General features: G+C 70.0%; 41 protein-coding genes and 3 pseudogenes (1 of these 44 only partly in view). 10 read left to right on the forward strand and 34 right to left on the reverse strand.

All coding sequences use genetic code 11. The features are described 5' to 3' along the window. Both RUTHE_RS09290 and truA read right to left on the reverse strand, forming a co-directional pair. Positions 1-2, reverse strand: partial view of an autotransporter assembly complex protein TamA gene (locus RUTHE_RS09290; protein ID WP_021098131.1) — a 2-nt sliver only. It extends 1,813 nt beyond the left edge of the window; only 2 of the gene's 1,815 nt are visible here; the start codon is cut by the window's left edge — 2 of its three bases fall inside, at positions 1-2; the stop codon falls past the left edge of the window. Between the two features lie 106 nt (positions 3-108). After that, positions 109-882, reverse strand: coding sequence for a tRNA pseudouridine(38-40) synthase TruA (gene truA, locus RUTHE_RS09295; protein ID WP_040645549.1), 774 nt, complete (start codon positions 880-882; stop codon positions 109-111). A gap of 83 nt (positions 883-965) precedes the next feature. Between truA and RUTHE_RS09300 the strand changes: the two genes are divergently transcribed. Further along, positions 966-1,673: a CDP-alcohol phosphatidyltransferase family protein gene (locus tag RUTHE_RS09300; protein ID WP_021098133.1), complete on the forward strand. Its 708-nt coding sequence runs from the start codon at positions 966-968 to the stop codon at positions 1,671-1,673. 12 nt (positions 1,674-1,685) lie between these two features. Here RUTHE_RS09300 and RUTHE_RS09305 read toward each other — a convergent pair whose 3' ends face one another. The 3 genes from RUTHE_RS09305 to epmA form a co-directional block, all read right to left on the reverse strand. Next, complete coding sequence (locus tag RUTHE_RS09305) at positions 1,686-2,522, reverse strand: DMT family transporter (protein WP_021098134.1); 837 nt, start codon at positions 2,520-2,522, stop codon at positions 1,686-1,688. Then, positions 2,519-5,506, reverse strand: coding sequence for an isoleucine--tRNA ligase (gene ileS, locus RUTHE_RS09310; RefSeq protein ID WP_021098135.1), 2,988 nt, complete (start codon positions 5,504-5,506; stop codon positions 2,519-2,521). The genes RUTHE_RS09305 and ileS overlap by 4 nt, the downstream gene beginning before the upstream one ends. A gap of 290 nt (positions 5,507-5,796) precedes the next feature. Beyond that, positions 5,797-6,843, reverse strand: a complete 1,047-nt coding sequence (gene epmA, locus RUTHE_RS09315; protein WP_021098136.1) for an EF-P lysine aminoacylase EpmA — start codon at positions 6,841-6,843, stop codon at positions 5,797-5,799. A 243-nt stretch (positions 6,844-7,086) separates the two neighbouring features. Here epmA and efp point away from each other — a divergent pair, with 243 nt between their 5' ends. From efp to RUTHE_RS15475, 3 genes and pseudogenes are all read left to right on the forward strand, one after another. Then, a complete protein-coding gene (gene efp, locus RUTHE_RS09320; RefSeq protein ID WP_021098137.1) occupies positions 7,087-7,656 on the forward strand; it encodes an elongation factor P in 570 nt (189 codons plus the stop codon). Between the two features lie 48 nt (positions 7,657-7,704). Further along, a pseudogene (locus tag RUTHE_RS18625) lies at positions 7,705-8,031 on the forward strand (glycosyltransferase); the annotation flags it as partial. A 370-nt stretch (positions 8,032-8,401) separates the two neighbouring features. Then, the gene (locus tag RUTHE_RS15475) at positions 8,402-8,605 is read left to right on the forward strand and encodes a hypothetical protein (protein WP_144079643.1); all 204 of its coding nucleotides are present in this window, start codon (positions 8,402-8,404) and stop codon (positions 8,603-8,605) included. A gap of 35 nt (positions 8,606-8,640) precedes the next feature. On the opposite strand, the gene RUTHE_RS09330 is transcribed toward RUTHE_RS15475, so the two are convergent. Genes RUTHE_RS09330 through mnmC2 form a run of 3 tightly spaced genes read right to left on the reverse strand, consistent with a single transcriptional unit; the run spans position 8,641 to position 11,113 of the window. Next, a complete protein-coding gene (locus RUTHE_RS09330; RefSeq protein WP_021098139.1) occupies positions 8,641-9,549 on the reverse strand; it encodes a 2-hydroxyacid dehydrogenase in 909 nt (302 codons plus the stop codon). Beyond that, positions 9,546-10,433: a DMT family transporter gene (locus tag RUTHE_RS09335; protein ID WP_021098140.1), complete on the reverse strand. Its 888-nt coding sequence runs from the start codon at positions 10,431-10,433 to the stop codon at positions 9,546-9,548. The genes RUTHE_RS09330 and RUTHE_RS09335 overlap by 4 nt, the downstream gene beginning before the upstream one ends. Next, a complete protein-coding gene (mnmC2, locus tag RUTHE_RS09340; protein ID WP_021098141.1) occupies positions 10,430-11,113 on the reverse strand; it encodes a tRNA (5-methylaminomethyl-2-thiouridine)(34)-methyltransferase MnmC2 in 684 nt (227 codons plus the stop codon). Before mnmC2 ends, RUTHE_RS09335 begins: the two co-directional genes overlap by 4 nt. A 51-nt stretch (positions 11,114-11,164) precedes the next feature. Here mnmC2 and RUTHE_RS09345 point away from each other — a divergent pair, with 51 nt between their 5' ends. After that, positions 11,165-12,175, forward strand: a complete 1,011-nt coding sequence (locus RUTHE_RS09345) for an NAD(P)/FAD-dependent oxidoreductase (protein WP_021098142.1) — start codon at positions 11,165-11,167, stop codon at positions 12,173-12,175. 18 nt (positions 12,176-12,193) lie between these two features. Here the strand turns inward: RUTHE_RS09345 and lpdA are convergent, their stop codons facing one another. The 8 genes from lpdA to sucC all read right to left on the reverse strand — a co-directional run bounded on the left by lpdA (position 12,194) and on the right by sucC (position 21,525). Then, the gene (gene lpdA, locus RUTHE_RS09350; protein WP_021098143.1) at positions 12,194-13,582 is read right to left on the reverse strand and encodes a dihydrolipoyl dehydrogenase; all 1,389 of its coding nucleotides are present in this window, start codon (positions 13,580-13,582) and stop codon (positions 12,194-12,196) included. An 11-nt stretch (positions 13,583-13,593) separates the two neighbouring features. Continuing rightward, positions 13,594-13,989 carry an MAPEG family protein gene (locus RUTHE_RS09355; protein WP_021098144.1) on the reverse strand — a complete coding sequence of 132 codons (396 nt, stop codon included), beginning with the start codon at positions 13,987-13,989 and terminating at the stop codon, positions 13,594-13,596. A 12-nt stretch (positions 13,990-14,001) separates the two neighbouring features. Beyond that, positions 14,002-14,271, reverse strand: a complete 270-nt coding sequence (locus tag RUTHE_RS09360) for a hypothetical protein (RefSeq protein WP_021098145.1) — start codon at positions 14,269-14,271, stop codon at positions 14,002-14,004. 223 nt (positions 14,272-14,494) lie between these two features. Next, positions 14,495-15,751 (reverse strand): 2-oxoglutarate dehydrogenase complex dihydrolipoyllysine-residue succinyltransferase, encoded by a 1,257-nt coding sequence (odhB, locus tag RUTHE_RS09365; protein WP_021098146.1) that lies wholly within the window; start codon positions 15,749-15,751, stop codon positions 14,495-14,497. A 3-nt stretch (positions 15,752-15,754) separates the two neighbouring features. Next, entirely contained in the window at positions 15,755-18,694 is a 2,940-nt protein-coding gene (locus RUTHE_RS09370; RefSeq protein WP_021098147.1) for a 2-oxoglutarate dehydrogenase E1 component, read from the reverse strand. Between the two features lie 138 nt (positions 18,695-18,832). After that, positions 18,833-19,720, reverse strand: a complete 888-nt coding sequence (sucD, locus tag RUTHE_RS09375; RefSeq protein ID WP_021098148.1) for a succinate--CoA ligase subunit alpha — start codon at positions 19,718-19,720, stop codon at positions 18,833-18,835. Positions 19,721-19,841: 121 nt separating this feature from the next. After that, positions 19,842-20,240 carry a hypothetical protein gene (locus tag RUTHE_RS09380; RefSeq protein WP_021098149.1) on the reverse strand — a complete coding sequence of 133 codons (399 nt, stop codon included), beginning with the start codon at positions 20,238-20,240 and terminating at the stop codon, positions 19,842-19,844. A 91-nt stretch (positions 20,241-20,331) separates the two neighbouring features. Beyond that, complete coding sequence (sucC, locus tag RUTHE_RS09385) at positions 20,332-21,525, reverse strand: ADP-forming succinate--CoA ligase subunit beta (protein ID WP_021098150.1); 1,194 nt, start codon at positions 21,523-21,525, stop codon at positions 20,332-20,334. Positions 21,526-21,839: 314 nt separating this feature from the next. Between sucC and RUTHE_RS09390 the strand changes: the two genes are divergently transcribed. Continuing rightward, positions 21,840-22,622 carry a glycosyltransferase family 2 protein gene (locus RUTHE_RS09390; RefSeq protein WP_021098151.1) on the forward strand — a complete coding sequence of 261 codons (783 nt, stop codon included), beginning with the start codon at positions 21,840-21,842 and terminating at the stop codon, positions 22,620-22,622. Continuing rightward, positions 22,580-22,882 (forward strand): hypothetical protein, encoded by a 303-nt coding sequence (locus RUTHE_RS09395; RefSeq protein WP_021098152.1) that lies wholly within the window; start codon positions 22,580-22,582, stop codon positions 22,880-22,882. The genes RUTHE_RS09390 and RUTHE_RS09395 overlap by 43 nt, the downstream gene beginning before the upstream one ends. A gap of 86 nt (positions 22,883-22,968) precedes the next feature. Here the strand turns inward: RUTHE_RS09395 and mdh are convergent, their stop codons facing one another. After that, the gene (gene mdh / locus RUTHE_RS09400) at positions 22,969-23,934 is read right to left on the reverse strand and encodes a malate dehydrogenase (protein ID WP_021098153.1); all 966 of its coding nucleotides are present in this window, start codon (positions 23,932-23,934) and stop codon (positions 22,969-22,971) included. Between the two features lie 295 nt (positions 23,935-24,229). Between mdh and RUTHE_RS09405 the strand changes: the two genes are divergently transcribed. Further along, positions 24,230-24,793: an NnrU family protein gene (locus RUTHE_RS09405; RefSeq protein ID WP_021098154.1), complete on the forward strand. Its 564-nt coding sequence runs from the start codon at positions 24,230-24,232 to the stop codon at positions 24,791-24,793. Beyond that, entirely contained in the window at positions 24,793-24,996 is a 204-nt protein-coding gene (locus RUTHE_RS09410) for a DUF1737 domain-containing protein (protein WP_021098155.1), read from the forward strand. The genes RUTHE_RS09405 and RUTHE_RS09410 overlap by 1 nt, the downstream gene beginning before the upstream one ends. A 16-nt stretch (positions 24,997-25,012) precedes the next feature. Here RUTHE_RS09410 and RUTHE_RS09415 read toward each other — a convergent pair. From RUTHE_RS09415 to trpS, 16 genes and pseudogenes are all read right to left on the reverse strand, one after another. Next, positions 25,013-26,529, reverse strand: a pseudogene (locus tag RUTHE_RS09415) (ATP-dependent DNA helicase). A gap of 87 nt (positions 26,530-26,616) precedes the next feature. Then, positions 26,617-26,862, reverse strand: a complete 246-nt coding sequence (locus RUTHE_RS09420; protein WP_021098157.1) for a hypothetical protein — start codon at positions 26,860-26,862, stop codon at positions 26,617-26,619. Between the two features lie 147 nt (positions 26,863-27,009). Next, a complete protein-coding gene (locus RUTHE_RS09425; protein ID WP_425413940.1) occupies positions 27,010-27,768 on the reverse strand; it encodes a TIGR02186 family protein in 759 nt (252 codons plus the stop codon). Further along, positions 27,768-28,671: pseudogene (locus tag RUTHE_RS09430) on the reverse strand (sulfite exporter TauE/SafE family protein). The gene RUTHE_RS09425 and the pseudogene RUTHE_RS09430 overlap by 1 nt, the downstream one beginning before the upstream one ends. A 196-nt stretch (positions 28,672-28,867) precedes the next feature. Then, a complete protein-coding gene (locus tag RUTHE_RS09435; protein WP_021098160.1) occupies positions 28,868-29,674 on the reverse strand; it encodes a purine-nucleoside phosphorylase in 807 nt (268 codons plus the stop codon). Positions 29,675-29,676: 2 nt separating this feature from the next. Further along, positions 29,677-30,648, reverse strand: a complete 972-nt coding sequence (locus tag RUTHE_RS09440) for an ABC transporter permease (RefSeq protein ID WP_021098161.1) — start codon at positions 30,646-30,648, stop codon at positions 29,677-29,679. A gap of 4 nt (positions 30,649-30,652) precedes the next feature. Next, positions 30,653-31,825 carry an ABC transporter permease gene (locus RUTHE_RS09445; RefSeq protein ID WP_021098162.1) on the reverse strand — a complete coding sequence of 391 codons (1,173 nt, stop codon included), beginning with the start codon at positions 31,823-31,825 and terminating at the stop codon, positions 30,653-30,655. A gap of 1 nt (position 31,826) precedes the next feature. Next, entirely contained in the window at positions 31,827-33,371 is a 1,545-nt protein-coding gene (locus tag RUTHE_RS09450) for an ABC transporter ATP-binding protein (RefSeq protein WP_021098163.1), read from the reverse strand. Positions 33,372-33,444: 73 nt separating this feature from the next. Beyond that, complete coding sequence (locus RUTHE_RS09455) at positions 33,445-34,443, reverse strand: BMP family lipoprotein (RefSeq protein WP_021098164.1); 999 nt, start codon at positions 34,441-34,443, stop codon at positions 33,445-33,447. A gap of 130 nt (positions 34,444-34,573) precedes the next feature. Then, on the reverse strand, positions 34,574-34,987 hold the full coding sequence (locus tag RUTHE_RS09460) for a GNAT family N-acetyltransferase (RefSeq protein WP_021098165.1): 414 nt from the start codon (positions 34,985-34,987) through the stop codon (positions 34,574-34,576). Continuing rightward, entirely contained in the window at positions 34,984-35,631 is a 648-nt protein-coding gene (gene tsaB, locus RUTHE_RS09465; RefSeq protein WP_021098166.1) for a tRNA (adenosine(37)-N6)-threonylcarbamoyltransferase complex dimerization subunit type 1 TsaB, read from the reverse strand. The genes RUTHE_RS09460 and tsaB overlap by 4 nt, the downstream gene beginning before the upstream one ends. Before the next feature lie 31 nt (positions 35,632-35,662). Further along, positions 35,663-36,220 (reverse strand): NifU family protein, encoded by a 558-nt coding sequence (locus RUTHE_RS09470; protein WP_021098167.1) that lies wholly within the window; start codon positions 36,218-36,220, stop codon positions 35,663-35,665. A gap of 75 nt (positions 36,221-36,295) precedes the next feature. Further along, on the reverse strand, positions 36,296-37,744 hold the full coding sequence (locus RUTHE_RS15480) for a S1 family peptidase (RefSeq protein WP_158453426.1): 1,449 nt from the start codon (positions 37,742-37,744) through the stop codon (positions 36,296-36,298). A 99-nt stretch (positions 37,745-37,843) separates the two neighbouring features. Continuing rightward, positions 37,844-38,023: a hypothetical protein gene (locus RUTHE_RS09480; RefSeq protein ID WP_040645551.1), complete on the reverse strand. Its 180-nt coding sequence runs from the start codon at positions 38,021-38,023 to the stop codon at positions 37,844-37,846. Positions 38,024-38,526: 503 nt separating this feature from the next. Beyond that, complete coding sequence (locus RUTHE_RS09490; RefSeq protein WP_021098169.1) at positions 38,527-38,982, reverse strand: universal stress protein; 456 nt, start codon at positions 38,980-38,982, stop codon at positions 38,527-38,529. Positions 38,983-39,096: 114 nt separating this feature from the next. Then, positions 39,097-40,119, reverse strand: coding sequence for a tryptophan--tRNA ligase (gene trpS / locus RUTHE_RS09495; RefSeq protein ID WP_021098170.1), 1,023 nt, complete (start codon positions 40,117-40,119; stop codon positions 39,097-39,099). Between the two features lie 95 nt (positions 40,120-40,214). On the opposite strand from trpS, the gene RUTHE_RS09500 reads away from it, so the two are divergent. Beyond that, positions 40,215-40,922, forward strand: coding sequence for a rhomboid family intramembrane serine protease (locus tag RUTHE_RS09500; protein ID WP_021098171.1), 708 nt, complete (start codon positions 40,215-40,217; stop codon positions 40,920-40,922). A 7-nt stretch (positions 40,923-40,929) separates the two neighbouring features. Here RUTHE_RS09500 and murJ read toward each other — a convergent pair whose 3' ends face one another. Continuing rightward, positions 40,930-42,492: a murein biosynthesis integral membrane protein MurJ gene (murJ, locus tag RUTHE_RS09505; RefSeq protein WP_021098172.1), complete on the reverse strand. Its 1,563-nt coding sequence runs from the start codon at positions 42,490-42,492 to the stop codon at positions 40,930-40,932. Positions 42,493-42,570: the final 78 nt, after the last annotated feature.

The raw sequence follows: 42,570 nt of genomic DNA on the forward strand, positions 1-42,570 counted from the left end.
ATCGGTCCTCCCGGATGGGGGCGTGGAGGACAGGTTAGGCCGAGGGGCAAGGCGAAGGGAAGCCTCTCGCACCCCGTGTCCCCGTATGGGGGAGTTCTTGCCCAACCCTCAGGGAGGGGTGAAGGGATCGGGGTCGTAGCGCACATGGGTGAGCCAGAGCCCCTGCGGCGGCGCGACGGGACCGCAGGCCGCGCGGTCGCGCGCGGCGAGGGCCTCGGCCATGCGCTCGGGCTTCCAGGCCCCGGCCCCCACCCGTTCGAGACTGCCCACCATCGAGCGGACCTGATTGTGCAGGAAGCTGCGGGCCCGTGCCCGGATGCGGATCTCCTGCCCTTCGGGCCCGTCGATCGGCTGCACCTCGAGGGCATCGAGCGTGCGCAGCGGGCTGGCCGCCTGACACATGGCAGACCGGAAGGTGGTGAAATCGTGCCGCCCGACAAGATGGCGCGCGCCTTCGGCCATCGCCTGCGCATCGAGCCGATGCCGCACGAGCCAGGCATGCCCCGCCCCGAAGGTCAGCGGCGCGCGGCGCGTCACGATGCGGTAGAGATAGCCTCGCTCGATTGCCGAAAAGCGGGCATGCCAGTCCGGGGGCACGACCGCGCAGGCCGTGACGGCGACCGGCGCGGGGCGCAGATGCGCGTTGATTGCTTCCATCAGCCGGAACGGGTCCCAGTCGCGGGCCATGTCGGCATGGGCAACCTGGCCGAGCGCATGGACCCCCGCATCCGTGCGTCCTGCCGCCGCGACACCATGAGGGCCGGGATCGAGCCGTGCCAGAGCGGCCTCGAAGGCGCCCTGCACGCTGGGCAACCCCGCCTGCCGCTGCCAGCCGGCGAAGGGAGCGCCGAAATATTCGATGCGGAAGGCATAACGCGGCATGGGGGGGGGGTTACCCGGCCGGACCGGGACGGACAAGGGCACTCCGGCTTGCCCCCGGCGCCCTGATGCGGCATCACGGGCGCATGACGCCCGCCACCCTCAAGGCTCTTGCCGTCCATTTCCTGACTGCCTCGGGTGCCGTCTGGGCGATGCTCGCCATGCTCGAGGCCGTCCAACGCGACTGGAACATGATGTTCCTGTGGCTTGTCGTGGCCCTGGTGGCCGACGGGATCGACGGCCCTCTCGCCCGGCGTTACGACGTCAAGCATACCATGCCGGTCTTCGACGGGGTCCTGATGGACCTCGTGGTGGATTATCTCACCTATGTGTTCGTGCCGGCCTATGCCCTGTTCAATTCCGGTCTTCTGCCGGGCTGGACCGGCTTCTTTGCCATCATCGTCATCACCTTTGCCTCGGCGCTCTATTTCGCCGACACGCGGATGAAGACGCGCGACTGGTCCTTTTCCGGCTTTCCCTCCTGCTGGAACATGGTGGCGCTGGTGCTGTTCGCCTGGTTCGAGCCGGGCACGAATTTCTGGCCGATCCTGGGCCTTGTCACCGGTCTGGCGGTCCTGATGTTCCTGCCGGTGAAGTTCGTGCATCCCGTGCGCACCGCCCGCTGGCGGGCGGTGACGCTGCCGGTCGCGCTGCTGTGGGTCCTGTTCGCAGGATGGGCGGCCTGGATGGATTTCCGCATCGGCCCGATTGCCCATGCCGGGCTCGGGCTGACCTCGCTCTATCTGCTGTGCGCGGGGGCCGCCCAGCAGCTGATCTACGGGCGGGAGGGCTGAACCCGCCGCCGGCTAGAGCCGCGTCAGCATCACCCCTGCAACGATCAGTCCCGCCGCCGCCCATTTCGGCCCGTCCATCCGTTCGCCGAACAGCAACCAGCCGATCAGCACGGCGAAGAGGATCGAGGTCTCGCGCAGGGCCGCGACCACGGCGATGGGGGCCAGCGTCATCGCCCAGATCGACACGCCATAGGCGCCATAGGAGGCCGCGGCGCCCATCGCGCCCAGAACCCAGTCCCGCGCACGGCGCGGCAGCGGCGCCGTGCCCTTCCACAGCAGGACGGTCGCCGCATAGAGCGCACCCCCGCCGACAAAGATCCAGCCGACATAGCCCACCGCCTCGCCCGAGGCGCGCGCCCCGAGGCCGTCGATCAGCGTATAGCAGGCGGTCGCCAGGGCCGAGAGCAGCGCAAAGGGCAGCAGGCGCCGATCCTCCTTCGAGGTGAAGACGCCGCGCGCCATCAGCAGGATCCCCGTGCCCAGAAGGCCAATCCCCGCATATTCATGCGCCGCCACCGCATCGGGGAGGGCGAAGGCCCCCACCAGCGCCACCAGCATCGGCGCCGCCCCCCGCGCAAGCGGATAGACCCGCGACAGGTCGCCCCGCTCATAGGCAAAGGTCAGGAAGGACTTGTAGGCCAGATGCGTGCAGCTTGCCGCGACGATCCAGGGCCAGGCCGCCGGCGCGACCGCCGGACGCGACAGCACCACCCCGATGCCGATGGCGACCTCGGCCAGGCTGACGACCAGCATCGCCCCGATCTTCGAGGCTCCCACCTTGACGACCGCGTTCCAGGCCGCATGCAGGAAGGCCGCGCCCAGGACCAGGGCGAAGAGACCGGGGGTCATTGTTCGCCATCGGGCTCCGTCAGAGCGGCCTCGCAGCGGGCGCAGACGCCGGGATGGGCATGGGTGCCGACATCGGGCAGGATCTTCCAGCAGCGCTGGCATTTGTCGCCCTCGGCGAGGGCGAAGACCACGGCGACGCCGGGAACATCCGGCAGGCGGAAGGCCCCTTCGGGTGCGGGATCGGCCGTCACCGTGATGGCCGAGGTGATGCACAGATCGGCAAAGTCGGCCCCCTCGAGCAGCGGCAGAAGATCATCCGGGACATGCACCACGGGCGCCGCCTCGAGCGAGGCGCCGATGACCTTGGCCGTGCGCTGTGGCTCGAGCGCACCGGTCACCACGCGCCGGGCCGCGCGGATCCTCTCCCAGCGCGCGGCCAGGGCATCGTCCCGCCAGGCCGCAGGCGTCGGGGGAAAATCGAGCAGATGGATCGAGCCCTCTGCGCCCTCGGGACTCTTGCCGTGCCGTTCGAGCCAGGCTTCCTCCATCGTGAAGGGCAGGATCGGGGCCAGCCAGGCGGTCAGGCGTTCGAAGATCCGGGCCAGGACCCAGCGCGTAGCCCTCCGGCGCGGCGTGTCGCCGTCGCAGTAGAGCGCATCCTTGCGCACATCCAGATAGAAGGCGGACAGATCCGAGGTGGCGAACTCGAACACCGCGCGGAACACGCCCTGGAAGTCGTAGGCCTCATAGTCCCGGCGCAGATCGGCATCGATCTCGGCCAGCCGGTGGAGCACCCAGCGTTCCAGCTCGGGCAGGGTGGCGGGCTCTTCGGCTTCGCCGTCCCCGAGGCTGCCGAGGATGAAGCGCAGCGTGTTGCGCAGGCGGCGATAGCTGTCGGCCGTGCCCTTCAGGATTTCCGGGCCGATGCGCAGATCCGCGGTATAGTCGGACTGGGCGACCCAGAGCCGCAGGATGTCGGCACCGTAATCCTTCGTCACCTGGCCCGGCGCGACCGTGTTGCCGAGCGACTTGGACATCTTCATGCCCCGCTCGTCGAGCGTGAAGCCATGCGTCAGCACCCCCCGATAGGGGGCGCGGCCGATGGTGCCGCAGGCCTGGAGCAGCGAGGAATGGAACCAGCCGCGATGCTGGTCGGTCCCCTCCAGATAGAGATCGGCGATGCCGTCGGGCGTGCCGTCCGGGCGATCGCGCAGCACGAAGGCATGGGTCGAGCCCGAATCGAACCACACGTCGAGGATGTCGAAGACCTGATCCCATTCGTCCGGGTTCACGAGGCCTTCGAGGAAGCGGGCCTTGACGCGGGCCTTCTCGGCCTCCTGTTCGGGCGTGCCCTCGCGCGTCAGCACGGGCAGGGGGACATTGGGATACCAGGCATCGGCGCCTTCCCGTTCGAAGATCTCGACGATGCGGGCATTGACGCGCGGATCGCGCAGCAGGAAGTCCGGGCTGTCGGGCCGCGCGCCCCGGCGCACGAACAGCGTCAGCGGCACGCCCCAGGCGCGCTGGCGGCTCAGCACCCAGTCGGGCCGCATCTCCATCATCGCGCGCAGGCGGTTGCGCCCCGAAGGCGGGATCCACTGCACCAGTTCGTCGATGGAGCGCAGCGCGCGTTCGCGAATCGTTGCGCCATGCTGGCAGAGCCCGTCGTCCAGGGGCTTGTCGATGGCGACGAACCATTGCGGTGTGTTGCGGTAGATCAGCGGCGCCTTGGAACGCCAGCTGTGCGGATAGGAATGCCGCAGCCGGCCCTTGGCGAAGAGCGCCCCGGCGGCGTGCAGCGCCTTGATGACGCTGACATTCGCCGGTCCCTCCTGACCTTCGGGGGTGATGATGGCCTGCCCGCCGAAGAGCGGCAGGTCAAGGCGGTAGCGGCCATCCTCCAGCACGTTGTGCGTCATCGGCAGGCCATGGCGCAGACCGAGCTGATAGTCCTCGTCGCCGTGGCTGGGTGCGGTGTGGACAAAGCCGGTGCCGGCATCGGCGGTGACATGCTCGCCCGGCAGCATGGGAACATCGAAATCCCATTCGCCATGGGACCCCGGCAGTCCCCGGAAGGGATGGGCCAGCGCCAGGGCGGCCAGTTCCTCCGCCGGGACCTCGCGCAGCAGACGCCGACGGGAGACATGGGCGGCGTTGCAGCTGTCCTCAGCGCGGTCCAGGGCGAGGAGGATGCGCTCTCCGGGACGGGCGGCGGCGCCCTCGGCCGCGGCCTCGACCTCGAAGAGGCCGTAGGCGAGGGCCGGGTTGAAGGCCACCGCCCGGTTGGAGGGGATCGTCCAGGGTGTCGTGGTCCAGATCACGACGGCCGCCCCGGCCAGATCCGCCGCGCCGCCGGCCGCAACCGCAAAGCGCACCCAGATCTGGTGGCTCGTCACCTCGTGATATTCGACCTCCGCCTCGGCCAGGGCGGTCTTCTCCACCGGGCTCCAGAGGACGGGCTTGGACCCCTGATAGAGCGAGCCGTTCATGAGGAATTTCAGGAATTCCCCGGCGATCACGGCCTCGGCATGGAAGTCCATGGTGAGATAGGGGGCATCCCAGGCGCCGGTGATCCCGAGACGGCGGAACTCCTCGCGCTGGACGGACACCCAGTGTTCCGCGAAGCGGCGGCATTCGCGGCGGAAATCCACGACCGGCACGGCATCCTTGTCGAGCCCCCGGGCGCGATACTGTTCCTCGATCTTCCATTCGATGGGCAGGCCGTGGCAGTCCCAGCCGGGGACATAGCGGCTGTCATGGCCCATCATCTGGCGCGAGCGGACCACCATGTCCTTGAGGATCTTGTTGAGCCCGTGCCCGATATGGAGATGCCCGTTGGCATAGGGCGGCCCGTCATGGAGCACGAAGGGCGTCCGCCCCGAGGCCGAAGCGCGCAGGCGCGCATAGACGCCCAGGGCGTCCCAGCGGGCAAGCCATTGCGGCTCGCGCCCGGGGAGGTTCGCGCGCATCGGGAACTCCGTCCGGGGCAGGTTCAGGCTGTCCTTGTAGTCGGGCAGGGGGGGCTGAACGGTATCGGGGGCCATGACGGGCATCTCCTGCGGTTCTGCCCCCTCTAGGGCAGCTGCGCGGCGGATTCCAGCGGGCCGGTCAGAATTGCAGGCGAAGGACATGGGGTCTCCCTGGCGAATCACTTGCCGATCAGGATGCCGGACAGGGGTTGACGAATCCTTGCGGCACCGAACGGTCGGGCCCCGATTCGCGCAACACCCCCTGTGGGGCCGCCCCGCCGTCCGGCCCGCTTCGGTCGAACGGGGCGGAGGCGCTGCGGCTCCGGCCGGTCTGGCGGCCCCTGCCCGACCCTCTCCCCGGCCTCTCAGGGGACGGGGGCCCAGATCACCTCGTCGATGCGGGGCGCGCCGGTGGCCAGCATCAGAACCCGGTCGAAGCCCAGCGCACAGCCCGCAGCCGGCGGCATGAGCGGCAGCGCCGCGAGGAAATCCTCGTCGAGAGGCAATCTCTCGCCGTAGCGGCGTTCCTTCTCGTCCATCTCGGCGGTGAAGCGGGCGCGCTGTTCCTGCGCATCGGTCAGTTCGCCGAAGCCGTTGGCGAGCTCCACCCCGCAGGCATAGAGCTCGAAGCGTTCGGCGCAGCGCGGATCGTCCGGCGTGCGGCGGGCCAGGGCGGCCTCGGCGGCCGGATAGCGGTCGAGGATCGTCGGCCGTCCCAGGCCCAGATGCGGCTCGACCCGCTCGGTAAGGATCTTCGACAGGATGTCCGACCAGCCGTCGTCGGGGGCAAGCCGCAGCCCCGTTCCTTCGGCCTGGGCCCGAAGCGCGGCGGCGTCCGGCGTGCCGTCGGGGGCGAGGGTGGAAAGCAGGTCGATGCCGGCATGGCGCGCAAAGGCCTCGGCCACCGTCAGCACCTCCGGTTCGGCGAAGGGGTCGCATGTCCGGTCGCGATAGCGCAGGATGCGGCTTCCGGCGGCCTCGGCCGCAAGGCGCAGGATGGCCATGCAGTCTTCCCACAGCGCGGTGTAGGGTTCGCGGGCACGATACCATTCGAACATCGCGAATTCGGGGTGGTGAAGCGGCCCGCGCTCGCGGTTGCGCCAGACATGCCCCAGGGCATAGAGGCGCGTCTCTCCCGCGGCGAGCAGCTTCTTGAGCGCGAATTCGGGGCTGGTGTGCAGATGCAGCGTCCGGCGCGTCCCGTCCGGGCCCGTGGCGACCGTCGCAAAGGCATGCAGATGCGCCTCGTTGCCGGGGCTGATGGCCAGGGCGGAGGGATCGGCCTCGAGGAAACCCTGCGCATCGAAATGGGCGCGCAGGCTGCGCATGAGCCGGGCCCGGGCATGCAGGAGGGGGCGGCGCCCCTCGTGCCGGGCGGGGCTCCACCAGGGGGAGGACTGGGAATCGGTCATGCGCGGCGCTCTAGCGGCAGAGGCCGGCACAGGGAAGGCCGTCCCGCGGTGTCGCCGGGCCCGGCCGGGGCGCAGCCCCCCCCGCCCGTCCCCCCGCCCGTCCCCCCGATCGCACGGCGCGGTCTGGCATTGCGTCCCGCGATGCGCTAGGGGCGGCCTGATGGTCCCCGGTGCGCGGCTGGACGGCCGGCTTTCCGGCCCGGCGGCGGGGGACGCGCACCAATCGCCGAAGGACGTCACGCCATGGTCAAGGTCATCGCCTCCTCGCTCCGCAAGGGCAATGTCGTCGAGATGGACGGCAAGCTCTATGTCGTCCTGCGGGCCGAGAACTTCCATCCCGGCAAGGGTACGCCCACCACCAGCGTGGACATGCGCCGCATCTCGGACGGGGTGAAGGTGACGGAACGCTGGCGCACCACCGAGCAGGTGGAACGCGCCAATGTGGACGAACGCGAATATGATTTCCTCTATGAGGATGGCGAGGGTTTCCACTTCATGGAGCCCGAGACCTTCGAGCAGATCGTCGTTCCCCATGACGTGGTGGGCGAGGGCAAGGCCTTCCTGACCGAAGGGGTGCGCTGCTTCGTCAAGACCTTCGAGGGCAATGCGATCGCCATCGAACTGCCGCAGAAGGTTGTCGTGGAGATTGCCGAGACCGAACCGGTGGTGAAGGGGCAGACCGCTTCCTCCTCCTACAAGCCGGCGGTCGCGACCAACGGGGTGCGGGTGATGGTGCCGCCGCATATCGGCCCGGGCGCCCGCATCGTCATCAATACCGAGGATCTATCCTACGTCGAACGGGCCAAGGACTGAGCGGCCGTCCGGCCGCCAGCCCGCATGGCGCCGTCCGTCCTCATCCTGATGGGCACACGCAACGGCGCGGCCCATCTGCCTGCCCAGCTCGCCTCCTTCGAGGCGCAGGACGGGGTGGACTGGATGCTTTGGGCCTCGGACGATGGCTCGCAGGATGCGACGCCGGCGATCCTCGAGGCCTTCCGCATCCGCCATCCCGGCCGGGTGCGCCTGATCGAGGGGCCGCAGATGGGCAGCGCGGCAAATTATCTGACCCTTCTCGCCCGGGGCGACCTGCCTGACATCCCTGTCGCCCTGGCCGATCAGGACGATGTCTGGCTGCCACATCGTCTGGCGCGGGGATTGTCGCATCTGACGGACGGGACGGCCACGGTCGTGGCCGGAACGACGATCCGGGTGGATGCCCAGCTCCGCCCGCTCGACCCCTCGCCCCTGCCCCCGCGCAGACCCTGCTTTGCCAATGCCCTGGTGCAGAATGTCCTGGCCGGCAACACGATGCTGCTCGATCCCCGTGCGGTGGTGCTGATCCGGCGCTCGGCGCAGGCGGCGCTGACCCATGGCGTGCGCCACCATGACTGGTGGATCTATCTCGTCGCCGCAGGCGCCGGGGCCCGCATTGTGATCGACCCGGTGCCGGGCGTCCTCTACCGTCAGCATGATGCCAATCACATGGGGGGCGCATCGGGGCCTGGGCGCCTTTTGCAGACGGGTTGGGAATGTCCGGCGCGGCGATTGGCGCAACTGGGTGACACGCAACCTGGCCGGTCTCGATGCCGTGCGCGGGCTTCTGACACCAGAGGCGCAGGCCCTGCGCGACGATTTCGCACGCCTCCGGGCGCTGCCCTCGGGCCTGGCACGCCTGCAGGCCCTGCGGCGGGCGGGGATCCGGCGCCAGACCCCTGCGCAGGATGCGGCGCTGCAACTGATGGCGCTGCTCGGCTGGCTCTAGGACGGCTGCGGAGACCGGCGGCCGAAGCCGGACCGTCAGACTGCGCCGGGCATCGGCCGGCCGGCGAAGAACGCCGCGAGATTGTCGAGCACCATGCGCGCCATCGCCGCGCGCGTCTCTTCCGTCGCCGAGGCGCTGTGGGGGGTCAGAACGACATTGGGCAGCGCGGTCAGACGCGGATCGGGGTCCGGCTCGGAGGCGAAGACATCGAGACCCGCCGCCCCGAGCCGCCCTTGCGACAGGGCTGCGATCAGCGCCTTTTCGTCCACGACGCTGCCGCGTGCGACATTGACGAGGACGCCTTCGGGGCCCAGCGCGTCGAGCACGGCGGCCGAGACGAGGCCGCGCGTCGCCTCGCCCCCCGGCACGGCTACCACCAGGATGTCGCTCTGCCGTGCCAGATCCAGAAGATCCGGCACGAAGGTCCAGGGCAGATCGCGCGGATGACGGGCGTGATAGAGGATCCGCAGGCCGAAGGGCAGGGCCCGCGCCGCCACCGCCTGTCCGATGCCGCCGATGCCGAGCAGCCCCAGCCGCCGCCCGGCCAGGCTGCGCCCCAGCGGCCAGTGCCCTTCGCGCGACCAGGCGCCCGAGCGGACAAAGGCATGCTGGGCCGGCAGGCCCCGCCAGGCGGCCAGCAGCAGCATCATCGCGTGATCCGCGACCTCGCCGGCCAGGGCGGGGCCGACATTGGCCAGCGCCACCCCGCGCGCCTCCAGCGCCGCGCGGTCGATCCCCTCCATCCCTGCCGAGGCCGATGCGACAAGGCGCAAGCCGGGCAGCGCGGCCGCCTCTGCCGCCGAAAGTCCGCGCCGGCCGTCGGTGACGACAGCCCGGATGGCGGGCGAGGGCGCATCATGGACGGCATAGGTCGCCTCCATTTCGCGCTGCTGCGGTTCGGGTAACCGGACCAGGGACAGGATGGCGGGGCGATCATCGGTCATGAGACGGTCTCCCGTGTTGCGGCCAGGCGGGCGCGGCGTTCGCGCCAGAGGGTGAACAGCCCCGCCCCCACCACGACGGCCGCGCCGATGGCGACATGGAGCTCGACCGTCTCGTCGAAGAGCAGGACGCCGAGCGCCGAGGCGAAGACGAGCTGAAGGAAGGCAAAGGGCTGGAGAACCGAGGCCTCGGCCAGCTCATAAGCCTTGATGAGCAGCCAGTGCGCCGCGGCGGCCGTGACGCAGAGCAGCCCCATCACGGCCCAGTCCGTGCCTTCCATCGGCGTCCAGGTCCACAGCCCGGCCGGCGTCATGGCCAGGGCACCGACGATCCCGGTCCAGAAGAAGCTCGTGGCCGCGGGGTCGTGGCGCGCAGCCAGCCGTGTCAGCAGCCCGTAGAGCGCCCACATCGCCGCCGACAGCAGCGGCACGGCCGCGCGCGGGTCGATCACCCCGTCCGAAGGGGCCAGGATCACCAGCACGCCCGCAAATCCGATCCCGATGGCTGTCCAGCGCCGCCAGCCCACCCGCTCGCCCAGGATCGGCCCGGACAGGGCGGCGACCAGCAGCGGACTGACAGCAAAGACGGCATGGCTTTCGGCCAGACCAAGAAGGGTGAAGGCCCAGACCATGACACAGATCTCCCCCGCAAGGAGCAGGCCCCGCAGGATCTGGAGAAGGGGGCTGGCCGAACGCACGGCCCGCAGGCTGCCGGTGCGGGCGCGCGTCCACAGGATGACGACGGCCGCAAGGAACCAGAAGCGGATCATCACCACCATGAAGACGCCGTAGCGTTCGGCGAGGTGCCGCGACAGGCCGTCCTGGGCGGCGAAGACCGCACAGGTCAGGATCATCAGCAGGATGCCGGCACGGGGGTTGCGGCTCATCGGGGGGGCTCCGCAGGCTTGTATGCGACCGTCATGTGCCGCTTGCGCCCGAAGCCGGGGCGTCGTTCCACGACGAGGCCCGCCGCCTCCAGGGCCCGTCGCACGGCCCCCGCGGCGGTATAGGTGGCCAGCGTGCCGCCGGGCACGAGGCGCGCGGCCACGGCGGCCAGCAGGGCGGGCTCCCACATCTCCGGATTGCGGGCGGGGGCAAAGCCGTCAAGGAAGACGGCATCGGCCCGGCCCGGCCAGGCGGGCAGAGTCTGGCGCGCATCGCCCTCCACCACTGTGAGGACCAGACCGCCGAGATCCTGCGGACCGGGGCCGCGGGCCAGCGCCGCGGCCAGCAGGGCTGCGTCCTGCGCCAGTTCGGGAAAGGCCGAGAGCGCCCGGGCCCGATCGGCGGGCCCCATCGGGAAGGCCTCGAAGCTGGTGTAATGGATGGGGCCGGGCAGGCCCGATTCCCGCATCGCGCGCAGCGTGGCCAGACAGTTCAGTCCCGTGCCGAAGCCCAGTTCGAGGATGGTGAAACCGGGCCGCAGCCGCCCCGGGAGGCCGTTGCCGGCCAGGAACACATGGGCCGTCTCGGCCAGACCCCCCTCGAGCGAGAAATAGGGATCACCGAAGGCACGCGACACGGGCGTGTCCCCCTGCCAGTCCAGCTCGGCGCTCTGGCCCGTCATGATGCCCCGTGCGATGGGAAGCCGGCGCACTCTTGGGGGGCGGGAGCGGGAATGGCAAGGGCAGAGGTAACGATTCTGGGTGCCGGGGTGACGGGTCTGGCCTGTGCCTGGGCCTGCGCGGAACGCGGTGCGCGGGTGCGCGTGATCGATCCCGGGGGGATCGGTGCAGGGGCCTCGGGGGGCGTGGTGGGGTCGCTTTCCCCTCATGCGCCGGAGCGCTGGGATGCCTTGAAGGCCATCCAGTTCGCGGCGCTGCGGAACGCCCCGACCTTCTGGGCCGGGGTGGCGGCGGCAGGCGGGGGCGATCCCGGCCTTGCCCGCACGGGCCGTCTGATGCCGCTGCGCGACGATCAGGCGGTGGCCGCCGCGCGGCAGAGGGAGGCCGCCGCGCAGGCGCTCTGGCAGGGCGAGGGCGCCTGGAGGGTGGAGCCGGCGCCCGAAGACTGGGGGCCGGTCTCTCCCACCGGGCTTGTCGTGCATGACACGCTGGCCGCGCGGATTGCCCCCCGCCGGGCGCTGGCGGCGCTGGCCGCCGCGATTCGGGCGCGGGGAGGGGAGATCGTCGCCGCAGGACCCGAGGAGGGCGCCGTCATCGAGGCCATGGGCGCTGCGGGGCTGGCGGCGCGTGGCTGGGGCGGGGGCGTGAAGGGGCAGGCGGCGCGGCTCTGCCTGCCGGGGCGGGAGGAGGCGCCGCAGATCCATGCCCCGGGCCTCTACATCGTTCCCCATGCCGACGGGACGGTGGCGGTGGGTTCGACGTCGGAGGACCGCTGGGACGACCTTGCTACCGATGCGCGGCTCGATGCGGTGCTGGAACGGGCCGTGGCGCTCGTGCCGGCGCTGGCCGGGGCGCCGGTCGTCGAACGCTGGGCGGGCTTGCGGCCCCGCGCAGCCACGGGGCGGCCCGTGCTGGGGGCCGTCGGCCCGGGGCGCTTCGTCGCCAATGGGGGGTTCCGCATCGGCCTTGCCCTCGCGCCCGAGATGGCCCGGCTCATGGCCGATCTCGTGCTCGAGGGCCGCGATGCCGTCCCCGAGGCCTTCCGGCCGCCCCCTGCTGCCTGACGGCCGACACCGGCCGCCTCAGGCGTGGATGGCCCCGTCGCCGCAGGCCAGCGCCGCCTCGCGCATCGCCTCGGAGAAGGTGGGATGCGCATGGCAGGTCCGGGCAAGATCCTCGGCCGCGGCGCCGAATTCCATCGCCACGGCCACTTCGTGGATCAGGTCGCCCGCCATCGGCCCGATCAGATGGCAGCCGAGGATGCGGTCCGTTCCGGCATCGGCGAGCAGCTTCACGAAGCCTTCGCCCTGGAAGACGGCCTTGGCCCGGGCATTGCCCATGAAGGGGAATTTGCCCAGCTTGTAGGCGCGGCCTTCGGCCTTCAGCGTCTCCTCGGTCGCGCCGATCGCCGCCACCTCGGGCGTGGTGTAGATGACCGAGGGAATGACACCATAATTCACATGCCCGTGGCGCCCGGCGAGGATCTCGGCCAGGGCCACGCCTTCGTCCTCGGCCTTGTGGGCCAGCATCGGTCCCTCGCGCACATCGCCGATGGCATAGAGGCCGGGGATGTTCGTCGCAAAGCCCTCATCGGTGGCGATCTGGCCGCGCTCGGTCATCGCCACGCCCAGCGCCTCGAGGCCGAGGCCCTCCACATAGGGCTTGCGCCCCGTGGCCACGAGGACGACATCGGCCTGAAGCTGCTGCGCCTCGCCCCCCTTGCGGGGCTGATGGGTGACCGTGGCGCCGCCTTCGGCCCGCTCCACCCCCTGCACGGCGGTGCCGAGGACGAAGCTCAGCCCCTGCTTCTGGAGCATCCGCTGGAACTGCCGGGCCACCTCGCCATCCATGCCGGGGGTGATGGCGTCGAGATATTCCAGCACCGTCACCTTCGCCCCGAGACGGGCATAGACCGATCCCAGCTCCAGCCCGATTACCCCCGCGCCGATCACGGCCAGGCGTCGGGGAATCGCCGGAAGGGCCAGCGCACCGGTCGAGGTGACGATGACCTCCTCGTCGATCGTCACGCCCGGCAGGGTGCTGGGCTGCGAACCGGTGGCGATGGCGATGGCCCGGGCCGCATGCGTCTCTCCGGCGACCGTCACCTGGCCGGGGGCAGGGATCGAGGCCCAGCCCTTCAGCCAGTCCACCCTGTTCTTGCGGAAGAGGAACTCGATGCCCTGGGTATTCCCCTTCACCACCTCGTCCTTGTAGGCGAGCATGCGCGCCCAGTCGACCTTCGGCGCCTCGCCCATCAGGCCCATCCGCGCAAAGTTGTGCCCGGCCTCGTGCAGCATGTGGGTGGCGTGCAGCAGGGCCTTGGACGGGATGCAGCCGACATTGAGGCAGGTGCCGCCCAGGGTGTCGCGCCCCTCGGCCACGGCCACCCGGAGGCCCAGCTGGGCCGCGCGGATCGCGCAGACATAGCCGCCGGGACCGGCGCCGATCACGATGAGATCATATTCAGCCATCAGCAGAACCTTCAGAACAGGGCAGCAAGGAGCATGAGGCCGGTGGCGCCAAAGCCGATCAGCCAGATCAGCGAGCGCCAGGGCGTCCAGCCCAGCAGATAGGCCGGAATGTAGAGCAGACGGGCGAGAAGGAACGCCCAGGCGCAGGCTGCCGTCAGGGCCGAGGACGATCCCGTGGCCATGACCGCGAAGACCGCGACGGCAAAGAGCAGCAGCGCCTGCTGATGATTGGCCGAGGCGCGTTCAGCCCGCCCCTCGTGGATGTCCGGCGGCGTCGGGCGGGGCGTGTCGCGGGGCGAGGCATTCCAGGCCCGCCCCTCCGGCGTGCGGTTCATCAGATAGCCGGTGATCCCGATATGCAGGAATTGCACGAAGGCCGCGAGGATGAGGATGGTCGTCTCGGTCATGCAGGAATTCCTTCAGGCGGTTTCACGAGGCAGGTGATCATCGGCAGCCGTCCGGCGGGGACGGATCAGACCGAGGAGCAGCGCCCCGCCATGGGCGCGGAGCACTGGCGCAAGGGCAAGGGCGCGTGTCCCGGGCATGGCCGGCGGCCCCGGATGGCACCGCCGGATCGGCTCGGGCGGCAGGAACGGCCGTGGCGCTTTCCAGAGGCCGGGACCGGAGCGGCGCAGGACCCCGGTCTGTCCGGCATGGGCCAGCGCCTTCACGAGCGGCAGAGAGACCATGATCGGCCCCCGGCCGGGGGACGCGGCGGATCGGCCCCGGCCGCACCGCCATGCCTGTCCGGACGCCCGCGCCATCGACCCGGAAGGATGCCGGTCGATCGAAGCGGGCAGCGGGCAGGGGGGCATCGGCACCTCCGGTGGGAGCGGGGATGTCGGTCCGCTTTGCCATGGCGACAGGCGGGCCGGCAGCGCGCCCTGCCGGGCAGGGGCGCGGCCTCTGGTCCTAGAGATCCAGCAGCAGCCGCTGCGGATCCTCCAGCGCCTCCTTGACGCGCACGAGGAAGGTCACGGCGCCCTTGCCGTCCACGATGCGGTGATCGTAGCTCAGCGCCAGATACATCATCGGGCGGATGACGATCTGGCCGCCGACGACCACGGGCCGGTCCTGGATCTTGTGCATCCCGAGGATGCCGGATTGGGGCGGGTTCAGGATCGGCGAGGACATCAGGCTGCCATAGACGCCGCCATTCGAGATGGTGAAGGTCCCGCCCTGCAGTTCGGCCATGGACAGCTTGCCGTCGCGGGCCCGCGCCCCGAGATCCGCGATTTCCTTCTCGATGGCGGCAAAGCTCTTGTCCTGGGCATCGCGCACCACGGGCACGACCAAGCCCGCCGGCGTGCCCACGGCCACGCCCATATGGACATAGCGCTTGTAGACGATGTCCTCGCCGTCGATTTCGGCGTTGACCTCCGGCACCTCCTGGAGCGCATGGACGCAGGCCTTCACGAAGAAGGACATGAAGCCGAGCTTCACGCCATGCTTCTTCTCGAAGGCGTCCTTGTAGGCATTGCGCAGCGCCATGATGGCCGACATGTCGGCCTCGTTGTAGGTGGTGAGCATCGCCGCGGTGTTCTGCGCCTCCTTGAGGCGGCGGGCGATGGTCTGGCGCAGGCGGGTCATGCGGACCCGCTCCTCGCGTGCGGCGTCCTGGGCCGGCTGCGGCGCGCGCAGGGTAGCAGGCTGCGGGGCGGCCGGCGGCGCGGAGGCGACGGGTTGCGGCGCGGCCTCCGCCTTCGCGGCCTCCAGGGCGCGCTGGACATCCTCCTTCATCACGCGCCCGTCGCGGCCGGTTCCTTCCACCGCCTCGCGCGACAGGCCGGCTTCGGCCATCATCCGCCGGGCCGAGGGGGCATCCTCCACATCGCGGCGCATCGGGGCGGAGGACGCAGAGCCGGACTGTGCGGCCCCGTCGTCCCCCTCCGGGCCGGCATCGGCGGCCTCTGCGTCCGGGGCGTCCGATGCGCCTTCGGCGATGGTGGCCAGAAGCGCGTTCGGCGCGACCGTGGTGCCCTCGGGCGCGACGATCTCGGCCAGCCTGCCGGCCGCCGGGGCAGGCACCTCGACCGTTACCTTGTCGGTCTCGAGCTCGCAGAGCATCTCGTCCTGGGCCACGGCCTCACCGGGCTTCTTGAACCAAGTGGCGACTGTCGCCTCGGTGACGCTTTCGCCCAGGGTGGGGACGCGGACTTCGATGGCCATTCCTTAATGCCCTCCGAGGGTGAGCGCTTCGTCCACGAGCGCCTTCTGCTGCGACTGATGGGTGGAGACGAGACCGGTGGCCGGGCTCGCCGAGGCAGGGCGGCCGACATAGCGGGGCCGGGGGGTTGCCGCCTCGATGCGGCCGAGGACCCATTCGAGATTGGGCTCGATGAAGGTCCATGCGCCCTGGTTCTTGGGCTCTTCCTGGCACCAGACCATCTCGGCCTGCCGGAAGCGCCCCAGCTCCTTGACAAGGGACTGGGCCGGGAAGGGATAGAACTGCTCGATGCGCAGGAGATAGATGTCATCGGCCCCGCGCGCGTCGCGTTCCTCCAGCAGGTCGTAATAGACCTTGCCCGAGCAGAGCACGACGCGGCGGATCTCCTGATCGGGCCGCAGCGCCAGCGTCGAATTGCCCCGTTCGGCATCGTCCCAGAGGATGCGGTGGAACTGCGATCCGGTCGTCATCTCCTCTGCGCGCGACACCGCGAGCCTGTGGCGCAGCAGGCTCTTGGGCGTCATCAGAACGAGCGGCTTGCGGAAGCGGCGGTGCAGCTGACGGCGCAGGATGTGGAAATAGTTGGCCGGCGTCGTGCAGTTGGCGACGATCCAGTTGTCCTGCCCGCAGAGCTGGAGGAAGCGCTCGAGCCGCGCGCTCGAATGTTCCGGCCCCTGGCCCTCGAAGCCATGGGGCAGCAGGCAGACAAGGCCCGACATGCGCAGCCACTTGCTCTCGCCCGAGGAGATGAACTGGTCGAACATCACCTGCGCGCCATTGGCGAAGTCGCCGAACTGCGCCTCCCACATCACGAGGGCATTGGGCTCGGCCAGGGAGTAGCCGTATTCAAAGCCGAGGACCGCGAATTCCGAGAGCATCGAATCGATGACCTCATAGCGCGCCTGCCCCTCGCGGATATGGTTAAGGGGGATGTAGCGTTCCTCCGTCTCCTGATCGACGAAGGCCGAATGCCGCTGGGAGAAGGTGCCGCGCACCGAATCCTGCCCCGAGAGACGGACGGGGAACCCCTCCAGAAGCAGGCTGCCGAAGGCCAGGGCCTCGGCCGTGGCCCAGTCGAAGCCTTCGCCCGTCTCGAACATGCGCCGCTTCTGCTCGAGCAGGCGTTCGATCGTGCGATGCAGCGCAAAGCCCTGCGGCACGGTGACCAGGGCGCGCCCCACCTCCTGCAGCGTCTCGGGCGTGATGGCGGTGCTGCCGGCGTCGTAGGCGGACTGATCCTCGCGGTCCAGATGCGACCAGCGGCCGTCGAGCCAGTCGGCCTTGTTGGGCCGGAAGGTCTTGCCAGCCTCGAACTCCTCGTTCAGGCGGGCCTGAAACTGGGCCTTCATCTCCTCGACCTCGCCCTCGGGGATGAGGCCGTCGCGCACCAGTCGCTCGGTATAGAGGGTGAGCGTGGTCTTCTGCTTCTTGATGCGGTTGTACATCGCCGGGTTCGTGAACATCGGCTCGTCGCCCTCGTTGTGGCCGAACCGGCGATAGCAGAACATGTCGATGACCACGTCCTTGTGGAAGCGCTGGCGGAACTCGGTCGCCACCTTGGCGGCATGCACCACGGCTTCCGGATCGTCGCCATTGACGTGAAAGATCGGCGCCTCGACCATCAGCGCGATGTCGGTGGGATAGGGCGAGGAGCGCGAATAGCTCGGCGCGGTGGTGAAGCCGATCTGGTTGTTGACGACGATATGGATCGTGCCGCCGGTGCGGTGCCCCTTGAGACCCGAAAGGCCGAAGCATTCCGCCACGATCCCCTGACCGGCAAAGGCCGCATCACCATGCAGCAGCACCGGCAGGACCTTCGTGCGGTCGGTGTCGTTCCACTGGTCCTGCTTGGCGCGGGCCTTGCCCAGCACCACCGGATCGACCGCCTCCAGATGCGAGGGATTGGCCGTCAGCGACAGATGGACCGTGTTGCCGTCGAAGGTGCGGTCCGAGGACGCGCCGAGATGGTATTTCACATCCCCCGAACCGTCCACGTCATCGGGCTTGAAGCTGCCGCCCTGGAATTCGTGGAAGATGGCGCGGTAGGGCTTGCCCATCACATTGGCCAGCACGTTGAGCCGGCCTCGATGGGGCATGCCGATGACGATCTCCTTCACCCCCAGCGCGCCGCCGCGCTTGATGATCTGCTCCATCGCGGGGATCAGCGCCTCGCCGCCGTCGAGGCCGAAGCGCTTCGTCCCCGTATACTTGACGTGAAGGAACTTCTCGAACCCTTCCGCCTCCACCAGCTTGTTGAGGATCGCCTTGCGCCCGCGCCGGGTGAAGCTGATCTCCTTGCCGTAGCCCTCGATCCGCTCCTTGAGCCATTGCGCCTGGGCGGGGTCGGAGATGTGCATGAACTGGAGCGCGAAGGTGCCGCAATAGGTGCGGCGCACGATCTCGAGGATCTGGCGCATCGTCGCATGCTCGAGTCCGAGCACGTTGTCGATGAAGATGGGCCGGTCCATGTCCGCCGGGGTGAAACCGTAGGAGGCCGGGTCGAGCTCGGGGTGGGGCTCCTCCTGGCGCAGGCCGAGCGGGTCGAGATCGGCGATGAGATGCCCCCGGATCCGATAGGCGCGGATCAGCATGAGAGCGCGCAAACTGTCGAGCACCGCCTGACGGAGCTGTGCCTCTGTCAGGGTGGCGCCCCCTTCGGCCGCCTTCGCGCGCAGCCTGTCCCCCATCTGCCGGGCGGTCTGCGGCCATTCCCCGGTGAGGGCGGCCGTGATTTCGTCCGCGGGGGCAGGGGGCCAGTCGGACCGCGCCCATGAGGGGCCCCGGGCTGCCGGTTCGCGCAGCGCGGCGAAGAAATCGCGCCAGGACGCATCCAGCGAGGACGGATCCCGCTGAAAGCGCGCGTGCAGCGCCTCCACATAGGGGGCATTGACCCCTGCAAGATGCGCAGAGGCGCGGAACTGGTCGTTGGACGGGCGGTCGGTCATGAGGTCACCTCGGATGAGACCGGCGGAAGGATCCGGAGATCGAAGAGAGATGGGGCGTCTGCATCGCGCAAGGCATGTCGGGACATGGTGAGGGCGGGCGGGGATCGCGAAGGGGGACCCTGGCACCCCCCCGGCCCATCAGTCCCGCCCCATCGCGCGCAGCACCGCCTCGCCCAGGCCTGCCGGACTGTCGGCGACGACGATGCCGGCCTGTTTCATGGCCTCGATCTTGCTTTCGGCATCGCCCTTGCCGCCCGAGACGATGGCTCCGGCATGGCCCATCCGGCGCCCCTTGGGCGCGGTGCGCCCGGCGATGAAGCCGGCCGTGGGCTTCCAGCGGCCGCGCCGACGTTCGTCGGCAAGGAACTGCGCGGCGTCCTCCTCGGCCGTGCCGCCGATCTCGCCGATCAGGATGATCGCTTCCGTCTCCGGGTCGGCCAGGAACATCTCGAGCACATCGACATGGTCCAGCCCCTTGATGGGGTCGCCGCCGATGCCCACAGCGGTGGATTGCCCGAGGCCGACATCGGTGGTCTGCTTCACGGCCTCATAGGTCAGGGTGCCCGAACGCGATACGACGCCGACCTTGCCCCGGCGGAAGATGGAACCCGGCATGATGCCGATCTTGCATTCGCCCGGCGTCAGGATGCCGGGACAGTTGGGGCCGATCAGCCGGGTCGCCGAACCCTGCAGGGCGCGCTTGACCCGCATCATGTCGAGAACCGGGATGCCCTCGGTGATGCAGACGACAAGGGGAATCCCGGCATCGATCGCCTCGAGGATCGAATCGGCCGCGAAGGGCGGGGGAACATAGATGACCGATGCATCCGCCCCGGTCCGTTCGACCGCCTCGCGCACGGTGTCGAAGACGGGCAGGCCCAGATGCTCGCTGCCTCCCTTGCCGGGCGTGACGCCGCCGACCACCTTCGTGCCATAGGCGATGGCCTGTTCGGAATGGAAGGTCCCCTGGCTGCCGGTGAAGCCCTGGCAGATCACGCGAGTCGTCGCATTGACGAGAATGGCCATCGAGGCCTCCTGCAAGTGTCGATGATAAGGCCGGCAATCAATCCCGGGCGGCCACGCCGATCCGCTGTGCCGCATCCGGCAGGATCCCGCCCGCGTTGATATCCGGCACGGAACCAGTCCATCACGTCCCGTCCGCCAGCGTGAAGCGGACGTTGCTTGTCGCTTCGTCGTAACAGATCGGATCGTTGCCCGAGGAGGTCACTTCGGCCCGGATCCCGGCGATCAGCAATGCGATGCAGGGGGCGCTGTCGTCAGCCTGGAATCCGGCCATTCCGCCCACGATCATCAGCTTGCCCATCGCCACATCCGTGCCGAAGGATTCCGAGGTGACGTCGCAGTGGCCCTCGCCCGGGTCAACAGTGATCGCATAGGGCAGACCATCGGCGGACAGGACGATCATACCGTCTTCGGTCTCGGTCCGCGTCAGGCCGAGATCCTCGAGCGGGGCCGCCACCGCCGCGGGGTCCGTGCCGCCCAGGACACAGGCCGCATAGGCCCGCGCGGGATCGAGGCGGTCCACCCGGTCCCCCGTGCCAGAAAACCCAGCATCGGATCCTGGGCCATCGCCATCCCCGACCAGCCGGCCAGCATCATCACAGGCAGAGCGCGCTTCATCCCCGCACCGCCTTCACGATCTTCGCCGCGGCATCGTCAAGGTCGTCCGCCGCGATCACGTTGAGGCCCGAATCGGCGATGATCCTCTTGCCCAGATCCACATTGGTGCCTTCGAGCCGCACCACCAGCGGCACCTTCAGCCCAACCTCCCGCACCGCGGCGATGATGCCTTCGGCGATGATGTCGCAGCGCATGATGCCGCCGAAGATGTTCACCAGGATCCCCTTCACATTGGGATCCGAGGTGATGATCTTGAAGGCCTCGGTCACCTTCTCCTTCGTCGCCCCGCCGCCCACGTCAAGGAAATTGGCGGGCTCGGCACCGTAAAGCTTGATGATGTCCATCGTCGCCATGGCGAGGCCGGCGCCGTTGACCATGCAGCCGATCTCGCCATCGAGGGCGATGTAGTTGAGATCGAATTTCGAGGCGGCCAGCTCCTTGGGATCCTCCTCGCTCTCGTCGCGCAGGGCGGCGATCTCCGGCTGACGCCAGAGGGCGTTGTTGTCGAAGCCCATCTTGGCATCGAGGCAGAGCAGGTTGCCCGCGGCCGTGACGACCAGCGGATTGATCTCGAGCATCTCCATGTCGCGCTCGACGAAGAGGCGGTAGAGCGTGCCCATGAGCGCCACGCATTGCTTCACCTGCGCCCCGGTGAGACCCAGGGCATAGGCGATGCGCCGCCCGTGAAAGGGCTGATAGCCGGTGACCGGATCGACCGTGAGGGTCAGCACCCGCTCCGGCGTGGCATGGGCGACCTCCTCGATGTCCATGCCGCCGTCCTGGCTGACGACGAAGGCGATGCGTGCGCTCGCCCGGTCCAGAAGCAGCGCGACATAGAGCTCGCGCGCGATCTCGGACCCCTCCTCGATGTAGATGCGGTTGACGGTCTTGCCCGCCTCTCCGGTCTGCTTGGTCACGAGGGTGCGGCCCAGCATCCGGCGGGCCTCCATCTCGGCCTCCTCGACCGAACGGGCGATGCGCACCCCGCCCTTCTCTCCGGCATCCGCCTCGATGAAGCGGCCCTTGCCGCGCCCGCCGGCATGGATCTGCGCCTTGACCACCCAGATAGGGCCATCGAGCTGGCCGGCCGCTGCCTTGGCCTCCTCCGCCCGCAGCACGGCGCGTCCCTCGGCCACGGGGGCGCCCGCAGCCCGCAGAAGCGCCTTGGCCTGGTATTCGTGGATGTTCATGCGCGTCTCCCCGCCCGTTGGCCCGCGCCGTCTAAAGCACAGGCGACGCCGTGCGGACAGGGGCAGAATGCATGGCATGGGCAAAAACCCGCCCTTGTGATCACAGCCCGGAAGCGTGTGATCGCAGAAATGCCGCTGCGCCTGCCGCCCCCGCAGCCGCGCCTGCCGCCCCGCATCGCAAGAGCGAATCACCCCTGCCGGCCGATCCCTCTCCATCGACCATGACGCCTTGCTGGCGGGGACCGGGATCGCCCCTTGCGAGGTCGGCCGCAGGGGCCGATAGCAGGACTCATGACAGCCAGGCGGGGGGAGCCATGAAATGGGGTGTGGTTGCCACCGTCAACGAACCCGAGCCCCTGCTGCGGGCCTTCGTGGCGCATCATCTCGCACTCGGGGCGAGCGAGGTCGTCCTTCATCTCGATGTCCCCGATGAGGGGCTGGCCCGCCGCCTTGCCCAGGCGCCGGGATGCCTCATCCATCAGCCGGCGCCGGAGGGCCTTGCCCTGCGCCGGCCGACGCCGGAGCGGCAGGCCCGCAATGCCGCCCTCACCTATGCAGCCACCGGGGTGGATTGGCTGCTCCATATCGATGCCGACGAGTTCCTGTGGGAGGCCGGACGGGTTCTGGAGGCCCTCGCCGCCGCTCCGCCCGATGTCATGGCCCTGGGCGTGGCGCCGCTCGACCGGGTCTGGCGGACGGCTGCCCCCCCGCAGACGATCTTCGACGGGCTGTTCCGCGATCTGGCGCCGGGGGGCAGCGAGGCCGCCCTGCGACGCATCTATGGGCCTGCACTGGACTTTCTCGACCGCGGCATCGCCGGCAACGGAGCGGCCAAGTTCTTCGTGCGCACCGGCCGGGGGTTGCGGATGGGGGTGCATGAGCCGACCGACAAGGAGGGCAGGGCAGTCCTGTCGCGGCTTCTGCCCGGGGGGGCGCTGCTGCATTTCGATGGAGCCACCCCGCCCATTACATCGCCAAGCTGCAGCGCAAGATCCGCCAGCAGCCGGGCTGGCCGGACTTTCCCGCGCCGGGCCGCCGGGCCCAGCTCCGCGCGGTGTGGGAGGCCGGGGGGGACCAGCGCCGGCTCGAGGCGCTGACGCGGGCGGCCAAGTTCCTGACCCCCGAACAGGAGGAGGCGCTGACGGCGCTGGGCCTGCTGCTGCGCCTGCCCTTCGATCCGCGCCCGGCCCTCGACCGCATCTATCCGGGAGAGCGGATCGATCTCACCCTGGCGGCCTTCGATGCCCATGCCCTGGGCGAACGGCCGATCCGATGGTCCGACCGTCTGCGCGACCGCTTGCGTGCTTGGCGCCGGATGCGCGTGGAACGGGCGCATGGACAAGACCAGCCGCCCTGAACGCGGCCTCGATGGGTCTGCCCGGCCGGCCCGCCCAGACGGCCCGCCCAGACGGTCCTCCCAGACGGTCCTCCCGGACGGTCGGATCAGCCGGCCAGCGAGGGTTCGATACCCTTGCAGGCCTCCACGAGGCCGCGGACCGCCGCCACCGACTTGTCGAACATCGCCTTCTCCTCCTCCGAGAGGGCGATCTCGATCACCCGCTCGATGCCGCCCGCGCCGATCACCGTCGGCACGCCGACATAGAGCCCGTCCACCCCATACGCCCCCTGCACATGGGCCGCACAGGGCAGGACGCGCTTCTGATCCTTGAGATAGGCTTCGGCCATCTCGATGGCGGACTGGGCGGGGGCATAATAGGCCGATCCGGTCTTGAGTAGGCCGACGATCTCGGCCCCGCCGTCGCGGGTGCGCTGGACGATGGCATCAAGCCGGTCCTGCTTCAGCCATCCCATCGTCACCAGATCGGGCAGCGGGATGCCGGCGACCGTCGAATAGCGCACAAGGGGGACCATCGTGTCGCCATGACCGCCCAGCACGAAGGCCGTCACATCACGCATCGAGACGCCGAGCTCGACCGAGAGGAAATGCCGGAAGCGCGCCGAATCGAGCACCCCGGCCATGCCGCAGACCCGTTCATGCGGCAGGCCAGAGAATTCGCGCAGGGCCCAGACCATCGCATCGAGCGGGTTGGTGATGCAGATGACAAAGGCGTCCGGCGCATGCGTGCGGATGCCTTCGCCCACGGCCTTCATGACCTTGAGATTGATGCCCAGAAGGTCGTCGCGGCTCATCCCCGGCTTGCGCGGCACGCCCGCCGTGACGATGCAGACATCGGCGCCGGCGATCTCCTCATAGGCATTGGCGCCCTTCAGGATGGCATCGAAACCGGCCGAAGGACCGGATTGCGCGATGTCCAGCGCCTTGCCCTGGGGAATGCCTTCGGCAATGTCGAAGAGGACGATGTCCCCCAGTTCCTTCAGTGCCGCAAGATGGGCGAGCGTGCCACCGATCTGTCCGGCGCCGACAAGGGCGATCTTGGGTCTGGCCATGACGGGGTTCCTTCCGCGGGAGCGTCTCGCGCCTGTGCCTAGGCAATCCCCCCGTGCGGTGCAAGCGCCGGTGGCGCCACCAGGGGCGATCGGCCGGCGGGCCGGCGCATGGCGGCCGGCGGCACGGGCGGCCGGCTCCCCCCGCAGAGGGGATGACCCGCAGGGGGATCGGATGGGGATGCGACGCAGGGCCGCCCCACCCCCGTCGTTGCGGCGGGGGAATCCCGCAGGGAGCGGTTGCATGCCGGCCCCGGGGGGCGGCATGCTGTGTCGGCCACGGCCTCGGAGGAACGCGATGATCTGGCTGATTCTGGGTCTGCTGCTGTGGAGCGGCGCGCATCTGTTCAGGCGCCTTGCGCCGGAACAGCGGGCACGGATGGGCGATGCAGGCAAGGGCGCCGTGGCGCTGGCGCTGCTCGTCTCGATCGGGCTGATGGTGGTGGGCTATCGGGCCTGGATCCCGTCGGAGATCTGGTGGACGGCCGGGCCGGCGCTGACGGGGATCAACAATCTTCTGGTGCTGGTGGCCTTCTACCTCTTTGCGGCCTCGGGGATGAAGACCTGGCTGGCCCAGCGCTACCGGCACCCGCAGCTGACGGCGGTGATCCTCTGGGCGGTGGCCCATCTGCTCGTCAACGGGGATGCGCCCTCGGTGGTGCTGTTTGGCGGGCTCGGGCTCTGGGCCGTCCTGGAGATCCTGCTCATCGAGCGCGCAGGCCCCGCCCGGGCCGGCGTGCCTGCCGTCCCCGTCACGCCCGGGCGCGAGATCGGTGCCCTGGCGGGCGCGGTTCTGGTCTATGCCGCGGTCGGGGCGATCCATGGCTGGATCGGCCCCTGGCCCTTCGGGGGGGTGGCCTGATGCGAGCCTATCGCTTTCTGACCGAGGACGACACCGCCGCCTTCTGCCACAAGGTGACCGAGGCGCTGTCCAAAGGGTGGGAGCTTTACGGCCCCCCCGTCTATGCCTTCGATGCCGCGCGCGGCGTGATGCGCTGCGGGCAGGCGGTCGTGAAGGAGGTGGAGGCCGTCTACTCCCCCGATCTGAAGCTCGGCTCGCTCTGAGGGGCGATCCGGGGGCTCAGGCCTCCTCCAGCGCCAGGGCGCCCGGGCGGGCCAGGTCTTCCACGGTCAGCGGCGCCTCGGGTCGGGCCAGGCGGTTGCGCACCACCCAGCGCAGATCGCGCGCGCTGCGGGTGATGGCGACATAGGCCAGCCGCTTCCACAGGGGCTGACCCGCCTCCGATCGGCCCGAGCGGGCCGCCGCCCAGAGATCGGGGGCAAAGACCTGCACGCTGTCCCACTGGCTTCCCTGCGCCTTGTGGATCGTCACCGCCGCGCCGTGCAGGAAGGTGGCCCCCATGCGGGCGGCATAGGGGATGAAGGGCTCCTCCTCGCCCTCCTTCTCGATGCGGATGATCGAGGCGACGCCGATCTGCGGCTCTTCGGCGCCCACGACATGAAGCCGCGAGAAGCCGGGGCGGCTGCCGGGGCCGAGATAGATCACCTGCGCCCCCCTTCACGAGGCCCCGCGCCTCGAGCTTGAAGCGCTGCTGGCGATGCTTCAGGGGCAGCTCGATCCCGTCGCAGACGAGCGGTTCGCCCGGCAGCAGCGCATCCTCGGGGGCGCCATAGGCCTGCCGCCAGGCATGGATCAGGCGGATGCGCGTGGCATTGCGCCACACCAGCATGGGCGAGCGGGCCATCAGGGCGGCCTCGGCGCGGTCGGCCACCGTCACGCGGGGGTCGCGCGCGGCCAGATCACGCAGCAGGGCCTCGAAATCCGCGAAGTCCAGATCGGGATCGCCCAGCGCCTCGGCCAGCTCGAGGATGGGGCTGTCGGCCTCCTGCCGGTGGATGCGCGACAGATGGCATCTCTGACCGGGGGGCAGCGTCTCGAACACCATGCCCCCCTGTCCCTGCACGGGGGGAAGCTGGGCCGGATCCCCGAACAGCAGCAGCGTGGGGAAGATCGCCTGCAGATCGGCCAGAGCCCGCGCATCGAGCATCGAGGCCTCGTCCACCAGGCCGATGTCGAGGGGATCCTCACGCCGGGTCCAGCCGATGATGAAGTCCGTCCCCCGCAGACCCGCCGCGGCCAGCGCGGCCGGGATCGAGCCCAGCGCCTCATGACTGGCCTTGGCCCGGTCGAGCTGCTCATCGGTCAGGGGATCGGGGGCGGGACGTTCGCCTTCTCCGGCCAGCCAGCGGGCCACCCTCTCATAGGCGGGGTGATAGACGGGGGTGTAGAGAATGCGGTGGATCGTGGTCGCGGGCACGCCGCGCGCGCGCAGCACGGCAGCGGCCTTGTTGGTGGGGGCCAGAACGGCCAGGCTGCGCCTGTCCCTCTTGCGCCCACCCCAATCGGGCGCAGCCACCGCCACACCCGCCTCCCGCAGCCCCCTTCACGATCGCCGCGAGCAGGAGCGATTTGCCCGAGCCCGCCCGCCCCGTCACGGCCAGCAGGGTCCGGGGGCGGGCGGGAGCGGCGGGCGCGGCATGGCCCCCTTCGAGATCCACACCCGCCCCGCGCAGGAGCTGGACAATCGCGGACCAGGCAGCCTTCTGGTCGGGGGAGAGGACGGGCAGGGCAGGCATGCGGGCACCCTAGCCGGGCCGAGGGAAGGGGGCCAGAGGCGCCGGCCCGCCTGTTCCCCCCTCTCCCTGTTCGCGTGCAGCGGGCGATCAGGGGACGCGCGCCCTGTCCCCCGTGGCCGCGGCGGGGGGGCGGCCCAGAGCTGCCGTCTGTGTCCATCCTCCCTCGCCGGCCGGGGCCCCCGGCGCGTCCGCTGCGCGGGCTCCTGCCGCCGCGATCTCCTGCCTGGCGAGATGGCCTGTCTGCTCGAGCGCGGCGGCCAGCGCGGTCAGGCCGTTGAGGGCGGCATAGCTGCGAAGATCCTCGAGAACCCCGATGATCCATTGATGTCCCACGGTCATCCTCCCGGGAAAAGGGTTCCACATCCGACGCGGCGGGCGCCGGCCCGCCGCGGGCATGGAGGCAGGCTAGCCGCATCCCCCCCCGGCACGCCAGCGGTGGATACGTTCCTGACGCAAGGGCGAAAGAGCGGCTGCGGGCCTTCAGCGTCGCACGACCTGGAAGGCGGCAGAGGCCGCCCAGCCGGCGGCGATGGCCAGCAGCAGCGCCAGCAGCCCATAGGCCACCGGCTGTTCGCGCGAAAGGGCGAAGAGCCAGCGTTCGAGCCCCACCTTGCGCACCTCGATCGCGGTTTCGAAAAGGTCCACCACCTCGCCGTTGCGGGTGAGGAAGATGCGTGTGGGATAGCGCCCCTCGGTGAGATTGGCCGGCAGGCCGATACGGGTGCGGAACAGGGTCTGCTCGGCGAAGTCCACGCCCCCTTCGAGAAGCACATAGGCCCCCTGTTCCATGCGCAGGCGAATCAGCGCCTCGAGATAGTCGTCGCGGTTGCCCACATCGTTGCCGATGGCGCGGATCGCCCGCGGGATGGAGACGGAATGGCGCAGATTCTCGGTCTCGGTCAGGATCTCGTCCAGGGGTCCGGTGGTGGCGACGGCATAGAAGGAGGGTGCGGCATTCACCCGCACCGCGGAGGTGTTCATCCAGATCCCGAAGCGGCGCTCGGCATGGCGGACGGTCAGGCGCTCCATCGGCCCCGAGACGGTGACGATCACCTCGAGCGGGGCCGTGCCGGGCGGCGGAATCCTGTCGCGTCGGACGCCGCCGAAGATGAGGATGTCGGAGCCGTCGAAGGTGGCGGTGATCGCCACCTCGTCCTGCGACAGGCCCAGGACGATCTCCTCGCCCCGACTCGTCGCGGCGGGCAGCAGCAGCAGGAGGCTCGCCAGAAGCCATCGCATCATGGCCCTGTCACCGTGAAGGGATCGGCCGGTGGCAGCAGCAGCGTGAACATCAGCTGCAGGCAGACGGCCAGCACAAGCAGCGCCAGCAGGATCCGCAGCCTCTCGGGCTTCAGGCCCGTGCCGAGACTGGCGCCCAGTTGCGCGCCGACGACCCCGCCCGCGATCAGCATCAGGGCCAGCAGGATGTCCACCGTGCCGTTGGTGACGGCATGGAGAAAGGTCGTGAAGGCGGTGACGAAGATGATCTGGAAGGTCGAGGTGCCGACCACGACCCGCGTGGGCATGCCCAGCAGATAGATCATCGCCGGCACCATGATGAAGCCGCCCCCCACTCCCATCACCGCCGACAGCACGCCCACCATGAGGCCGACGCCCAGGGGCGGGATGACCGAGATGTAGAGCCCCGAGACGCGGAATCGCGTCTTGAAGGGCAGGGCATGAACCCACAGATGCCGCCGCCGCCGGGCCGGGATGCCCTGCCTGGCGCGCCAGCTTGCCCGCAGGCTTTCCCACAGCATCAGCCCGCCCACCGAGCCGAGGAAGACCACATAGCAGAGCTTCACCAGCAGATCGATCTGGCCGCGCCGCAGCAGCAGGTTGAAGAGCATGACCCAAGGCCGATCCGAGCAGCCCGCCGATCAGCAGCACCGTCCCCATCCAGAGATCCACCGTCCGCCGGCGCAGATGCGCCAGCAGCGCCGAGAAGGAAGAGGCGACGATCTGATTGGCCGAAGTCGCCACCGCCACCGCGGGAGGAATCCCGACAAGCAGCAGCAGCGGCGTGATCAGGAAACCGCCCCCCACCCCGAAGAGGCCTGACAGCACGCCGACCAGACCGCCGATCCCCAGAAGGAGGATGGCGTTGACGGAGACCTCGGCAATGGGGAGGTAGAACTGCATGGGGCTCCTCCGCGCACTGTCCTAGGACACACCGGTCAGGCGCGAAAGCCAACCGGTCACGACCGTTGCGCACGGAGATTTTTGCCCTGTCCCGAGACACCTGCCGCCCCGCTGCGGCGAGGCCTGCTGCGGCGATGCCGGACAGACCCTGTGGCCAGAGGGGCGCCCGATCCGGCCGGGGCGAGCCTCCGCCGCGTCAGGCCATGTCGCGCAGCATCCGGCGCAGCACCCGGCCGAGCTTGGCAGCCCCGAGGGGGGCCATCGCCTTGGTGTGTTCGTGGCTGATCGCCTCGTCCGAGAGACCCGCCGCCATGTTCGTGACGACCGACAGGGCAGCGACACGCAGGCCGAGGAACCGTGCCAGGATCACCTCGGGCACGGTGGACATCCCCACGGCATCGGCCCCGAAGCCGCGCAGCATGCGGATCTCGGCCGGCGTCTCGAAGGAGGGGCCGGACCACCAGACATAGACGCCTTCGTGCAGATGGACATCCTCGGCCGCGGCGGCGGCCCGCAGGCGCGCGCGCAGGGCGGGGTCATGGGCATCGGTCAGGGGGACGAAGCGGGCATCCGTCGGCTCGCCGATCAGGGGATTGGCGCCTGCCATGTTGATGTGGTCGGACAGCAGCATGACCGATCCGGGCGGCATGTCGGAGCGGAGGCTCCCGGCGGCATTGGTCAGGATCACCGCCTCGGCCCCGAGCGCGCGCAGCACCTCCAGCGGCAGGCGCATGGCGGCCGGGTTACCCGATTCGTAGTAATGGGCTCGCCCGCCGAAGGCGGCGACGCGGACCCCCTCGAGCAGGCCGACATGCAGGTTGGGATTGTGTCCCGATACGCCCGCATGGGGAAAGCCGGGCAGATCGGCATAGGGGATGGCGATGCCCTCCACCTCGGCCGCGAGCCCCCCGAGGCCCGAGCCCAGCACGAGGCCAATGCGCACCGGCGTATCGCCGGCGCGGCTGCGGATCAGCGCGGCAAGATCCTCGGCGCTAGGGGTCATGCTCAGCGCTCCTTCACATAGGGCTGCCCGCCCGCGCGGGGCGGGATCGCGCGGCCGACGAATCCGGCAAGGATGATCACGGTCAGCACATAGGGCAGGGCCGACAGCAGGGCCGATGGCACGCGCAGGTCGAACAGGCGGACAAAGATGTCCGGTCGCGCCTCGAGCGCCTGGAAGAAGCCGAACAGCAGGCAGGCCCAAAGCGCCGCCCAGGGGCGCCATTTGGCGAAGATCAGTGCGGCCAGCGCGATATAGCCGCGTCCTGCCGTCATGTCGCGGACGAAGCCTGCCGCCGGCTCGGCGGTCGAGAGCTGGGCCCCGGCGATGCCGCAGAGCAGGCCCGCGATGGCGACGGCGGCATAGCGCAGCCGCGCCACCGACACGCCCGCTGTGTCCACCGCGGCCGGGTTCTCGCCCACCGCGCGCAGGCGCAGGCCGAAACGGGTGCGGAACAGGACCCACCAGCTCAGCGGCACCGCCAGAAGGGCTGCATAGACGAGGATCGTGTGACCCGAGACGACCTGCGCATAGATCGGCCCCAGCACCGGCACGGGGCGGATCGTCTCGGCCAGGGGCAGGGTGATCTCGGTAAAGCGGCTGCCGCTGTCCAGTTGCGGGGTGCGCCCGCCCTGGCGGAACCAGCGTTCGGCGATGACGACGGTCAGCCCGGCGGCGAGGAAATTGATCGCCACGCCGGAGATGAGCTGATTGCCGCGGAAGGTGATCGAGGCCAGCCCGTGCACCGCCGAAAGGAGGAGCGCCCCCGCAATCCCCACCAGCAGGCCTAGCCAGGCCGACCCTGTTGCATAGGCGAAACCCGCCGCGAGAAAGGCCGAGACGAGCATCTTTCCTTCGAGGCCGATGTCGAAGATGCCCGCGCGTTCGGAGAACAGGCCGGCCAGACAGGCCAGCAGCAGCGGCGAGGCCGTCCGCAGCGTCGAATCGAGCAGCAGAAGGATCGTGGTCCAGTCCATCGCGTCACTCCGCCGGCTTGCCGGGGTCCGAAGGGGGCGTCATATGCCCCGGCGAAGACCTCGCGGGGCCGGGGGCGGCGATCGGGGCGCGGGCACGGCGGCGCTCGGCGAAGATCATCTCGACCGGCATGCGCACCATGTTGTCGAGCGCCCCGGTGAAGAGGATCACCAGCGCCTGGATCACGAGGATCATCTCGCGCGGGATGCCGAGGGCGAATTGCAGCTCTCCCCCGCCCTGATAGAGGATCCCGAAGAGGATCGAGGCGAGGAACACGCCGAAGGGATGCGCCCGGCCCATCAGCGCCACCGCGATGCCGATGAAGCCGGCCCCCTCCACGGCATTGAGGATCAGCCGTTCCGAATAGCCCAGGGTGTTGTTGACGGCCATCAGCCCCGCCAGCCCGCCCGAGATCAGCATGGTCACCATGATGATGCGCGTGGCGTCGATCCCGGCATAGCGGGCTGCGCCTTCGGAATGGCCGAAGGCACGGATCTCGTAGCCGAGCCGCGTGCGCCAGATCAGCCACCAGACCGCGACACAGGCCGCCACGGCGACGAAGAAGGCGATGTTGGCGGGGGTAGAGCGGAAGAGGATCGTCTCCCCGAAGGAGAACATGTCGCGGAAGGAGGGGATATGCGTCGCCGGCGGGAAGGGGGCGGTGGCCGTCTCCATGGTGCCCGCGGGCTTGAGCGGGCCGACCAGAAGCCAGTTCAGCAGGGCGGCGGCGATGAAGTTGAACATGATCGTCGTGATGACGATGTGGCTGCCCCGTCTGGCCTGCAGCAGGGCCGGGATCGCCGCCCAGGCCGCCCCGAACAGGGCGGCCGCCACCGCAGAGCCCAGCATCGCCAGCGTCCAGTGCGGCCAGGGCAGGTAGAGCGCCACCAGCGCGATGCCGAGGCCCCCCCACGTCGCCTGCCCCTCGGCGCCGATGTTGAACAGCCGCGCATGCATCGCCACCGCCACGGCAAGGCCGGTGAAGATGAAGTTGGTCGCGTAATACAGCGTGTAGCCCCAGGCATAGGTGGAGCCCACCGCCCCCGAGACCATGATTCCCAGGGCCCGAAGCGGATTCTCGCCGATGGCGAGGATCACGACACCCGAGATCAGTCCGGCCAGCAGGATCGAGATCAGCGGCACCAGGATCAGGTCGGCCCAGCGCGGCATGCGGTCCATGTCAGGCAGCCCTCCCTGCGGCCGTATCGGCGACGCCCGCCATCAGCAGGCCGAGCTCGCGCGCATCGGTGCGCGCCGCCTCGCGTTCGCCCATGATGCGCCCGTCGAACATCACGGCAATGCGGTCCGACAGCGACAGGATCTCGTCAAGTTCCACGGAGACGAGCAGGATCGCACAGCCGCGGTCGCGCAGGCTGACGATCTGCTTGTGGATGAACTCGATGGCGCCGATGTCCACGCCCCGCGTGGGCTGGCCGATCAGCAGCAGATCCGGCGCGCTCTCGATCTCGCGCGCGACGACGATCTTCTGCTGATTGCCGCCCGAGAAGCTCTTGGCCGCCAGGAAAGGGTCCGGCGGACGGACATCGAAGCGCTGCATCTTGTCGCGGGCATCGGCCTGCATCGCCGCCAGGTCGAGCCGTGTCCCGCTGCCATAGGCCGGCCGGTGATGATAGCCGAGGGCGACATTCTCCCAGGCCGCGAAATCGAGGATCAGTCCGCGCGTCTGCCGGTCCTCTGGGACATGGGCGATGCCGCTGTCACGCCGCGCCCGGCCCAGCGCATTGCCCGAGATGTCGAGAGCCTGCCCCTTCAGGCGCACGCTTCCCGTCGCCTTCATCGTGCCGCCCAGCACCTCCAGCAGCTCGGACTGGCCGTTGCCCGCCACCCCCGCGATGCCGAGGATCTCTCCGGCATGCAGCCGGAAGGAGATGCCGCGCAGCCGTTCCACCCCCTTGGCATCGACGACGCGGAGATTCTCCACCTCGAGCACCGGGGCACCGGGACGGGCGGGGGTCTTGTCCACCTCGAGCAGCACCTTGCGGCCGACCATCGCCTCGGCCAGTTCGGGCGGAGAGGTCTCGGCGGTGCGGAAATGGGCGACCATCTCGCCGCGGCGCATGACGCTGACGCGGTCGGTGATCTCCATGATCTCGCGCAGCTTGTGGGTGATCAGGATGATCGTCTTTCCCTGTGCCTGGAGGTTGCGCAGGATGCGGAACAGGTGATCCGCCTCGGCCGGGGTCAGGACGCCCGTCGGCTCGTCGAGGATCAGGATGTCGGCCTTGCGGTAGAGCGCCTTGAGGATCTCCACCCGCTGCTGGAGGCCGACCCCGATGTCCTCGATGATGGCGTCGGGATCGACCTCGAGCTCGTATTCCTCGGCCAGGGCCTTCAGCTCGGCCCGCGCCTTGGCCAGCGAGGGCCGCAGCAGCGGCCCGTCCTCGACGCCGAGGATGACATTCTCGAGCACGGTGAAGTTCTCGACCAGCTTGAAATGCTGGAACACCATGCCGATGCCGGCACGGATCGCGGCCTGACTGTCGGGAATGGCGGTGGGCCGGCCATTGATCAGGATCTCGCCCCGATCGGCACGGTAGAAGCCGTAGAGGATCGACATCAAAGTCGACTTGCCGGCCCCGTTCTCGCCGATGATGCCGTGGATGGTGCCGGGCATGACCCGCAGGCTGATGTCCTTGTTGGCCTGCACGGGTCCGAAGGCCTTGGAGATGCCGCGCAGTTCGATGGCAGGAACGGGATCGGGCATGGGGGGCGTCTTCCGGCTTGCAAGAAGGGCCGCGCGGATCGCGCGCGGCCCCCTGGTCGTCCTGCGCGGCAGGTCAGAAGGTCAGCGCCGGGCAGGTCTCGTCGGTCATGTAGTCGTGCACGACGAGTTCCCCGCTGGCGATCTGTGCAGCGGCCGCATCCACGGCGGCCTTCATCTCCTCGGTGATCAGCGAGGCGTTGTGCTCGTCGAGGGCATAGCCCACACCGTCATTGGCCACGCCCATGACGACCACCCCGGTTTCGACATCCGCACCGGCGGCCATCGCTTCGTAGACGGCGTTGTCCACGCGCTTGACCATGGAGGTCAGCACCTCGCCGGGATGGAGATAGTTCTGGTTGCTGTCCACGCCGATCGACAGGATGTCGTTGTCGGCCGCGGTCTGGAGCACGCCGACCCCGGTGCCGCCGGCCGCGGCATAGACCACATCCGCCCCCTGGCCGATCTGCGCCAGCGTCAGCTCGGATCCGCGGGCGGGGTCGTTCCAGGCGGCGGGGGTCGTGCCGGTGAAGTTGGCGATGATCGTCGCATCCGGGTTCACCGCCTTGACGCCCTGGGCATAGCCGCAGGCAAACTTGCGGATCAGCGGGATGTCCATGCCGCCGATGAAGCCCACCGTCCCCGATTCCGACGCCATCGCGGCCAGCATGCCGACAAGATAGCTGCCCTCATGTTCGTTGAAGACGACCGAACGGACATTCGGCGCATCCACGACCGCATCGACGATGACGAACTTCGTCTCCGGATATTCGGGGGCGATCTGGCTCAGCGGCGTGGCGGACATGAAGCCCACCATGATGATGGGGCTGTAGCCCTGTTCGGCGAAGCGGCGGATGGCCTGTTCGCGCTGGGCCTCGGCGGTCAGCTCGAACTCGGCATAGGACTGGCCCGTCTCCTCAGCCCAGCGCTGGGCGCCGTTATAGGCGCTCTCGTTGAAGGACTTGTCGAACTTGCCGCCGAGGTCGAAGATCACGGCGGGTCCTTCGGCCAGCGCCGCTCCGGCCATCAGCGCGACCGATGCGGCAGCACCGAGGAAGGTCGAAAGCTTCGTCATGGGTCTCCCATCCCTGTTGTCGGGCGAAGGGGCATGCGTGCCCCTGCGACTGCCGCCTAACAAGCAATGGGCTGGGGGCATGGTCAACTGGAATCTCCGCCCCGGTTGCCCGCGACGCAGGGGCAGATCGTCAGATCAGCTCGTGCCGCAGGAGGATGGCCGCCGCGGCCGGCAGCCCCGGCCGCCGGTAATAGCCCGGACGCCGCCCGGCCAGCGTCCAGCCCTCCGCGGCATAGAGAGCGCGCGCCGCGGCATTGTCCTCGGCCACCTCGAGGAAGGCACGCGCCGCCCCCCGGGCTGCCGCCTCGCGCAGGAAGGCCCTGATCAGCCCGCGGGCCAGGCCCTGCCGCCGATGCGCCGGATGGGTGACCAGCATCAGCAGCTCGGCCTCGTCCGCGGCGATCCGCGCCAGCAGGAAGGCCCGGTCGTCGCCCAGAAGCAGCATCCCCGGCGCGGCGAGCAGGGCGGCGAATTCGGCCGCGCTCCAGGGCCGTTCGGGCAGACCCGCCGCCGCATGCAGCCGGGCCAGGGCCTCGGGGTTCATCCGGGCAGGATGGCCGGAGGCGCCTCGCGCGCGGGGGCGGCATCGGCCGGACGCAGATAGAGGGGGGCCGGGCGCGGGACATCCGGACCGAGCCGCTCCAGCGCAAGCCGTCCGATGGCCACCGCCAGCGGCAGAAGGGGCGCCTCGGCCCGTCCGCCGCAGCGCGCCGCCACCTCCGGGGCCAGATCGCCCACCACGGCCAGGCCGGGCGGGACCGGCGGCAGCGGGCCGTCCAGAGGGACCGTCACCGGGCCGAAGGCCCCTGCGCCGAAGCCCTGCAGATGCACGGCCCCCAGCCGCGCATCCCGCACCGCAAGGACATCCCCGCGCCCCCAAGCCAGCGCTTCGAAGGCACTGATGCCGACGGCCGGGATGCCCAGGCCTAGCGCCAGTCCGCGCGCCGCAGCGACGGCCAGACGCACGCCGGTGAAGTTCCCCGGCCCGGTGCCCACCCCGATCCCGGCGAGATCGCGCCAGCCTGCCCCGCCTTCGGTCAGCAACGCCTCAAGCATCGGGAACAGCCGTTCTGCCTGCCCGGTGGCCATCGCCTCATGGGCTTCGGCGAGCACCTGCCCGTCCGAAAGCAGCGCGGCCGCGCAATGCGCGGCCGATGTGTCGAAGGCGAGGAGAAGCGGCCTGTCCATGGTGCGTCGGCAGCGAGCCCCGGCGATGCGCTCAGGCGGCCACGGGCCGGACCTCGGTCACCTCGGGGATGTAGTGGCGCAGCAGGTTCTCGATGCCCATCTTCAGCGTCAGGGTCGAGGAGGGGCAACCGGCGCAGGCCCCCTTCATGTGCAGATAGACCACGCCCCGCTCGAAGCCGCGGAAGGTGATGTCGCCCCCGTCCTGCGCCACGGCCGGGCGCACGCGGGTATCGAGAAGCTCCTTGATCTGCTCGATGATGGCGGCGTCGGGACCATCCGCCTCGGCATGGGCGGCCTGCTGGGGCCCGTCCATGACCGGCTCTCCGGACTGGTAGTGATCCATGATCGCGCCCAGGATCGCGGGCTTCAGATGTTCCCATTCCGCCTCCGGCGCCTTGGTCACGGTGACGAAATCGGCCCCCAGGAAGACGGCCGTCACCCCCTCCACGGCAAAGATGCGGCGGGCCAGGGGGCTTGCCGCGGCGGCCTCGGGGCTGGTGAGGTCGGCGGTGCCCCGGCCCAGTACCGCTTCGCCCGGCAGGAACTTGAGCGTGGCGGGGTTCGGCGTCGATTCGGTCTGGATGAACATGGGCGCAACCCCCCTTTCGCGATCAGGCTACCGATATGCGCCTGCCGCGCGCCCCCGTCAAGATTTGGAACCGTTCTAATCGGCGTGACAGACGATCAGGACCACCGCCTCCGCCACCGCCTCGGGAAGGGCGTCGGACAGATTCCACCGCGTCTGCTTGGGCGCCGCCGGCAGGGCCACGCCGGCCGCCTCGAGGAAGGGCACGAGGCGCTCGACCGAGGTGGCATAGTTCATGTTCTGCGGCAGCGTCCCCGTCCGGTCGAGCACATAGTCCTCGGCCAGGCGCGCCACGACGACGCCCAGCACCAGCCCGTCGCGCGCCAGAAGCGGCCCGCCCGAGTTGCCGGGCTGGACCGGCGCCGAGAGCATGATGCGCGAGGTGGCATCGGCCACGCGGGGCAGGGCGCTGATGTTGCCCCCGGTGATGACCACCCCCTGATCGGCCATCACCGCCAGGTCGCGGTAGGGATAGCCCAGCGCATAGGCCGGCTGCCCCAGACGGGGCACGAGATCGGGCCGGATCGGCAGCCAGCGCGCCGATCGCCGCCCGGAGGCCAGCACCGCAAGGTCGAGCACCGGGTCCGCCGCCAGCACCGACAGGGGCGTGCCGTCCTCGAGCCGGAGCCTCCCGCAACCCTCGATGACATGCTCGGCCGTCACGATGTCGGTTGCATTGACGAAGAAGCCCGTCCCCATCCCGATGAGCCGCCCGGGCAGAGGGGCGGCACCCGGCCCGGGCGCAGGCGCGGGGGCGGGGGCGGCGACCGGGGGCGGAGGCAGCTGGCGGGGTGCGGGCGGCGGGGGCGGAAACAGGATGCGGTCGAGCACCCCGCCGCGGCGGGGGGCCAACTCCGGCGCGCTCCCCCACTGCATCGACGAGGCGATGAGTTCGAGCCGCCGCCGCTCGGCCGGCATCGCGATCACCTGCATCGAGATGGACCATCCGTCCAGGATAAACGAGCGCAGATAGACCCGCCTGCCGTTGGCCAGCGTCACGGCCGAGATCAGCCGGTCGTCGCGCCAGGAATAGTAGGGCTCCTCCGGCCCGGCATGGGCCGTCACCATCCAGTCGTGCATGTCGGCCGTGGCCGCCATGCCGTCGAACAGCACGCGGAACACCAGCCCGCCATCGCGCGAGCGGTATTCGATGGTGAACTCCTCCTCCCGCGCCGGCCCGAGCCGCGCGACGGGCACCATCACCGTGATCCCGTCGAGGTTCAGCACCGTCCAGCCGTTCGCCGCCACCTCGCGCGCGAAGGGTTCGAGCAGCGCGCGCAGGTCGGCCTCGCGGGGGGCGCTGGGATCGCCGCCCCGCCGCCCGACGAAGGCCGCGAGCGCCGCCCGGCTGCGCGCGCCCCAGTCGCCGTCGGTCAGCCCCGCATAGTCCCCCGACCACACCAGCGCCGCCTGCAGGAAGCGCGCGTCCTGGTCGGGCAGCGCGGTCGCGTCGAAGCCCCGCACCCCCTGGGCCGCGGCAGCAAGCGGCAGCAGACCGCAGAAGATCAGCAGGACGAGGCGGCGCATGAGACCGGATCCCGGACCGATTGCCTGATTCAAGCACCTTGCCGCCTGTCCGGCAACGGCTGGGTGCGGGCATCCGTCTGAGGTCCTCCGTCCCATCCGTCAGCTGTTGAGCGCGAGGATCTGGGCAAAGGCGAACAGGTTGAAGGCGGCATGGCTCAGGACGCCTGCCCCGACGGTGCCGGTGACAAGGCGCGCCGCCGTCCAGACCCCGCCCAGGGCCAGGGCCCCCGCCAGGGGTGCCCAGGGGGGGCGCGCCCGTCTGAAGGCCGATCGCGGCAACCCAGACCAGATGCGCCCCCGTGAACAGGCCGAGCGAGAGCGCCGCCATGCGCGGTGTGGGATCGGGGATCATCGCGCCGCGCCAGAACAGCTCCTCGAGCGTGGCATTGGCGGCGGCCATGAGCCCGGCAAGGATCAGCAGATGCGGCGGCAGCGGATCCTGCCCGAGCATCCGCAGGACCATCGCGCCCAGGACCATGCCCGGCAGGGCGAGCAGCAGCGCGATCCCCCAGCCCGGCCAGCGCGCCGCAAGCCACTCGCGCAGCCAGTCGGGATCTGCCCAGGCCCTGAGCGCCGCCCCCATGATCGCCCAGTAGAGCCCAAGCCCCAGGGCCCAGCCCGCCAGCGGCCGCCCGGCCAGCGACAGGCCCAGAACGAGACCCGCCAGGACCGGTACGGCCAGCAGCATCGCCAGGGCGTATCGGCGGTCGAAGGGGGGCAGGGGCAGCGGCGGATCGGGCCCCTCTCCGGCGCTGGCGGCTGCCCTTGCGGCCCTGTCCATCTCAGGTGATCTCCTCCAGCCGCTCCTTGGACAGATCGCCCGGAACGATGGTGATCGGCACGGGCAGGCTTCCGGCCTGCCGCGTCAGCGCCGTGACGATCGGACCGGGCCCCTTGGAATCGCTTCCCGCTCCGAGGACGAGGATCGCGATCTGCGGATCCTCGCGCAGCTGGGCGAGGATCTCGGGCACCGGCTCGCCCTCGCGGATCACCAGCTCGGGGTCGATGCCCTGCCGGTCGCGCATCCATTTGGCGAAGACGTCGAAATGCACGGCGATGCGCTCGCGCGCTTCCTCGCGCATGATGTCGCTGACGCCGACAAAGGCGCCGTATTCGGTGGGTTCGATGATCGCCAGGACCTGCACCCCGCCGCCGGTCCTGGCGGCGCGCATCGCCGCATAGCGCATCGCATTGAGGCATTCGCGCGTGTCGTCGAGCACGACGAGGAACTTCCGCAAGGCGCCCCTCCCGGTTGGCCATCAGGGAAGACTGTCGCAAGAGGCGCCCCGTTGCAACGGGTTGGGGCGCGGCCTGGCGTTCCTGCCGCTGTCCCGCCCCGGCCGGGCCCCCTGTCAGCTCCGGATCATGCCGACGATCTCGAAGGTGCGCTCGAGGATCGGCTGGGCGATGGCACGGGCGCGTTCGGCCCCACGGGCCAGCAGACGGTCGATCTCGGCCGGGTCGGCCACCAGCCGCGCCATCTCGGCCGAGATGGGCGAGAGCGTCTCCACCGCCAGCTCGGCGAGGGCGGGCTTGAACGCCCCCCAGCCCTGACCGCCATGCCGGTCGAGCACCGCCTGCGGGGTGATTCCGGCCAGGCCGGCATAGATTTCCACGAGGTTCTTCGCCTCGGGCCGCCCCTCGAGACCCGCCACCGTCTCGGGCAGGGGCGCGGCATCGGTGCGGGCCTTCTGGAACTTGCGCGCGATGGTGTCGGCATCGTCGGTCAGGTTGATCCGCTCCATGTCGGATTCGCCGGATTTCGACATCTTCTTCGTGCCGTCGCGCAGGTTCATCACGCGCATGGCCGGCCCCTCGATCACCGGCTCGGGCAGGGGGAAGAAGTCCACCCCGTAGTCGTGGTTGAACTTGGCGGCGATGTCGCGCGTCAGCTCCACATGCTGCTTCTGGTCCTCGCCCACGGGGACATGGGTGGCATGATAGAGCAGGATGTCCGCCGCCATCAGCGACGGATAGGCGAACAGGCCCAGCGACTGGGCCTCGGCATTCTTGCCGGCCTTGTCCTTCCACTGCGTCATCCGGCCCATCCAGCCCATGCGCGCGACGCAGTTGAAGATCCAGCCCAGCTCGGCATGGGCCGAGACCTGCGACTGGTTGAAGAGGATGCTGCGCTCGGGGTCGATGCCGGCGGCCAGGAAACCCGCCGCCACCTCGCGCGTGGCGGCGCGCAGCTCGGCCGGGTCCTGCCAGACGGTGATCGCATGCAGATCCACGACGCAGTAGATGGTCTCGAACCGGCCTTCGTCCTGGACCTCGACGAAGCGCCGGATCGCGCCCAGATAGTTGCCGAGCGTGAGCCCCCCCGAAGGCTTGATGCCCGAAAAGACGCGCGGGGCGAAGCGGCTCTGTGTCATGAAGGATTGTCCGGCTGGCCTTGACGGTCCCGGTCGATTATCGGGGGGGCTGCACAGCGTCAACCGCATCAGCCGCCAGAGACGAGGAGAGTCCCGTGGCCCGGTCCTTCCAGCGTCCCCTGCCGCCGCCCGAACCGGGCGCGAACGCCATCGGCCCGTTGCCGGGGGCCGTGATCGTGCTGGCCCTTGGACTGGCCGCGGTGGAGGGGGTGCTGGCGCTCGGGCAATGGGGCCTTCTGGGCGGGCCAGAGGCGATCGGCTGGCGCGCCGCGCTGGTGGACCGCTTCGCAGTGTCGCCGCGGGTGCTCGACTATGCCATGCGGGGCGTGGACCCTTCGCTGTGGCTGCGCTTCGCATTCTATCCCGTCGTGCATGGCGGCCCCCTTCACGCAGCCTTCGCCGCCGCGCTCCTGCTCGCGCTCGGCAAGTTCGTGGCCGAGGGGATCGGCAGTTTCGGAATGCTCGGGGTTCTGGCCGCGGGCACGCTGGGGGGGGCGCTGCTGTTCGCCGCCCTCGCGCCGGAGATGGCCCCGCTCTATGGCGCCTATCCGGGGATCTATGGCCTGATCGGGGGGTTCACCTATCTGCTCTGGCTGCGGCTGGGCCGGCAGGGAGGAAACCGCCTCGCCGCCTTCCGCCTGATCGGCATGCTGATGGCGGTCCAGCTCGTCTTCGGCATGCTGTTCGGCTCCAACCCGCAATGGATCGGCGATGTCGGGGGGTTCCTCGCGGGCCTTGCCGTGGCGCCTCTGCTGGCGCCCGGCGGCCTCGCCGCGCTGCGCGCCCGGCTGCGCGAACGGTAGACCGCCGCTAGCGCCGCAGGGCCGCGCGCAGCTCGGCCGGCCGCAGCGCCCCCAGGACGACGGCGGCGACCGCGTAGGTGGCCAGGCCCCCCAGGACCAGCCCCGCGAGCGCGCCATAGCGCAGCCCCGGCTTGTGCAGGGCCTCTGCCAGCGCCCACCAGCCGGCCCCCAGCGCCGCGGCCATCAGGCCCGAGGCCAGCAGGATCCGCGGCAGCCGCGCCCGCAGCCGGCCGTCCATGCGTCCCGCATCCCCCATGGTCCGCGTGCCGCGCCACAGCAGCCAGACCATCACCCAGCCCGCGACCGATGTGGCCCCCGCCGCGGCGAGAAAGCCCCAGCCCGGCGCCAGCCGGTCGATCGGCCCGGCCAGGCCCACGGCCACTGCCGCATTGACCCCCATCGCCCAGACCGCAAAGCGGAAGGGGCGGGCCGTGTCCTCGCGCGCGTAGTAGAGCGGCTGGAGCACCTTCTGAAGCGTGAAGGCCGGCAGCCCCAGCCCGTAGGCGGCGAGTGCGGCGGCCGTCGCCACCGTGTCCGCGCGGTCGAAGGCGCCGCGCTCGAACAGCACGAGGACCAAGGGATAGGCGATGACGACCAGCGCCGCCGCCGCCGGGATCGTGAGTGCAAGGCTGATCTCGGTCGCGCGGTTGAAGGCATGGCGTCCGCCTTCGGCATCGCCCGCCCGCAGCCGGCGCGACAGGTCCGGCAGCAGCACCGTGCCGATGGCGATGCCGACGACGCCCAGCGGAAGCTGATAGAGCCGGTCGGCATAGGACAGCCAGGCCACCGCCCCCTCGAAGAAACTCGCCACCTGACGGCCGACCAGGAGGTTGATCTGCACCACGCCCCCGGCCAGAACCGCCGGCCCCGCGATGACGAGCAGGCGCCGCAGGTCCGGCGTCCAGCGCGGGGCGGCGATCCGCGGCGCCCATCCCGCCCGCGCCGCCGCCCACCAGGTGAGTGCAAGCTGTGCGATACCCGTCACGGGCACGGTCCAGGCCAGGGTCAGCCCCATGTCCCATCCCGCCCGGTCGGCCAGCAGCATCGCGGCGATGAACATGAGGTTCATCAGCACCGGCACGAAGGAGGCCTCGGTGAAGCGGCCAAAGGCATTGAGCACCCCCGACAGCAGCGCCACGAGCGAGATGAACAGCAGATAGACAAAGCCGATCCGCCCGTAGAGCACCGCAAGCGCGAAGCGTTCGTCGCCCGCGAAGCCCGCCGCCATTGCCCAGACGAGCCAGGGCATCGCGATCGTTCCCAGCGCCGTGACAAGAAGGAGCACGGCGGTCAGCCCGTTGAAGGCATCGCGAGCAAAGCCGCGCGCATCCTCGCCCCCTTCCAGCTTCTTGGCGAAGAGGGGCACGAAGGCGGCGTTGAAGGCGCCTTCGGCGAAGAAGCGGCGGAACATGTTGGGCAGCGAGAAGGCCACGAGAAAGGCCTCTGCCGCCGGGCCGGCGCCCAGATAGGCGGCCATCATCACGTCGCGCGCGAAACCGGCGATGCGGCTCACGAGCGTCCATGCGCCGACGGTCAGAAAGCCCCTTGCGAGGCGGACGGGATTGGCCAAGGCACAGGTCCCCCGGATGGGCCGCAGCGGTCACAGTGCGCCTCTCCTAGACCAGCGCCTGCTGCTGGGCCAGAGCGG

Origin of the sequence: Rubellimicrobium thermophilum DSM 16684, from assembly GCF_000442315.1 — a bacterium.
GTDB classification, from domain to species: Bacteria; Pseudomonadota; Alphaproteobacteria; order Rhodobacterales; family Rhodobacteraceae; genus Rubellimicrobium; species Rubellimicrobium thermophilum.

Bases quoted from the DNA above. Each gene is read 5' to 3' on its own strand.
- RUTHE_RS15480 (WP_158453426.1), bottom strand. From the start codon at position 37,744: ATGCGCCGCCTCGTCCTGCTGATCTTCTGCGGTCTGCTGCCGCTTGCT.
- RUTHE_RS09370 (WP_021098147.1), bottom strand. From the start codon at position 18,694: ATGACCGACCGCCCGTCCAACGACCAGTTCCGCGCCTCTGCGCATCTT.
- RUTHE_RS09405 (WP_021098154.1), top strand. From the start codon at position 24,230: ATGATCTGGCTGATTCTGGGTCTGCTGCTGTGGAGCGGCGCGCATCTG.
- RUTHE_RS09450 (WP_021098163.1), bottom strand. From the start codon at position 33,371: ATGCCCGATCCCGTTCCTGCCATCGAACTGCGCGGCATCTCCAAGGCC.
- RUTHE_RS09305 (WP_021098134.1), bottom strand. From the start codon at position 2,522: ATGACCCCCGGTCTCTTCGCCCTGGTCCTGGGCGCGGCCTTCCTGCAT.
- RUTHE_RS09355 (WP_021098144.1), bottom strand. From the start codon at position 13,989: ATGACCGAGACGACCATCCTCATCCTCGCGGCCTTCGTGCAATTCCTG.
- RUTHE_RS09460 (WP_021098165.1), bottom strand. From the start codon at position 34,987: ATGAACCCCGAGGCCCTGGCCCGGCTGCATGCGGCGGCGGGTCTGCCC.
- RUTHE_RS09345 (WP_021098142.1), top strand. From the start codon at position 11,165: ATGGCAAGGGCAGAGGTAACGATTCTGGGTGCCGGGGTGACGGGTCTG.
- RUTHE_RS09300 (WP_021098133.1), top strand. From the start codon at position 966: ATGACGCCCGCCACCCTCAAGGCTCTTGCCGTCCATTTCCTGACTGCC.
- epmA (WP_021098136.1), bottom strand. From the start codon at position 6,843: ATGACCGATTCCCAGTCCTCCCCCTGGTGGAGCCCCGCCCGGCACGAG.
- RUTHE_RS09440 (WP_021098161.1), bottom strand. From the start codon at position 30,648: ATGGACTGGACCACGATCCTTCTGCTGCTCGATTCGACGCTGCGGACG.
- mnmC2 (WP_021098141.1), bottom strand. From the start codon at position 11,113: ATGACGGGCCAGAGCGCCGAGCTGGACTGGCAGGGGGACACGCCCGTG.
- RUTHE_RS09435 (WP_021098160.1), bottom strand. From the start codon at position 29,674: ATGACCCCTAGCGCCGAGGATCTTGCCGCGCTGATCCGCAGCCGCGCC.
- RUTHE_RS09410 (WP_021098155.1), top strand. From the start codon at position 24,793: ATGCGAGCCTATCGCTTTCTGACCGAGGACGACACCGCCGCCTTCTGC.
- sucD (WP_021098148.1), bottom strand. From the start codon at position 19,720: ATGGCCATTCTCGTCAATGCGACGACTCGCGTGATCTGCCAGGGCTTC.
- RUTHE_RS09455 (WP_021098164.1), bottom strand. From the start codon at position 34,443: ATGACGAAGCTTTCGACCTTCCTCGGTGCTGCCGCATCGGTCGCGCTG.
- efp (WP_021098137.1), top strand. From the start codon at position 7,087: ATGGTCAAGGTCATCGCCTCCTCGCTCCGCAAGGGCAATGTCGTCGAG.
- RUTHE_RS09390 (WP_021098151.1), top strand. From the start codon at position 21,840: ATGAAATGGGGTGTGGTTGCCACCGTCAACGAACCCGAGCCCCTGCTG.
- sucC (WP_021098150.1), bottom strand. From the start codon at position 21,525: ATGAACATCCACGAATACCAGGCCAAGGCGCTTCTGCGGGCTGCGGGC.
- mdh (WP_021098153.1), bottom strand. From the start codon at position 23,934: ATGGCCAGACCCAAGATCGCCCTTGTCGGCGCCGGACAGATCGGTGGC.
- truA (WP_040645549.1), bottom strand. From the start codon at position 882: ATGCCGCGTTATGCCTTCCGCATCGAATATTTCGGCGCTCCCTTCGCC.
- ileS (WP_021098135.1), bottom strand. From the start codon at position 5,506: ATGGCCCCCGATACCGTTCAGCCCCCCCTGCCCGACTACAAGGACAGC.
- RUTHE_RS09445 (WP_021098162.1), bottom strand. From the start codon at position 31,825: ATGGACCGCATGCCGCGCTGGGCCGACCTGATCCTGGTGCCGCTGATC.
- RUTHE_RS09335 (WP_021098140.1), bottom strand. From the start codon at position 10,433: ATGAGCCGCAACCCCCGTGCCGGCATCCTGCTGATGATCCTGACCTGT.
- tsaB (WP_021098166.1), bottom strand. From the start codon at position 35,631: ATGGACAGGCCGCTTCTCCTCGCCTTCGACACATCGGCCGCGCATTGC.
- trpS (WP_021098170.1), bottom strand. From the start codon at position 40,119: ATGACACAGAGCCGCTTCGCCCCGCGCGTCTTTTCGGGCATCAAGCCT.
- RUTHE_RS09425 (WP_425413940.1), bottom strand. From the start codon at position 27,768: ATGCGATGGCTTCTGGCGAGCCTCCTGCTGCTGCTGCCCGCCGCGACG.
- RUTHE_RS09470 (WP_021098167.1), bottom strand. From the start codon at position 36,220: ATGTTCATCCAGACCGAATCGACGCCGAACCCCGCCACGCTCAAGTTC.
- RUTHE_RS09360 (WP_021098145.1), bottom strand. From the start codon at position 14,271: ATGGTCTCTCTGCCGCTCGTGAAGGCGCTGGCCCATGCCGGACAGACC.
- RUTHE_RS09330 (WP_021098139.1), bottom strand. From the start codon at position 9,549: ATGACCGATGATCGCCCCGCCATCCTGTCCCTGGTCCGGTTACCCGAA.
- lpdA (WP_021098143.1), bottom strand. From the start codon at position 13,582: ATGGCTGAATATGATCTCATCGTGATCGGCGCCGGTCCCGGCGGCTAT.
- odhB (WP_021098146.1), bottom strand. From the start codon at position 15,751: ATGGCCATCGAAGTCCGCGTCCCCACCCTGGGCGAAAGCGTCACCGAG.